Raw genomic sequence first — 57,671 nt, 5'->3', positions numbered from 1 at the left:
ATCATCGATCATCACTGATAATGGAATAACGGTAATATTTAATTCATCTCGTACAGACTTTTCGATTGTACAAGAAGAGTCGGTTACAATTTTAACATTTGGCATTCTGATCCTTCTTTCCATACCTAGTATCAAATTAGTTTTAGTATATCAAACCTGATGGAATAAATCATTGTTGAACTATTTCTTTATAAATCTTGAAAAATTAGAACACTACGCGTCAATTCTTGTATATATTTCAAAATAATAACGGTAAGGATTTTTTTCATCCGTTAGTCCTTGTTTTCGTTCGATCAACTGCCATTCACCCCAAGCAAGCTCAGGAAAATAGGCATCTCCTTCAAAACTTTCCTCAATATAGGTTCGATAGATTTTTTTACAATAAGGCAGAAATTCGCGATAGATCGCAGAACCTCCAGCAATAAATGTCTTTCCTTGCGTTTCCTGGTCATAGGCAAGCACTTCTTCTAATGAGTGCATGACTAAAACGTTCGTTGCTTGATAATTTTTATCCCGAGTCAATACAATCGTCTGGCGATCCGGTAAAGGACGGCCGCCCATTCCTTCAAACGTCTTTCTTCCCATAACTAATGTATGGTTGATCGTCGTTGCTTTAAAAAAACGCAAATCATTAGGCAAATGCCATGGCAATCGACTATTTTTGCCAATCAAACCGTTTTTATCCTGTGCCCAAATTGCGATAAGCATAGAGTTCCTCCTAATCTTCAACTAGCAGACACAATTGAATCGTTATTATCATACAGCTCAATTCTTAATAAACTGCTTATATCTGCTTAATTTTCTTCTATGATTTCACTCAAATATTCCCAACGAAGCATTTTTTCTTCCAATGCTTGTTCTGCTTGATCAATTTCTTTTTGCAAATCTTGCAATTTTGTAAAATCATTTCCTTGATGGTTCATCTCTTCAGTCAGCTCAGCGATTTTACTTTCCAATAAAGCGATGTCATCTTCGATTGTTTCCCATTCTTTTTGTTCTTTATAAGAAAATTTCTTCTTGCGTTCTTTTGGCTGCGCTTTTGCTTTAACAATCTTTTCTTCTTTTACTGGCGTTTGCTGCTCCAAGTAATCGATGATTGAACCAAAATAAGAAACAATCTGACCGTCACCTTCAAAAATCAGTAATTTTTCTGCTGTCTTGTCTAAAAAATAGCGGTCATGGGAAACCGTGATCACGGCACCAGAAAACTCTTGTAAGTAATCTTCTAAAACAGTCAACGTCGCGATATCCAAATCATTGGTCGGTTCATCTAATAACAAGACATTTGGTTGTTGAATCAGTAATTTCAATAAGTAAAGTCGTCTTTTTTCACCACCGGATAATTTGCCGATTAGTGTTCCGTGCATAAATCTAGGAAATAAGAATCGTTCTAGTATTTCTGCGACACTGATTTGTGAGCCGTCTCGTTGTTTGACTTCTTCTGCTGCTTCTTGTAAATAAGCGATCATCCGTTTATTAGGATCTAGTGCTTCATTTTGTTGCGTATAATATGCCAAGCGGACCGTTTCGCCGACTTCAATGACGCCACTATCTAATGGGAGCCGCCCAGCCAATATATTCAATAAGGTCGACTTGCCGGCACCGTTTTTCCCGGTGATCCCTAAACGTTCTTTCGTTTGGATCAGCAGATCAAAATGATCTAAAATTATTTTGCCCGCAACTGTATAGGACGCTTCTTTCAATTCTAAAACTTTTTTCCCTAAGCGTGTCGTCGCGATATTCACTTCGAGTTGTTCATCAGTTTTGACTTGATGAAGATTTTCTTTCAAGTCTTCAAAACGATTGATCCGTGCTTGTTGTTTCGTTGTACGTGCCTTTGCACCTGCACGCATCCAAGCCAATTCTTGCTTGTACAACTGCTTTCTTTTACCTTCTTGTTCAACAGCAATTCGATCTCTTTCCGCTTTTTCAACGAGATAGACTTCATAGTTGCCTTGATATTCATATAGTTTTCCAAAAGAAAGTTCAAAAATACGGTTTGTCACTCGATCTAAGAAGTAACGATCATGAGTCACCATCAAAAGTGAACCTGTATAATTCTTTAAATAATTCTCCAACCATTGGATCGCATCATAATCCAAATGGTTAGTCGGTTCATCCAGCAACAATAAATCTGGAGCATCGATCAATACTTGAGCCAAAGCCACTCGTTTAATCTGACCACCAGAAAGTTCACTGATTTTTTTGTCTAATGTAGTAATCCCTAACTTGTTTAAAATTGCCTTTGCTTCGCTGTCAGCAGTCCATGCATCTTGCTTATTCATCGCTTCTTCAGCTAACGTAAAACTACGCTGCGTCTGTTCGTTATTCTCATTCGCTAATTGCAGTAAAGCTTTTTCATAATTGCGGACTGTCTGCATCAGCGGATTGTTTCCTTGAAAAACAGCATCTAGGACCAATGTCTCCGCAGAAAAATTTTGTTCTTGCGCCAAATAACCAATCCGATAATCACTGGCTTTTTCAATTGCTGAAACATCACCATCACCACTGTCTTTCCCCGCCAAAATCGTCAATAAACTAGATTTTCCCGTGCCGTTGACTCCAATCAGCCCAATTCGATCTTTTTCATGAATCAGAAAAGAAATCCGATCAAATAATGTTTTATCTCCAAATGTTTTATACAACTCTGTTACTTTTAATTCTTTCATCTCGAACCATCCTCAAATTTCTCTTTGTTATTGTAACAAAAAAAAGCCGTAAAGGAAATTTTTCCTTTACGACTGACTTCATATTACCAATCAAAGCTGCTAAATTCATTGAAATGATGGGGATGTCCTCTATGAGAGCCATGGAAACCGTGAGGCCCGTGCTCATGTGGCGGTCGTGGGCCCTCGAAGCCTTTTCCGCCGCCATAAGAGGCATCAAAATCGTCTTTAGCTAACTGATTTTTTAACGACTCACTTAATTTTTCAACTAAACGCGACCATTCAGCCTTTTCCTCTTCACTGAAATTTGCAAATAGCTCTTCGTTGACATCCGGCGTTTCAGACATTTTTTCAATTTCTGTTTTGCCCAAATCAGTCAAACGAATGATCATCACTCGACGATCTTCTGCCGATGATTCACGTGTGATTAATTTTTTGCTCTCAAGTTTTTGTAATAATTCACCCACAGATTGTGGACGCATTCCTAGTACAAAAGTCAAATCCTTTTGACTAATCTCAGGATTCATTTTTAGTAATGCTAGAACTCTGCCTTGCCCACGATGCAGACCAAATCCTTGTTTTTTTGCCATTTGGCGGTGATAGTAACGACGTAAATCTTGTTGCAACCGCATAAATTGCTCATTTAGTTGATTTTCCAACTGTTATCGCTCCTTAATTTTAACGAATTTATTTTTATAAGGCACCTTACTAAAAAACAGTATACAGGTACCTTTGTAATTTTTCAAGTTAAATCTAGATTTTATTACGGTACCTTAACAAAAACTTTAACTGACTTCTCAAAAAAGAACTGCTTCAAGAAGTAAGTGAAAAATGCTGTTTTTCACTATTTATTAAAAAAGAGGCATGACAAGAATCTTGTCATACCTCTTGGCTGCTATTTAAAATTGTTCACTGTAGACTTCATCAACATTTTTCGTTGGATCGATCACAATATATAAACTTTTTGTTTTTTCCGAAACTTTTGTTGATTGATAGACATTGTCTAAACCTTCAGTATCTTTGTCTTTATATGGAAAATAAACAGAATCAGGATGACCAGAGCGATAAATAATTTCCATCCGTTCAATGTCTTCAAACTTACGAGCACGCTCGAACATGCCCATTTCCAAACCGCCTAAGTTGATATCTGAAGTTTGAACATGATCGCCTTCTTGATAAATTTCGATCTTGAAGCCTGCACATGGATGAATTTCTACAAATTCGCTGCCGTGAATTCTTCCAAAGCTGGTTGTAATTTGCTTGATCCACAAATCACCAATATATCGGCGATCAATCGTCCATGTTTCGCCATTTCGAAAATAAAATTTTAGCGCTGTCATTTCTCTTGCCATTTTGCATTCTCCTCACTACTAATCTAATTGTAATTTTAGCATACCTTGAGTAAACGGTCACATGTTGTGCATTTATTTCAATTTTTTTAAAAATACAGCCGTTTCGACGATTACTCTTTGATGGGTCCCTTCACCAATCAGTTGCTCCTTATCAAAAGCTTTTATGGAAAACGAACGCTTATTTCTCGTTGCTTCAAGCAGTTCTGCTTTAACGTCCACCGTTGCTCCTACCGCTGTTGGTGCTAAATGGTTTACACTCATTGCAACGCCCACACTCGTTTGCTCAACAGAAAGGTCATCAGCTAAAAGATCTTTTGCACAATTTTCCATCATCGCTACCAGAGCCGGTGTTGCTAAGACATCTAAATCACCTGAGCCCATTTTGACAGCTGTTTGATCTGCCTGTACTTGATAGTGTTTCGTTAACTTTTTCATGGCATCTCCTTTTTCAAAAAATCTTCCGCAAAGTTCAACAATGCTCGCTTATTATTTTCTAACTTGCCTGCAACTACAGCTTGTTCTAACCTATTCAGTGTTGTACTGATCCAAGGTCCACGAGGATAATCGAAGTTTTCCATCACTTCATTACCTTTTACCGCAAGGTCTTTCAATGAATAAATCGGTAGAAATTGGTAAAGCAGCCGAACTTTTTCTAAGTTGGGCTTTTGTTCAAAATACTGTAACAGATATTCAACCGAAAGCGCCAATTCTCGTCCTAATTGATACAGTGTCCAATTATCCCAGTCATTTTCCAACCGAAATTGTAACGCAGGAACCATTTGAATCACTTCTTTGATCAGTTGATTTGAACATTTCCATTCTTTCATAAAATGACGAATCGCCGCACTATCAAAATCAAGCAATGTCATCAATAATGTCCATGCCTGGCGTTCTGTTGGAATCGCCGGTCCGCGAAGCTTGGCAAAATTCAATAACCCTTCGCGATAATTGCGCAGACCTGGACAATAAATATAGCAATCAGACTCCACAAAAGAGTGCAATCCAGCCTCTCGGAAAGAACCCATCATCAATTTAACAAACTCCACGTTGATGCGTTCGACAGAGATTTTCGCTAGCAATGAATGATATTCTTGAATGGCTTCGAAGGTATCCGGCTCTAATGTGAATCCTAGATGGCTGACAAACCGCAATGCACGCATCATTCTCAACGCGTCTTCATGGAAACGCTCATATGGATTGCCCACAGCTCGTAAGATTTTATTACGTAAATCAGCAAGACCATCAAAAAGATCGATTACTGTCCCGTCAATCCCAACAGCCAATGCATTAATAGTGAAATCACGCCGTTTTAAATCTTCCTTCAACGAACGAACAAATTCCACATGATCAGGTCGCCGATAATCTTGATACGTTGATTCCGTTCGAAAAGTCGTGACCTCATAGGTCGTTTCTTTTGTAATGACCATTACTGTTCCATGATCGATCCCGACATCAATCGTGCGCGGAAATAATTCTTTCACTTCTGCAGGAAAGGCACTTGTTGCGATGTCCACATCATGGATTGGTTTATTCAATAAGATGTCACGAACGCTGCCACCGACATAATAAGCTTCATAACCAGCATCTTGTAATTTTCGCAAAATCGGCATTGCGCCTTGAAATTCTAAAGGAAATGCTTCTAGTTTCATTGAGTGCCACCTTCTGTCAACCCGTCTTTACGTTCAAAACGAAAACGATCACGGCGATTAAATTTATCCATATTCCGAGTAAAGGCTTCTGTTAAATCAATTCCGAGCGAGTTTGCCATAATAATCGTGACAAATAATACATCGCCCAACTCTTCTTCTACCGTTTTAGGATTTTCTGATACTTTCTTCTTTTTTTCTCCATAATGATGATTGACTTCCCGAGCCAACTCTCCAACTTCTTCCGTTAAGCGAGCCATCTGTCCTAAGGGGGAAAAATAACCTATTTTAAATTGTTGGATATAATCATCAACTTCTTGTTGCATGATTCTCATTGTCTTTTCATTCATTTAACCACCTCAAATCTATCTTATCAAAAAACAGATTTGTTTCCTATCCTGTTGTTGTAACTATCTGAATTTCATGCTATGTTGGTTGAGGACGAAAGTCAAGAAAGCCGATTATTAAATGCATTATACTTCATTTTTTATAATTTAATTGACGATAATCTCTATTGCCTTTTTTGGTGATTGCATTTGTTCTAACGGCTGACTATCCATAGCATTCTATGCTATTACATTATTTTAGGAGGTGTCATATGGAAACAACTATGACTATACGAATTAAAGAAATTCTATTTATTGTGATTGGAACAGCGATTTATGCGTTTGGTTTGGTTTATTTGAACATTGCGAATCATTTGGCTGAAGGCGGTGTCACCGGTATTACTTTGATTATCCGTGCCTTGTTCGGGATCGATCCTGCCTATACAACTTTGCTTATCAATATTCCTTTGATCTTGATCGGTGGAAAAATTTTAGGCAAGCGTTCTTTTTACTATACGATTTTAGGAACTGTTTGTTTATCCGCTTTTTTATGGATTTGGCAACGAATTCCGTTACAGATCAATTTAGACCATGATTTATTTATCGTCTCAATCTTAGCCGGACTATTTGCTGGATTTGGCAGCGGCTTAGTTTATCGAAATGGTGGAACAACTGGCGGTGCAGATGTTATCGCAAGAATTCTTGAACAGAAATTTGGTTTTACGATGGGGAAATCATTACTCTTTTTTGATATTATTGTTTTAATTTGTTCCCTAACGTACTTAGATTTGAAACGAATGATGTATACGTTGATCGTATCCTTTGTATTCAGCAGAGTCGTTGACGTCCTTTCTTCTGGTGGGTATGCGGCTAAAGGTGTCATGATCATCTCCAATGAAAGCAATGTCATCGCTGAGTTATTAATGGCGCATTTGGAACGCGGAGTGACTTATCTCCATGGCGAAGGCGGTTTTTCTTCAGAAGTGAAACGAATCGTCTACATCGTGGTTTCGCAACAAGAAGTCACTGAGGTAAAAAAACTCATCCACTCAGTCGATGAAAAAGCCTTTATTTTAATCAGCAATGTTCATGATGTTGAAGGTGAAGGGTTTACTTACTTAAAACCGCAACGCCGAAGATTTACTCTAAAACGAAGCAACTAAAAAAACATGACCTAGACAGCTTACGCTATTGTCTAGGTCATGTTTTTTTATTGTTGTACTGTCAATTTTAAGCGATTCAATTCATCTGACAATCCAAGAAAAGCTTCTTTATCGCCCGCTTCTAATGCCAAGTCGATTTGTTTTTTCAATAATTCGATTTGCGCTTCTTGTTCTTGTTGTTTTAAAAAGTTTTCGACCTCTGAAACGATCTCTTCGCTGACCGTGTCATTCCACGACAAACTTGGATTGTCCTCAAGAACCGATAGATATTGCGCATTTTGCCAAGAATTAGGGAAAATACATTCTACGTATAGCGGCTGTTGCCAATGTAGACGAATCTCATGAAAAATTTGATCACTGTTAGAAAATTGATGGCCTTCGATTGAAAACACCATCGGTTCTTCTTTTTGCGAGATATCGCGAAATACTAACCCGCGTTTTGTTTCCAAAGCTTGTTCCACGATATGAACATTTCGTAAAATCGCCTCATGATTGATCAAATAGTTCAAGATCCAAATCACTTCGCGTCGTTGAAAGCTCACATTGTTGATCAGCCAGACAAGAAATTCACGTTTTTCAGCTACATCGATCATTTTCTTCACCTCTTTATTCTAGTAATGATTGCACCTCTAAATCACCTGGTTCTAATTGTAAATAATTCGTCAGAACGGTACGCGCCAATTCTATTTGACCGTCTTCACGCAAGAAAAGTCCGTAAGCTTTTAAGAAATCCGGTTCATGAGCTAAGTCTTCATAGGCTTGTTGGTAATGCGTTCGGGCAGCTTCAAAATCTTCTGATTCATTATAGGCTTGTGCCAAATTCCATTCAGCATAAGGATTGTCTTTTTCATCCATCTGACTGATCATTTCAATCGCTTTGTCAAATTGTTCTTCATTCAAATATAAATTGCTTAACGTCAACAATGTTTCGTCTGTTTTTTCGCCGCTTTCAAGTGCTTGTAGTAATAAATCCTCTGCTTTTTTGCTGTCTCGCAAACGATAGGCAATTTCAGACGCCAAGTGCAACAATTCTACTTGATAAGGATTTTCTTTGACCCCATCTTCCGCTGCAAGCAATGCCTCTTCTAACAGTTCTTCTTCTTTCAAACTATCAGCAAGGTAATAATAGCCACTTTGATACTGCGGATCAAGCATGATCAACTCTTGCAAATAATTGATTGCCTTTTGATAATCTTTTAATTGATAGTAAGTAAACCCTAATTGGAATAATCGATCAGCCGTGCGTTCTTTTTCTAGTGCCTGTTCTAAAAACGGAATGGCTTCTTCGAGTCCGCCCATCATGCTGTAAGCTGAGCCGATCCGTTCATCAATGGAAATATTTACCAGTTCTTCGATTCCTTGTTTTTGAAGCTGACCATATTCGTTGATTGCTTCGCCTAATTGATTAGTAGAAAAATGTAGTTCTGCCAATGCAAATGTGATCAATGGTTCTTCCGGTGCGATCGTTTTTGCTTGCAATAATTTTGCTTCGCTAACTTCTGGAATTCCCAATACTTGATACAAATCAGCTGTCACCAGCAAACTCTCTAAGTAATTTTCACTTGTCGGATCAATCTTTTCTAAATAATCGAATGCACTGTCGATGTCATCATTTTCGATCGCAATCTCCGCTAGTGGAAGATAAAAAACATCTTCCGCTGGAAAATCCGCTGAAAGTTTTAGTAAGACTTGTTTTGCCTCATCTAAAAATCCTAGTGCCTGCAGTTCTTCAGCAAAACTTGCAAGTATTTCAGGTTTATCTTTTTTTAATGCCTCTTCAAACAGTTGATTGGCTTTTGTTAACTCTTCATCTCTCAATGCTGTGAGCATTTTTTCACTATAACTTGACATCTATTCTCCCCTGATCTCTGTTACGATTTTTTGATACGCTTCAAACGTTTGAAGCAATTCTTTTTGAGTCGGCAGTTTCTTTGCGCCGACTTTTCCGATTTGAACCAATCCGACCAACGGTTTTTCTTGTGCTAAAGCGATCACTTGCTGACCATAATCAGCAAGCGATATTCCCGCTGGAACAACGATTGGAAATCCTAATCGCACCAACCATATCATAAAATTTTTAAAATTGAAATGAAGATTGCTTGCGGTGATATTCCAGCCCAGTTCAAACAACAAACCGAACATCGCCTTCATACTATTGGAGAGTAGCGATCCATTCTCCGTTTGAAAAAAAGCTTTTTCAAAAATTTTACCAAAATCCCGCAGCTGTTCACTGTCTGATTGGTAATAGTTGATCAAATTTTCGCTAAAAGCCGAAAAAGAATGTTGCAAAAGGGCCTCGCGAGTCGGAAAGTTCACATACAAACTTTGCAAAAAGGAATAGTCACTGACAATCCCGCAACGGATCAAGGTCAAGAGATCAACCATTTTCCCCGTTGTTTGCTGATCCGCCAACGTGTGGTCAAATAAAATACTTTGCGGAACTTCGTCGATTTCCATCACTGTCGTCAACTTTTTATTAGAAACAATCTGAGCAGAAAAAGTCAGACTTTGCGCAAATGAACGCAATGATACCGGTAAAAAACACAGCTCTGCTTGCAAATTCGTCACGTGGTGAACAAAACCTAACAGCTCGATTACGCCTTCATTACCGATTCCTAGAAAAAGCGTCTCTTTTTGCCGACTGAACCGATCAAGAAAATGGATCAATTCTTGAAAATTTTCCAACGTATTGCAGTAACGGTTATTAGGTGTGATGAACCATTCATGAGAACTTGTTTTAGGTACAAATTGTCGCAGTTTCTCCGCGTATAAGTCATAGTAGCGCTGATTGCCGCAAAAGAGAATTTGTTTATTTTCCAGCTTCTTTTTTCGCATCATTGAAGCGACTGTTTCCCCATAAATAATCAGCGTCTCATTCGTTTGATGTCGATAGGCGACTTCCATCTCGCTCACCACCTCGTTTTCTTTATTTTATACTACAAAAAAACCTCTCGCAACAAATGTACAAGAGGCTGACTAAGAATTTTGCTCTTTATTTAAAAAAACGGTGTTTTAACTGGTTCAATCATTTCACAATTATTTTCTTATGGTGTTGTTTGATTTTGTACAGGTGTCTCTGCCTGAGTCGCTGGCGTCTGCTGTTCGATGGTCTGACTTGGCTGGGTCTCTTGTTGATTTTCCTGTACCGGTTCTGTTTGCTGCGGCGTTTGTTGCTGACTTGGCTGTTGATTCGTTTGTTCTTGTTGCTGATAATATTGCTGATTTTGATTTGCCGCTTCTTCTGCTTGTGACAATTCTTCAAAGGTCAGTACCCCATCATTATTCAGATCGGATTCTGACGTGCCTTCTCTGATGACTCGTTCACCATTTGCTAAAACACGTAACACAGTAACTTGTTCTCCCCAAGGTGTCGTCAATACTTGCCCCACCTCAGTTTCTGTTGACTCCGTCGTCTCAGTTGAGTCCGTCGTCGATTCATTCAATGTGACTTGCCTTTTCGAAACAGTGCCTTCATCCGCTGATCCATAAAAATATAAGCCAACCAGTACTACGAGCAGCACTACCGGAACTGTCACTACTAATACGATAAAATTACGCCGTTTTCTGCGTCTGTCTTCCTGATCCAATAGTGTTTCGGCCTCTAAAAAAGCTTGCCGCCATTTCGGATCATTTTTTCGCTGCGCTAGAAATTCGTATGAATGCCAAGAATCATTCTTTTTAACATAAAATAATCTTTCCTTTGACATTGTTTCACCTTCTTTTCCTTTTTCCACTAGATCTTCTATCTTTATTTTATCCTAAGGAAGATCTTTCGTAAATTGAAAAATAGAAGTTACAGTAAATAAAATAACAATCCGAAAAAAACAATTGATTCAATTTTGTTTTTAGTAGCGATTGATCGTTTTCTCTTTCAAAAAGAATTGCTTTATTTCAGCGACAGCTGATTGATCGATAAAACTCAACGAAATTTTTTCTGGTGTCGTTCCCGTCTTCAACCAAAAACTGACATGGCCGATTTTTTTAGAGAACAGCCGCCAAGTCGTTCGCTCTGAAAAGGCTTGGATTTTTCTCTGTTCTACAAAAGTTTGGACTTTCGAAAAGCCGGCAAAGGTCTGCACACACAAGCGAGTATCTGTTTGTAGCGCATAACCTTGAAAATGAGCTTCCAGCCAAGCAAAAAGTAATAAAATCGCCGCTATCGCTGTTGCGCCAACCGCTAACCAGTGATTAAAATAATAACTGATACCGATGAGCGGTACCGCAACTAATACGATCCAGCGCCAGAAATACCATAATTTTTTGCGCGAGACATACCGGATCTTCGGAGGATCAAATGCCCATTCCGGCAATAATAAGTCAAGACTGTCAAACAGCTGCTGATCAAAAACGATCGGTAAAAAATAAAGTTTTTTACTGATATCTTTTTCTTCTTCTTGACCTCCGGCTAATAACAATTCTACTGTCGATATTCCAAATAGCCGTCGTAAAACTTGCTGGCGGATTTTGATTCCTTGGATTTTTTGCAACGGAATTTTTTGAACACGCCGTTCTAATAAACCGCTCTCGATCATCAGGTTCTTTCCATATCTGCTGACTTTAAAGTTGTAATATTGCAAAAAATTTTTAGCGATAGAAACAGTTGCCAAAATCAACAAAAGAAATACCCCCAACCCTAGCAACACGATCCAATTTGCTTGCAGCAAACGCTCAGAGGTGGAGACTGCCTGATTGAGCCAATCATCTGGAATGAAATCATATAAAAAAGCAATCAATGTTACTGCCGCCGCTAAAATACTCAGATCCGTCAATCCAAATAAAAGAATTTGACCATTGGTTATTTGATGTACGTATGCAGGTGCCGTTTCTGTGACAGTACTCTTTGTTTCTACTGTTTCTGAAATGGGCTCTTTCACTGTTTTTTCTTGCAGCCGATATTCTTCGATCACTTGAACCAACTCTTCAGCAACTGCCGGCAAGGAAGCTTCGGCTTTTCCGGCTTCACCTCCTGCTGTTTCAATCAGCAGTTGGACTACATGAAAGGGTTGAAAAAAGAACCATTGTCTTTGCTTGATAGTTTGGATTCGATCATAAGGAATATCGATTTCATGTTTACGAAAAATCCCTTGATAAATAATGATTTTTTCCGAAGAAATTTGATACGCTTGCGAAAAATAATTTGCTGCTGCTGATCCAATAATTAATAATACGAGTGCTGCCGCTGCTAATTTCCCATAAAGTGTGGAGATCCAGCCATTAATAACCAACAAGACGAGTAAAAAGAACCATGTCCTGATCCCATTCAATAGAAAAATCAGGATCGCCAATGGATGGAATCTTTTCTTCTCAGACATCTTCTTTCGCCGCCTTTACTAGCTCGATGATCTGCTGGCGCAAAGCCATTGCTTCTTGCATATCTAAGCCAGCAAGATGATGACTAGTCGCCGCAGTATGAATGACGATTTCCATCAAATTTTCTTGTCTTAAAAATGGTCCCTGTTCTGTCTCTACATGTTGAATTCGATTCAACGGAACATAAGTGATCGACCGGAAAATAAAGCCCTTTTGAAAAGCGATATCTTCTGTCGTAATTTCATAACGGTGAAACGTATAGCGATAAGGAATAAGTGCCATTACCAGCGCAAAAATTAATCCAAGAATCACAAAGTAAGCAATCACAAACCAGCTGAAAATCCCCTTAAATTGATCAAACCAGACCAATGCAGCAGTTCCCGCAACACCCAGTAAGAAAAAAATCCCCATCGTCACATAGTGATTTTTACGCCAGACTGCCTTGATTCGTTGTGGCATTTGTTTCGGTAATAAAGGATACTCCATCTTTTTCCCCACATTTCTGTTTTCATTTTGTAAAAATTTTTCCTTTGTTTATAGTACCGTGAAAAGGCTCCCGCCGTCTACTCTCGAGAAAAACAAAACGACGATGAAAGACCTGCTCAATTTTGACAGCTTTCAGCGAATACTACATTAAATAGAAAAAAGAAGTGTTTGAATGCCTTTATAAATAACCTTCTTTTTTCTATAAGTGCTATGCGTCCACCAATACAAAAAAAGATATGACAAAATCTTTGCCATATCCCCTTCAGCATTTTTTATGTAAATACATTTTTTATAGAACAAGTTTCTGCTATTTCACTATTCGTGTAAATTCGCATCAAATCATGAAAAATAAAACTTATTGAGAACGAAATATTTTGAACGAGTACCCGCTTATTGTCCCTCTTGAATATATAGAAAAGAGAAAACCCGCTGTAGCCCTAAAGCTACAGCGGGTTAACCTTTGCAATTATTTAACTGCATCTTTTAACGCTTTCCCTGGTTTGAACGCAGGTACTTTGCTTGCTGGGATTTCGATTTCTTCACCAGTTTGTGGGTTACGTCCTTTGCGGGCCGCACGTTCACGTACTTCAAAGTTACCGAAGCCGATTAATTGAACTTTCTCACCTTCAGCTAATGCGTCTTGGATAGTTGAAAATACAGCATCGACAGCAGCGGTAGCGTCTTTCTTAGTTAAGTCAGTAGCTGCTGCAACTTTTTCGATCAATTCTGCTTTGTTTGCCATGAATGAATTCACCTCCTGAGAAATGAGTATTGAAATCTGAACACCAACCGATAACTGAGTGGTCCAGTCACCAGTAAATAAATATTGATTTGGTCAATATTCTTTTATAACGATAGCATAAGAACCTTATGTTAGCAAGGTTTTTAGCGATTAATGACACAAAATTCATGCTTGTTTTATCATTCAGCGAAATCTGTTGTCACTAAAATAAAAGTATGATAAAATATCCTATTTTCTTCTCCGAGGAATGATTTTAATCGGTGTTCCTTCAAATTCAAAGGCTTTTCGAATTTGATTTTCTAAAAATCGTGCGTATGAAAAATGCATCAATTCTTCTTCGTTGACAAATACAACAAAGGTCGGCGGTTTCACGGCAACTTGTGTCGCATAGAAGATCTTCAAACGTTTGCCTTTATCTGTCGGCGTTGGATTAATTGCTACTGCATCCATAATAATGTCATTTAAAACAGAAGAAGGGATCCGCAGATTTTGATTCATGCTGACTTCTTCGATCATCGTTGGAATTTTATTTAAGCGTTGTTTGGTCATCGCTGAAACAAAAACGATTGGTGCATAATCCAAATAAGCAAATTCTTCACGGATCTCTTGTTCGAATTTTTTCATCGTATGAGTATCTTTTTCAACTAAATCCCATTTATTGACTACGATGATTACTCCACGGCCTGCTTCATGAGCATAACCGGCGATCCGTTTATCTTGTTCGCGGATACCTTCTTCACCATTCAGTACAACTAGAACAACATCTGAACGATCAATTGCTCGCATCGCCCGCATAACAGAATATTTTTCTGTGTTTTCATATACTTTTCCACGTTTTCGCATGCCGGCTGTATCGATCATTGTAAACTCTTGACCATTCTCGCCGACAAATCGTGTATCGATCGCATCTCGAGTCGTTCCTTCGATATCTGAAACAATTACTCGATCTTCCCCTAAAATCGCATTGATCAATGACGATTTACCAACATTTGGTCGACCAATCAAGCTAAATTTAATGGATGGATCTTCCTCATCGTCATTATCTTCAGGAAAATGTTTGACTGCTTCATCTAAGACATCGCCTAAACCAAGTCCATGGCTACCTGATACTGGATAAGGTTCGCCTAAGCCTAGAGAATAAAATTCATAAATATCGTTTCGCATCTCAGGATTATCGACTTTGTTCACCAATAAGATGATTGGCTTTTTACTCCGATATAAAATTTTGGCAACTGCTTCATCTGCGTCTGTAACGCCTTCTTTACCGCTTGCGACAAGTAAAATGACGTCTGCTTCATCAATCGCGATCTGCGCTTGTTGCTTGATTTGTTCCATAAATGGCTCATCGCTAATATCGATTCCGCCAGTATCAATGATTGAAAATTCATGATCCAGCCATTCACCTTTAGCATAGATTCGGTCGCGAGTAACGCCTGGCGTATCTTCAACGATTGAAATACGTTCTCCGGCGATCCGATTGAACAATGTTGATTTCCCCACATTCGGGCGGCCAACGATTGCAATTGTAGGATTTGACATAACTTACCTCGTTCCTATTAATTAATATTAATGGATTTATTTTTCTAAACAGAAAGAATAAATTTGATTTTCTTAGCATAGGCCCTCTGACTGGCTAGATTCTTTTACTGGCGATGTTGCCTTTGTTCCTTCGCTGCAACTGATCTGGCCAAGCTAGGCTAGTCTGCTCTTTTTCAAATTCTCTTTAGTTTAACTAAGAAAGCTCCTTCTTGCAAGAGAAGGAGCCCTTTTCATTTATTAAATTAATAAAAAAAACACACCAATAACTTGGTGTGCTCTTTAAAAACTATTCTTGATCCGTTGAATCGTCTTTCAACGCGTCACCTAAGATGTCTCCCATAGTAAATCCAGTGTTTTCTTCTGGCAACTCATAAGATTCTTCTTCGACAGGTTCTGCTTTTTCTTCTTCTGATTTTTCTTCCAGCGCTTTGATTGAAAGAGCTACACGATGATCTTCAGGATGTACTTCTAAAACTTTCACTTGTACTTGATCGCCTTCATGTAAAACTTCATGAGGTGTCGCGATGTGTTTGTGAGAGATTTGAGAAATATGCACCAAACCTTCGACTCCTGGGAAAATTTCAACAAAGGCACCGAAGCTAGTCAAGCGTTTCACTGTTCCTTCAAGAACAGAACCTGGAGCCGCTTTTTCTTCGATATCTGTCCATGGTCCAGGCAGATTTGCTTTGATTGATAATGAGATCCGTTCTTTTTCTGGATCAACTGAAAGAACTTGGACTTCAACTTCTTCACCAACACTCAATACGTCAGCTGGTTTTGCCACATGACTATGAGAAATCTCTGATACGTGAACCAAACCATCGATTCCACCAAGATCAACAAAGGCGCCAAAATCTGTTAAACGAGCGACTTGTCCTTTGATTACTTGACCCTCATATAAGTCGGCAAGGATTTCTTTTTTCTTTTCTGATTTTTCAGCTTCAACAACCGCTTTATGTGATAAAATCAAGCGATTCTCAGAAGGTTCGATTTCAACGATTTTGAATGCCAATGTTTTTCCAGTATAAACTGAAAAATCATCCACAAAATGATCATCAATCATTGATGCTGGGACAAAACCACGTACACCTACATCAACAACTAAACCGCCTTTAACACTGCTAGTTACTGGTGCTTCGATAATATTTCCAGCTTGGAATTCTTTCTCGATATCTTCCCAAACTTTTTTTGCATCTAAGCGGCGCTTAGAAAGGAGATAACTACCATTTTCTTTGTCTTTTCCAATAGAAGAGATCACAACTAAATCAAGAATGTCGCCAACCTTGACTTCTTCGTTAATGTCTTCAACAGGCAATGTTGAAAGTTCTTTTGCAGGAACTACACCTTCTACTCCCGCGCCTTCAATGCCCACGATAACTTGTTTATCTTCTAAGGCAAGTACCTCACCTCTAACAATATCGCCAACTTGAACTTCATGCACACTTTCCATTGCCGCTTTCATCGAAACGTTCTCATTGTCCATCGAATTTTGTTCTAAATCTGTCATGCCGTTTGTCCTCCTCACCAACAATTCTGCGTAAAATACACTACATGTTCTATTTTAGAATAATCCCCATGAAAAATAAAGCGATTTCTTCTTTTTTTCTAAAAATTTGAACGAAATTCGCTTTATTTATTGGATTTGGCTAAAATTTAGAAACCTTTTGAGTCTATAATCGCTTTAATCTTCGTTACTACCTGTTCGATCGACATCCCAGTCGTATCAACTAAGACAGCATCTGCTGCTTGAACGAGTGGTGAAACCTCCCGATGCGAGTCTAAATAATCCCGTTTCGCAATGGCTTCTTTGATCGCTTCAAAGTCCATGTTAATCCCTTTTTCTTGATTTTCTTTATATCGACGCTGCGCCCGTTCTTCGACACTGGCAACTAGGAAAATCTTGACCTCTGCTTGCGGCAATACAGTCGTTCCGATGTCACGCCCATCCATCACGATTCCACCAGTTTGGGCAAGTTGCCGCTGAGCTTTAACTAATTCTTCACGAACTTTACCATGAGCAGAAACTTCTGAGACAGCTGCTGTTACATCTGGTTGACGAATTGCTTGAGTGATTTCTTCACCATCTGCAAATACTGATTGTCCATATGCTGCAGGTTTGAAAGTGATCGGATAGCTTTTAGTCAACTCTGCTAATGCTTGTTCATCTGAAAAAGCAACATTATGCTTAATCGCTAAAAAAGTTACCGCACGATACATTGCCCCTGTATCGACATAAATAAAATTAAAGTCACTTGCCAAAATTTTTGCTACTGTACTTTTCCCCGATGATGCAGGACCATCGATTGCAATTGAAATATTTTCCATCTTCTGCCTCTTTTCAATAAATAAACCGTAATCGAAATCGATTACGGTAAAGTATTCAACTTATTTAACACGTACTTGTTGACCTGGATCAAAATAAAAACTGTCTAAGGTCATACCATTAAGCTTTAAAAATTCATCTACACTTAAACCGTAACGTCCAGCAATTTGTTTTGGACCTTCACCGGATTGAACTGTTCCATATTGTGCATTTGCATCTGTTTCTGAACTTGGTGTAGTTTGTTGGGCCGCTGCTTGTGAGGCTGCTGCTTGAGACGCTGCTGCTTGTGATTCAGCCGCCGCTTGTGCTGCCGCTGCCTCTTGTTGAGCCTGCTGCTCAGCTTGTTGGGCTTGTTGATCTGCTTCAGATTCTGTTGATACGGTACTTTCTTCAGTACTGCTTTCTTCAGAACTAGATTCTTTTGTTGATGAAGCCTTTGATACTTGCGTTGTACTCTCTGGAGAGGCCGCCGGTTTATCATTTCCGCGAGTGATCCAGAAAAAAGCACCAGCCGGAATCAAAATAAGAGCTAACAATAACGCAACTAGAATCGTTAAGAACTTTGTATTTCCGCCGCCTTTGTTGCCACCGCCACTACGACGAGACTGGCTGCGCGAATAACTTTCTTCTTCACTATCAGATTCATAAATATGTTGATCCCACGGTTCATTATTCGTATCGTTATAGCGATCTTTTCTACTCAATTTCTCTAACCTCCTAAATGCTGTCGCCATGTATTATACCATAGCTCCTGAAAATGTGGCGCCGATTTTCAATCTTTCTCAGCATTTTTAAAAATTCTTTGAATAATTTTTCGCCACGATAATTGATTCTCAATTGGTCCTTGTTCAAGTGTTTTTACGATCAAATTTGCCCCATCGTTATCACAGCAATGAGGATTCTTTTCAGACAGTGTTTCAGCAAAATAGGCAACCAAAAACTGACGACGGCAATCTTTTGTACCGATGTAATCGAGCATTTTTTTCAACTGTAGTTTTTTAGTTGCCCCCCGCTGACTCAATAATTCCATTAAGCGGGCACTTTCGCCAGGGAAATATTGTTCCCATTTCTTTATCAAGGGATCCTCAAAAACCAGATCATTGATTTTTTGTTTGATCTCAAATAATTTTTTTGACTGATTTGTTTGTTCCTGTAAAAAATGATGGATATATTCATCCCCTGTTTCATACAGCAAAATCGCTTGGCTGGGTTGACCATCTCTGCCAGCTCGTCCGACTTCTTGCAAATAATTTTCTGGTGAATCCGGCAGATCATAATGGATCACAAATCGGATATTTTCTTTGTTGATTCCCATACCAAAAGCATTAGTGGCAATTAAAATTCTTAAATCACCAGCTAGAAACTGCTGTTGCAGCATCCGGCGTTCTTGACCGCTGAGCCCTCCATGGTAATACGCGATTGCTTGCTGTCCTTTGAAAGCTTGATATAATTCTTCGACTTTTTTTCTAGTCGCACAATAAATGATCCCTGATCCGGCTAAAGAAGCAACTAATTCTTGTAATTTCTTAAACTTATCTTCTTGGTAAACAAAATAACTGATATTTGGTCGATCGACAGAAAAAACAAATTCTTTTGCGGGTCTTTTTCTGAATAATAATTTTTGAATATCTGCTCGTACTGCTTCAGTCGCCGTCGCCGTTAAAGCTAAGATCACAGATGCCCCGATTGCTTCGATTCCATCAGTTATTTTTAAATATTCTGGTCGAAAATCAATACCCCATTGTGAAATACAATGCGCTTCATCGATGACGATCAAAGCAAGTTTTGTTTTTTTCAACGCATCTTGAACCCCCTGATTCAAAAACATCTCAGGGCTCATGAAGATAAATTTATATTTATAGGTTTCGCTTAAGATCCACTGTTTCTCCCAAGATGACAACAGACTGTTTAATGCCACTGCTCGTTTTTCGCCCATTCGCTGCAATTGCGCGACTTGATCTTCCATTAAAGAGATCAACGGTGAGATGATAATGACCGTCCCATCCAATAAATAACCTGGAAGTTGATAACACAACGATTTCCCTGTCCCAGTCGGCAACATCCCTAAAACGGGTTCTCTGGTTAAAATTGTTTCGATAATCTCGCGCTGCCCTGGACGAAACTGGTCATAATTAAATTTCTCTTTTAATAGTTGTGTTAAATCCATGGTTGTTCCCTCAAGTAATATATTTGCGATAGGCGAAAATTCAAATACGGCACTTCATACTCTTGATAACGTGCATCGATTATTTGAGTCTCCGTCAAATTTTCAAAAGAAAGTTTTTCGAAACGTTCAAAAGGAAAGGCCGCAGTCAACAATGCCCATTCAATAAAATGGTCATTGATCGTTCCTTGTTTTAAGTGACGCAACGTTAAAATTTCACTGACAGTTTTACCAGCTAAAAAGAACGCGCGTGTTTTCAGCATGCTTTGATTGTAATTTTGCTGATCCAAACTCGCTAACAATCGGCCCAGCTCAGCTGTTTTTGCCTGAGCCAAAAAAAGATCGATCGCACGCTGTTGATACAAGGTGCTCCAAGGTGCTTCTTGCCATTTTTCCGGCAATAATTGAAAGGCCGTTTTCCCTTGAAAATCATGACCGGAAAATTGATTAGCTAAAAAATCAGCGACTTCTGGTGATAAGCGTTGGAAAATCTCCGCTAACTCTTGTTGGACACTTGCAACTAGCCCTGGTTGTGATTGTGCCAGCCACTTTTTGGTTTGTTGCAAATAATAAGGGCGGTTTTCGATTGGCAAATAGTTTTTTTCATTAAATGAAAGATGGCTGACTACTTGAAGCCCAAAAAGAAGCAGCTGCCAAGAATTTTCCCGCATGCGGCCATACCGCAAACTATCCAGACCGCTCAAATCAAACGGATTTTCTGCTAATATTTTTTTACCATGTGGTGTCAACTCACCCAAACCATCCTCCGTTGTGATCAAATGATTGGCACATAACCGTTGAAGCTCTTTTTGAAACGTTTCTTCTTTTAAATTCGGCATTATCCCTAAGTAAGCCAAATTTTTATAGAAGAACCCATGTAATAAAACCGAGCTTGTCCTTTTGCCAACCAATAAATGATACAAGGTTGATATTCTTAACTTGTAGCCGGTCTGAAATAACGTTAAAATAAATAAAGTCATAGTAAAATCTCCTGTGGAAGGTGAAAAAATGAAATGCGAAATCATTCCTGAGCGCTGCATTGCCTGTGGTTTATGCCAAGTAATTGCGCCAGAAATTTTTGATTATACCGATGATGGAATCGTACTTTTTGTAGGTGAGCCAGAGGCGACCCACGAATTTATTCCGAAAGATCAGCAAGCAGCAGTAATTGAATCTGCCAAACGTTGCCCCTCTCATGCCATCTTATATCAAGATTCATAATACCATAGTTTAACAAAAAAAATCTCAGACGTTTTGTCTGAGATTTTTTGCTGATTAAACGGAATGGTGTTGAGAAGCCATCGTTTTTTTCGATAACCAAGGCAGTAACTTGGCATGCAGTACTAAGAACGCGGCACTGACGATCGTCCCTTTTAACAAATTGAATGGTACGATCCCAACTAGAATATAGCGACCTAGTCCCATGCCCAACATTTGTCCGGCTGTCAGACCAAATGCCTTTAAGTAAAGCGGCGTAATCACAAAATAATTTGCGATACTCATAAAGATCGTCATCGCTAAAATTCCTAAGCCAAGTCCCAACACTCGTCTTGACGCATTTTTTTGTCTAAACAATAGAAAGATCGGCAAGGTGTATAACGTCGATGCAAAGAAGCTGGCAAAATCACCAATCATATTATCAACCGAAAAACCGGTCATAGTCAAATGCAATAATGAGCGAATAAACGCAGTTGCGACACCTGTCAATGGACCAAAGATAAACATATTGATCAATACTGGAATATCGCTAAAGTCCAACTTTAGAAAAGGAAACATTGGAACGATCGGAAAAGCGATAAATTGTAAAATCAATCCCATTGCTGCTGCCACTGCTACTGCTGTCATTTTTTGTAATCGTAAGTTCTTCATCTGAAATCCTCCGTTTCGGAAACATCTTCATCGAACTATTTAAGCGAGATTTTACACAAAAAAACTCTATGCTTCAGAAAAAAGCATAGAGTTACTTGAATACAATCTTACTCAAATAAGCCCTATCTTCTTTATCCAGACTGTACTGTCGGTATCGGAATTGCACCGAATCGGCTGCTTGCGCAGTTCGCGGACTATCACCGCCGGTCGGGATTTTCACCCTGCCCCTGAAGACGAACCTTAAATTATTTTTTTATTGTAAGCACACTATAGCAAGTTTACTTCCAAAATACAAGTAAATAACTCTGATTATTTTGATTGGTTTAATAGCGAGTGGATTTCTTTCGTATTCAAACGTCGATATTCCCCAGGACGCAGCCCTTGCAAGGTCAAATCACCATAGCGTTCTCGTTTTAATTTTTGAACCGGCAAGCCGACAGCCGCCAACATATTTTTGACTTGGTGATTGCGGCCTTCATGAATCGTCAATTCAACGATACTTGTTTCTGCCTTTTTATCAGTAGAAAGTATTTCAAAACGAGCGGGTGCGGTCTTCTTACCTTCGATCCGAATACCTTTAGTTAATGGCAATAGTGTTCTTTTTTCTGCATAACCTTTTACTTTTGCCACATAAACTTTATCAATCTGATGTTTCGGATGGGCCAATTTTTGAGAAAAATCACCGTCATTGGTCAACAGTAAAATACCTGATGTATCATAATCTAACCGACCGACTGGATAAATTCGTTCCGGTACTTGGGCAAAATAATCCGTTACAACTTTTCGCTTTTTATCATCAGCAACTGCCGAGATAACTCCGCGCGGTTTATAAAATAAATAATAGACCGGCTCTTCTTGATAAATCGGTACACCGTCGACTTCTACAAGATCTTTCTTGCCGACTTTTGTTCCTAGTTCTTTGACAACTTCGCCATTTACTTGTACGCGTCCGCCAGTGATGTATTCTTCAGCTTTGCGGCGTGACGCGATTCCGGCATGGGCGATAACTTTTTGCAATCTCTCCATTTATTGTTCATCCTCTTCTTTAAAGCGATCATAATACAGATCCAAAGGTTCTTCGTCATCTGCTAGATCTTCTTCCATTTTTTGAACATCTGGTAATTCTTTGATGTCTTTCAACCCAAAATAATCCATAAAATACGCACTTGTTCCGTACAATATCGCACGACCCGGACCATCCACTCGGCCCTTTTCTTCTATCAATTGCCGCGCAACTAACGTCTGGACTGCCCCGCTTGACTGCACCCCACGCAACTCATCAATTTCAGAACGAGTCACTGGTTGTTTGTATGCAATAATCGAAAGTGTTTCTAACGCCGCTTGGCTTAACCGGTTGGCCATAGGTGAATGGGCAAATTCCTTCAGCAATGGCGCAAATTCTTTTTTAGTGCTTAAAATAAAATGATTGCCGACCTCTAAAATCGTTAGTGCCGAGGCAGCATTTTCTTCATATATTTTCTTTAAATCGATTATCTCTTGATAAATTTCTGGTATCGGGCGATCTAATGTAAAGGCGAGTTCTTCTAGCCCGATTCCTTCTTCACCTACTACAAAAAGCATCGCTTCAATTTGACTGAGTGGATTCATGCAATGACTCCTTTAAAAATTAAAATTGGTGCATATGTTTCTTCCTGCGTGGCTAGCGCACGACCATTTTTCATTAGTTCCAACAACGCCATAAAAGTCGTGATCAATTCATCTTTTGTGTGTTGCACAAACAACGACTCCAATGTCAGACCTTCGCCTTCGGATAACTTAGCCAAACGTCTATCAATCTCCGTTACTTTTTGGTCAACAGTAAGGGTCTCATTCGCAATGGTCGTTTCAATCGGCTGCTCATCTCGCTTACGTTTCAAGACATCATGGAGCGCCAAAAATAAATCAATGGTGTTCAATTGATTTTTAGGTAATGGCAAAATCTCCGTTTCATACTCAGAAAGATCCATTGGAGCTTTAGTATAAAATAAGCTTCTTTCTTGTTCTTTTTCCGACAAGACCGAAGCAGCATATTTATATTTTCGATATTCTAACAACTGCTGAACCAATGCATCCCGTGGATCTTCTCCTTCATCGTCTGCATATTCAAATTCCAGTTCTTGTTTTGGTAAAAGTAATTGGCTTTTGATCGACATCAGTGTTGCCGCCATTACTAAATACTCACCCGCAACTTCTAGCTCTAAGGTCTTCATCGCATGAATAAAATCCAAGTATTGACCAGTTACTTCAGCAATGGGAATATCGTAAATATCGATCTCTAACTGTTGGATCAAATGCAGCAACAAATCCAGCGGACCTTCAAAAACGTCTAATTTTAAACTAATTGCTTCCATCTTATCCTCACTTATGTTCCTGCCATTTTGCTAAAAAAGCAGACGTAGCCGGTGTACCGATAATTTTTTGCTCTGGATACAGCGCTTGAAGTTCTTTCATCATAGTCATGCTGATGCCTTCTCCGCGATAAGATGGATTTAAGCTGATATCATGCACCATGATTTCATTATCTTCCAACTGGCTGATCCCAATCACCCCTTGGACATTATCAGAACCTTCATCATAATAACAATAAAGTTGATAGCGATCATCTGCTTCATATGTATCGATTTCTTTTAATAAATGCTGCTGATCTTTCAAATTCTCATGAAAACTCAACAGACCCATCGCAATCTTTCGTTGATTTTTTCGGTATTGTGTAAGCATTCTTTCTCCTCCTATTAAGCACGTGGGAAAAATTCTTTATAAACTTCGGTCATTCTTCGTTTCGTGATATGGGTATAGATTTGAGTTGTAGATATGTCTGCATGACCTAAAAGTTCTTGTACCGTTCGCAAGTCTGCACCATTTTCCAACAAGTGTGTTGCAAAACTATGGCGTAATGTATGCGGGGTCACATCTTTAGTAATTTCTGCTTTAATAACATATTGTTTCAAATTCTTCCAAATTCCTTGACGGCTCATACCGCGTCCATGGTTATTGACAAACAGAAAGGGTTCATTTGGTGTTTTTTTAGTCAACAAAGGGCGAACTTCTGACAGATACCGTTCCAACCAATGGATCGCATAATCACCCAGAGGCACGATCCGTTCTTTGTCGCCTTTACCAATGGTTTGTAACAGACCCATCTCTAAATGAATGTCTCCAAGTTTCAGGCCGATCAATTCACTGACGCGCAGCCCCGTAGCATACATCACTTCCAAAATTGCACGATCGCGAATTCCCAAATCAGTAGTAGTATCTGGAGCTGCGATCAACCGTTCCACTTCTGCTAATGAAAGTGTTTGAGGCAATCGCTGAGCTTTTTTTGGACTGTCGATATGTTGCATCGGGTCATGATCTGTATAGCGTTCTTGACGCAAAAATTGATGAAAACGGCGCAAACTAGAAATCATTCGCGTGATCGTAGTGGAGGCCTTGCCTGCTTCAGTTAAACTTCCTAAAAAAGCCACAACTGTATAGCGATCGACAGCTTGCCAGCTAGTTACGCCTTGTTCCGTTAAAAATGACAAGTACTGTTGCAAGTCGCGCTGATAACTGATACGAGTATTTTCTGAAAGTCCACGTTCGATCGATAGATAATGCAAATATTCCGTTATTTGTTCATCCATATTTTCACCACTTTCGCTTTATCATAACAAAAAGCCCCTTGATATGATAGCACGTATCTTTCCAAGGGACTACATAAATTAATTATAACTTAATCCGAATTTTTCTAGAAGCTTTATGCCTTCTTTTCTTGACAGTTTTGACAAATACCATGAAAAGTCAAGCGATGATCCTTCACTATAAAATGATACCGCGATTCTACCACTCGCTCTACATCGCCTAAAAGATCCTCTTCGATTTCTTCGATATTGCCGCATTCGAGACAAAGCAGATGATGATGGAAATGTTCCGCTCCTTCTTTTCGCAGATCGTAACGAGCTAAGCCGTCATCAAAGCTGATTTTATTGACGATATGCAGTTCAGTCAAAATCTCTAATGTCCGATAAACGGTTGCTAGACCGATCTCGGGACTTTTTTTCTTAACTAAAAAGTAGATCTCTTCTGCTGATAAATGATCTTTTTCGTTTTCCAATAACACAAGGACAGTTGCTTCACGCTGAGGCGTCAACTTGAATCCAGAATCATGAAGCTGCTTTTTGGTTTTTTGTAAAGCTAGGATTGCGTTCAAGAGAGCTCTCCTCCATCTATTTTATAATAATTATAAATAAGCGGCTAAGATACCACCGCTTTTCTTAGAATTATTATAGTTTATCGCTTTTATTTATGCAAGAACATTCTCAATTAGCCTTTTAAACGAATTTGATTTTCACTTTGTTCGATCAATTTCTCTTTTAATAAATGACCAATCGCACGTTTGAACTGTCCTTTACTGATTCCAAAAGCTTCTTTGATTTCTTCTGGCGCAGATTTATCCCAATAAGGCAATACATGGTCGGCATTTCTTTGCAACATCGTCAAGATCATCGCCGCGTCATCATTAATCATTTCATAACTACGCGGTTTTAACGACATATTTAAAACACCATCTGGCCGGACACCGATCACTCGCGATTCAACAACTTCACCTAATCGCGGTTCTTGATAACGTTCGGAAGGATGAACAAATCCGATATAAAAATCTTCTGTGATCAGATAAGAACCTGTTACTTTCAAACGATAGATCGTTCCTTTTTTATTTTCATTTTGCATCTCAGAATTTCCTGCACGACTTAATGAATGGAAAATCGCCTCATCCGCTAAGACACCCCACATCCGATCTTTTTCATCTACTCGCAGACTAATCATCAAGCGGTCGCCTTTTTTTGGCCATAATTCTTTCATACTTGGCATTTCATCTAAAGAAACAACCATATCTTTATCTGGTAGACCGATATTTACAAAAACTCCTAAATCACGCCGAACATCCGTTACTTCACCAAAGGCAAAATGTCCGATTCGCACTTGCGGGATCTTCGTTGTGAAGATCGCTTCTTTTTTCTGATTCACGTAACCGAAACCTTCAATCGATTCACCAATCTCATGGGGTTCTTGCTCATCTTTTAAAAGACGGAAAGTCACTCCATTTTTTTGTACTAAATACATTGTTTCATTTTCATCAATGATCAATCCTGTGAACACTTGACCTAATAGCTCATTCATAATTTTTCTCCTAATCTCTGTTTCTATTTTTATATAAAAATATACATTGCTTGATTAACGACAGTAAATAAAAGCAGTTATTTGCTTGCTAAAACTGGCAAAGCTGGGAAGACGCTTCTTCCCAGCTGCTGTGACTTGATTTAATTTGGACCATTGCCCTTGAACCAACCAGTTTTACAGTTGATTGTTACTAGATACATCGGCAAGTCAGAATCTGAATAGCCTTTTGTCAATGATGCACGATTTGAAGTAGCGTACAAATTATAGTAGCCTTCGCCATTTTCAACTTTTACCGGTTCCAAGCTATAGCCGCCTTCTACGATATATCCACGTGAGATACACGTCTGGATCACTTTTTCTTGAACCCCGGGTGCCCAAGTATAGGCATCACTGCTTGTGTCGCCTGCTTGGCTAGTAGAATTTTCAGTCTGTGCTGCTTGAGCGGCTTTTTCTTGTGCCGCTTTTTCTGCTGCTGCCTTTTCATCAGCGGCTTTCTTTTCTTTGTCTTTCAACAGTTGATCGACTTTAACCAACTCATCTTTTTGAGTTTTGATCAGCCCTTGGTTTGCGACTGCTTTCACTGCATTGTTAGCCGCCGTATATTGTGATCGAGTGACTGACTCGTTGACCTTCCCGTCTTTTAACAAACCATCCACGGCTTTTTTAGCCGCTTCTATTTTAGTATATTGATCTTTTGCGTTATTGATTGCCTGATTCAGCAACTGATCAAATTTCTTGTCACCTGTTTCAATCGTCAGATCAACTGGTTCTGCCGCTTTTAATAGCGGTTTTTCGACAATTTTATCACCATTGATCGCAGTATCGGTGAACAATTGATCGACCGAATGTTCAGCAGTTTGTTTATCTACTAATTTATCGTATGCTTTTTTCAACTCGTCGTATCGGTCATTGTCTTTATAATGAGCCAATTCTTCGTCAATTTTACTCGTATTAAGCGCTACTTTATCCGCAACAAGGAATGTCTGCTGATCATCGGTGTAATAACTAGCGATGTTTTCTTCAAGCGAATCAAGTGCTTTGTTTTCCTTTTTGACCGTTTCAATCCGTTGTGCTTCCACTTCTTTTGCATGGAAATAATACCCGCCGCCTGCACCTAAAACGGCAATAGCAGCTAACGTGACATAAAGTTTTTTCCGGCTTTTCTTAGGAGAGTTCTTTGAAGCTTGAGGTTCCTCTGGCGGTATTTCTCCATTGTTGGAAACTTCAGCAGTTTCTTCGCTGACCGGCTTGGCTTCTTCCGTTTTTTCCGGCTCTGCTGGAGTAGTTAAATCAGCCGCTTTAGCTGAAGTTGCGAGTTCATCCTCATCCGAATTTTCTTTTTCGATTGCTGTTTCATCGCTTACAGAAAGGGTTTCTGATACTTTTTCTGGTTCTGTATTTTGATCAGCAGAAACCGTTTTTTCTGAAACTTCTTCAATCGCTTCGGATTCAGCAACTGCTTCATTTTCTGGCTCTTCAATTTCTGAAACTTCTGGAGTTTCAAGAGAATCTTGACCTTCTTTATGCTCACGAATATATTTCGCTAAGATCGGATTTAACTCTGGAGATTCTTCTGTTGTTTTCTTTGAATTTTCTTCTTTCATTTTATCCTCGTTATCTTTAAACATTTGTTGGACAGATCCAATTGGCAAGTCAGCCAATTCAGACCATTCTATCGTATCATTTTTATCAGCAACATCATCATTATTTTCTTGGTCGTTTAACTGCAATGAAAAGCCGCACCTTGGACAAGTTGTCCGTCCATCGACTGGTTCATATTCACAGTTAGGGCATTTTCGCAATGAAATCGGCTCCTTTTTTTCAATCATATGCTTTAATCTATCATATGTCCCAAGATGTTCCAAGCAAATTTCAAATGAATTAATCAAAAATAATAAATTCAATTCCACTCTTATACCAGCTAGATTCAACCGTTCCCGCAAACATTTTGGTACCCGCTTCTCAGAAATCAATGGGCTTTGTTAAACGTAGTACGATCATTCTTCCATTTTCTAAAGAAAATCCATAAAAAAACTCTCCGAGAAAAATTCTCGAAGAGTCCATTTTATTCTAAAAAGTCTTTCAATTGTTTTGAACGTGATGGGTGGCGTAATTTTCTTAAAGCTTTCGCTTCAATTTGACGAATCCGTTCACGGGTAACACCAAATACGCGACCGACTTCCTCTAATGTTCTAGTTCTGCCATCGTCTAAACCAAAACGAAGGCGCAAAACATTTTCTTCACGGTCAGTCAATGTATCTAGTACGTCTTCCAACTGTTCTTTCAACATTTCTGAGGCCGCATGTTCTGCAGGACTCGTTGCTTCTTGGTCTTCAATGAAATCTCCTAAATGAGAATCATCTTCTTCACCAATCGGTGTTTCTAAAGAAACAGGTTCTTGTGCGATTTTCAAAATCTCACGAACTTTTTCTGTCGGCAAGTCCATTTCGGCACCAATTTCTTCTGGTGTTGGTTCGCGTCCTAAGTCTTGCAGTAATTGACGTTGCACACGAATCAATTTATTGATCGTTTCGACCATATGAACGGGGATTCGAATCGTCCGAGCTTGGTCGGCAATGGCGCGGGTGATCGCTTGGCGGATCCACCATGTCGCATATGTTGAGAATTTGAATCCTTTACGGTAATCAAATTTTTCAACAGCTTTCATTAAACCCATATTTCCTTCTTGGATCAAATCAAGAAATTGCATTCCACGACCGACATAGCGTTTGGCGATACTTACAACTAAACGCAAGTTTGCTTCTGCTAAACGTTGTTTCGCTTCTTGGTCACCTTGTTCAATCAACAAAGCCAGTTCAACTTCTTCTTCCGCTGTCAACAATGACACACGGCCGATTTCTTTTAAATACATACGAACTGGGTCATTGATTTTGACACCAGTTGGGGCTGATAAATCTTCTTTTTGCGCGGCTTTTGCAGTCGCTTCGTTTTGTTTCAAACTAGCTTTCGATGGATCACCATTTTCATCAACAACACTGATTCCAGCATCCTCAACTTTTTGGATCAATTTATCCATCGCTTCTGCACCTAATTCATAAGGTGTCGCCAAACGGTTAGTCAGTTCATCGTAAACTGCCTGTCCTAATGGTTTCTTTTCCTTAATGAAGACCGCTACAGCTTTTTCATACTCTTTTTTGTTTTTTACATCTGCCATAAAATAAATGCCCCTTTCACTTCTAGGCTTGTTTCAAGCGTTTCGTCAATTCGATAATCTGAACAGTCAATTCTAATTCCCGCTGCTGGTTTCCGTTTTTTCTGGCCTCAAGCTGCTCTTTTTGTCGTTGTTTTATTTCTTCAGCAATGCCAGATTGGGAAATCACCCGCATCAGATCATAGATCTCTCGTTCATTACTATCTTCTGACATGGATATCATAGAGATGTCGATGGCAAGTTGCTTCATCTCATTCTCTTTTAAATAGTTCAGGAAGTCTGCTAAAACAAAATTTCCATGAACCATCATATAACTATCTAAGTAAAGAAGCAATTCCTGATACTGATCGTGAATAAATTGAAAGTCTGTTTGAACTAATTGTTCACGGATTGAGGCTTCATTCATACTGCGATACAGCAACATTTGTTCAGCTTTTTCTTCCTTAGTTAATGCTTTTTTGACAGATTGAAGCGGTGCCTGAGAAACCGGCCTTTGCTGCTGGCGGCGTTCGCTGCGAAGTGTCTGACGAATCATTTGCAGCTGCTGTTTCAAGCTCTCTCTTGTCAACTGAAATTCATTTGCCAACTGACCTAAATACAAGTCTTGTTCAACCGGCGACTGGACTTTTGCCAGATCCTGCATCACGACTTCCAAATAATTCAAGCGGTCAGCTTCATTTTCCAAGTTCAATCCTTTTTTACGATAGTACATTTTAAACGCAAATGGCGTTTGCCGACCGTGTTGCAATAGATTTTGCAGTTCAGTCACACCATATTTACGCAAATACTCATCTGGATCGAGTTTTTCCGGTACAGTAACTGTCGCTAAACTCAAGCGACTGTGAGCCGCTAAAACACTCAGCGCACGATCCGTCGCCGCTTGTCCAGGATCATCACCATCGTAAGCAATCACGACTTGTCCTGTGACTCGTTCGATTGCTGCAATTTGATGCTCAGTCAAACTCGTCCCCATCGAGGCCAAGCCGATCTTGATATCCGCTTGCCAAGCCGCCAATACATCCATAAATCCTTCAAATAAAATCGCTTCACCTTGTTTACGGATCTCATTTCGGGCTTTATCGAAATTGAACAAAACTTGCCGTTTATTGAACAGTTCTGTTTCAGGTGAATTCAAATATTTTGGCTGATCGTCTCCAGGAAAATCACTTGTTTTCAACAAGCGTCCCGAAAATCCGATCGGTTTCCCACGAAAATCATTTAAAGGAAACATGACGCGCTGATAAAAACGATCACTGAAACGACCATCTTCACGACGAATGAATAAACCACTGCGTTCCATTAAATCAGCCGTTACTTTGTCTTTCTGAGCCACTTGGACTAAAAAGTCTCGCTGGCTAGGTGCAAAACCAATTTTGAATTCACTGATCAATTCATCGCTCAACCCGCGTTCATGAAGATAAGCCAGTGCAGCCTCACCCACCTTTGTATTCATCAATAAATGATGGTACAAGTCGCGTGTCCGCTCATGCAAAGCGATCAATTGTTGCTGACCTGTCGATGTCTGATTGACAGGCTCGCTGGAAATTTCAATCCCTAAAGGAATTTGTTCCATATCGGCAACTTTTTTTACAGCTTCGGGAAAACTGATTCCTTCTAACTCTTGCAAAAAAGTATAGACATTACCGCCTTTGCCACAACCAAAACAATGAAAAATTTGCTTATCTTCAGCAACTGAAAATGACGGTGTCTTCTCTTCATGAAACGGACAAAGTCCCAAATAATTTTTGCCGGACTTTTTTAACTGAACGTATTGTCCGATCACTTCAACGATATTGGTTTTTTCACGAACCTCATCGATCACTTGTTGGGGAATTCTTTGTACCAAAACATCACCCCAATTTCCAAAAATATGATAACAGCTGTAAAAAACCGCCCAATTCATTTGAACAGCGCGATTTTTTTAGACAAACTTATACAGTTATCATTTTAGCATATTTCTTTATTATTACAAGCTTTTCGCTCATTATTTTAACCATTTGAAAACCTTTGATACAACATAATGAAGCGACGATTCATTTGTACGATTTCCGCATAAAACATGTTCCCACCATTTTGATATAAATACCCGCCATTATACAAAACAGACTGGAGCTGCATGTAGCGATACGTAGCTTGTTGATCATTGCCATACCCTGGCGAAAGTACATCTCGCGAATATTCTTCAGCCAGTTCGACGGTATTTTTTCCACCATTTTTTTGCACATATTGGATGTATTTTGTTCCGAAGTTATACGCTTGGATCGCCGTGTTAAGATCGCAACCAGCTGCTTGGGCTTGTTGGTAGCTTTCCGCAAAGTGTTTAACCCCGCTTTCGATACTTTCTTGCTGGGTGTCGATTTTCCCACGGCTACCATAGGCACTTTCTGAACTTTGCATCAAGTCGGTCCCTTTGCCTTTTGATTCTGTATACATGATCCCTAAGATTGTATCCGTAAAATCACCAACCCCCGCCTGATCTGCCAGCTTCTGTACATCACTGCGATAGCTATTGACACTTTTTGTATTTTTATAGGTTCGAACGGCAAAAAAACTGCCGACTGTGAGAGTCGCAAGAATTATAAGTACGCCGAGTATTTTAAAAAATTTTCCAATTATCTTTAACATTATTCTGCCCAACCATCTTCTTTTTTTCTCTATCCATACTACAAGAATCAGCTAAACTTTTAAAAGCATTAATTGACAGCTTTATATTTAATTAATCATTCTAGCTTTTTCATCCCATTAAATAATTAAATTAATGTGCAAGACTCAAAAAAATCGTTATACTTATGTCTGGTAGGTGATGTTGTGAAAAACGAAAAAAAAATTGCTCTGATGAGCGATGGTTCAGAAATCTATTATGAAAAATATGGGCAAGGGCCCGCACTTTTCTTGCTCCACGGCAACGGCGGCAGCGGGAAATATTTTTCAAAACAGTTGAACAGCTTCAGTAAAAATTTTAATGTTTATGTTGTTGACAGCCGCGGTCACGGTCGCTCGACAAACACTCAAAAAGAAACGAGTTTTCAATTGATGGCCGAAGACCTCGCTACAATTATGGACCAAGAAAAACTTAGTCACGCTGATTTTTTAGGTTTTAGCGACGGTGCAAACCTGGCTATGGTTTTTGCAAGTCTTTATCCTGAAAAAGTCGATCATCTGGTCTTAAATGCCGGCAATACCGTACCAAACGGCGTTCGAACAATCCCGCATTTGTTAAGTTATGTGCAATACGCCATTGTCTGGGTCGGTGCATTTGTTGATTCAGGTATGCGGAACTTTTTGCCGATCTTGCGGCTGCTTTTTCGTGATATCGGATTATCGACTGAGGATCTAAGCAAAATCGAGGCACCGACTTTAGTCATAGTCGGCAAACACGATTCAATCAAAACGCAGCATTCGATGTACATCGCTCGTACGATTCCAAATGCAAGTTTTGCGATTGTTTCAGGACAAGGGCATATGTTCGCCCGCCGAAACCCCAAGCGCTTCAATCAGGAGGTCTTGCAATTTCTAATTGATGAGGAGTGAGTTGGTGAAAAAACTAATTGCATGGTTCAAAGACCACTTAAACAAATTAAAAATAATTTTCTTGATCTCGGTCATCATTATCGTCTTGTTCGAATTATCAAATATCGCAAAAACACTTTCATTCGATCAACTCGCAACTATTTTTAGTAAAATCAGGATCGAAAATATTCTGCTGATGGCTTTGATCGGATTGGTCTCAGTCGTCCCTATGATCGGTTATGATTTCACTTTGAATACTATTTTAGAGCAAAAGCCTAAAAGATCCTATATTTTTGAAACTAGTTGGTTGATCAATACTTTGAATAACATCGCAGGTTTTGGCGGGTTCATCAGTGCAGGATTACGCTCAGAATTTTACGGCAAACACACTTCTAGTAAAAAAGTTGTGCAAGCTCTAGCAAAAATTTTAGTTTTTACGATGTCCGGTTTATCGATCTATGCACTAATTTCTTTTTTTCTTGTGTTTGTTGATGATCATAACCAATACTTGCGCCAATATTGGCCGTGGCTAATTGGCGGCGGCTTGTATTTTCCTATTGTCTTTTGTTTAAGCCTTTTTGGGAAAAATGAATACCTTGGAGATCTAAAAAGTGTTCACCGCTTTAAACTGATTGGAACATCTTTTCTAGAATGGACCGGAGTATTGATCAGTTTTATTTCAACAGGGATATTGATGGGAGTATCTGTCAACATTCGTGAGATCATCCCGTTATTTATTGCAGCTACAGTAATCGGGATCGCTTCGATGATTCCAGGCGAACTCGGCAGTTTTGACTTGATGATGCTCATTGGATTGTCTGCACTAGGAATCTCAAAAGAAACCGTAGTCGCTTGGCTTTTATTGTTCCGTCTGTTCTATTATTTCGTTCCTTTTGCGATTGGCTTGATTTTATTTTTTAAAAATCTCGGTACAACAATCAATTCGCGCTACAACGGTATCCCAGTCAACCTTTTGAGAGAATCAGCACACAAATTGGAAACTTTGCTGCTTTATTTTACAGGGACTATGCTTGTCTTATCGGCAACGATCCCTGAAGCGTTCAGTCAATCTACTTTTTTGCAACGACTGAATCCGATCCATTCGCGAGTGATTGTTATTTTTCCAGCGATTTTACTTGGTTTTTTATTGATTGTAGCTGGTCGTGGAATCTCTGCTCGCGTCAAGCGTGCCTATGTTCCAACAATCCTTATTGTTGCGCTGACCTTCTTGTATTCAATTCTTGCAGGGTTTCGAATTTCAACCGGTATTTTCCTTGCTCTATTATTGTTATTTGTTATTTTTTCTAAAAATGAACTGTTTAGAGAGCAGATGGTCTATTCTGCTGAATGGCTCACGATTGATGGACTCATTATGGGCAGTCTTGCTGTTTTATATATTATTATCGGTGTCTACAATAGCCCGAACATCCACCATCGCCACGATTTGCCAGAATTTTTCTTATTTCCCAGCGAACAGATTTGGATTGTCGGATTTGTTGCGATCTTGATTGTGGCTTTGATCATTTTATTATTGATCCATTTCTTGAAAAATAAACGGATTCAAATCGGCGAACCATTAGATGAAACTCGCATCCAGCACATTTTAGAGAAATTCGGCGGTAACGCGGACAGTCAATTAGTCTTTTTAAAAGATAAACAAGTTTTTTATTACAATAACGGTGACGAAGATACCGTCTTTTTTCAATTGGCAACTTTTAATAATAAAATTTTAGTGATGGGCGATCCTTCCGGCAAAAAAACCGATTTTGAAGCTGCAATCGAAGCATTGATCACGCAAGTGGACCGCTACAATTATTTACCAGTCTTTTATGAAAACAGCGAAGAAATGGTGATGATTTTACATGAATTCGGCTATGATTTCATCAAATTTGGTGAACGCGCTTATGTCCATTTACCGGATTTCACTTTAAGCGGCAAAAAGATGAAAGGACAGCGGGCCAGCTTTAATAAAGTCCTAAAAGCAGGCTATCAATTTGAGGTCATCAAACCGCCCTTTTCTTCTGAAACAATTACAGCTTTAAAAAAAATATCAGACGAGTGGTTAGCAGGACATAAAGAAAAAGGTTTTTCTCTTGGCTTTTTTTCTGAAGACTACTTACAGCGCGCGCCGATCGCAGTGATAAAAAATGAGACAGAGATCGTTGCTTTTGCAAACTTCATGCCAACATATACAGATACTATCGGAACCATCGATTTGATGCGTCATAGTCCGACGAAAGCCCCTAGTGGCACCATGGATTTTCTTTTTATCAATTTATTTCAATATATGCGTGATGAGATGGTGCTTGACTATTTTGACTTAGGAATGGCTCCTTTAGCTAACGTCGGAACTTCTCGTAAAAGTTTTACGCAAGAACGTATCGCCTATTTGGTTTATAATTTTGGCTCACATTTTTATTCCTTCGGTGGATTGAAAGAATACAAAGATAAATACGCTGATGATTGGGTCCCTGAATATGTCTTATACTCGCGGGACAGCTGGATTGGCTATGTTATGATCGCTCTTTTGATCACTGACAACGCCCCAGTCCAAGGCCGCAAAAAGTATTCTAGTTTCCGTCGATTGATTAAAATGAGGTTGTGACAAAAAATAGTCCGCTTATTGTCATGTATTGGAATACCCCTTATTGGAGAAAACGGTGTGGCAAGATTTTTGTCACATCCTTTTTTCGACTTGACAAGCTCTAATAATACGACTAGAATAAACCACAATATAAAGCAAAATAAATCAAATCGTTTGGAGCGATCACTATGACTCGATCAATCGCTAAACAATTGAATAATTATTACTTTAGCTATTTTAGATAAGTTTGTATTCGTGCTTGTTTCATGGATGCAAACCTTTCAGTTTGTATCTATGATGGCTAAAGCATTTTGTGCTGATTTTTCGCCGCATAGATGAAAATCTATTGTGGCTTTTTTTAATTCTTAAGCTCATTGTAGGTTTTCGTATCTATGATGAGCTTTTTTTAGTGGTTACGCAGTGATTAAAAAATTGGAGGAATTTTTATGAAAACTATACCAAAGAATAAGATAAAACTAGCTGATCTTGCAGCGATTGGCAGTTACGCAACTTCTTTATGGACAACAAGAAAAGTAGTTTTGATCAGTGATAAAAAAGCATTTGATCGTCATGGGACAGAAATTCTTCAATACTTAACGATTTTAGGTTTTGATGTTCAAACTTTGATTTTGAATGAAACTTGTTACACAACAGAAACGGCTAGCCTTATTCATCAATTCTTGGAAAACCAAAAAATGACTGTCGCAGATGGAATCATCGGTTTAGGCGATGAGGCCCTGTGCCAATTGAGCGGTTATGTCTCAGCGACTTACCTTGGCGGCCTTTCATTGATCCAAATTCCAACAACCTTAATTGCTCAACTTGCCGTCTGTACACAACTGCCTGCTTGTTTGATAAATCCTGAAACAAAACAATTGCAAGCTGTCACGCCACGACCAGCTGGTATTTTGATTGATCCAAAGTTAACTGAAAATTTGACTAAAGAAGAGCTGACTGCAGCACAAACCTTGCTGCTTGATCTAGGAATTGCACAGGACCATATTTGCCGCCATGAATTACGAAAAAAAGCCCGGATCAGCGATTACAAATTGAACTATGAAAAATTATTCAAGACCCTTATGACAACAGATTCCTTGACTAGCACAGACAAAGCAGCTAGACCCTCTCGCGCTCAATTACAAGCTATTTCTAATCGATTGCTCGTAACAAAGATCTCACTTGATCGTAAAAAAGGCTAGAATCTTCTAACTCATAAAAGCCAAATCAATCGAAAATTTTTCTAAGCCTCTTTCTTTTAATTAACGACTGAATAGTTGCTTAATATAGTTGAATTTATTTATCGTTTTTTTGGTACTAAAAAAGGTTCAATCAAATTTGATTGAACCTTTTACTTTATTTTTTTGCACCAAAAGCATCTTTCATCTTGCCAAAGAAACCTTCTTCTTTTTGCTCACTGACTGTTTGACCGCCAGCTTCTGCAAAGGCACGTAATGCCTCGCGTTGTTTATCATTTAAATTCTTCGGTGTAATGATTTTTACGGTTACTTGTTGGTCGCCGTTGGTGTTGCCGCGAAGCCGCGGTGCACCTTTGCCCCGAAGTCTAAACTTAGCCCCAGTTTGCGTCCCGGCAGGCACTTTCAATCGTACGTCTCCATGAACAGTCGGTACATTGATTTCATCCCCTAAAGCCGCCTGAACAAAACTTAACGGTAAAGTATAATAAATCTCTGCGCCGTCACGATCAAAGATGTCACTTTCTTTTACTTTAAAGACAACATATAGATCACCGTAAGGGCCGCCATTGATTCCAGCTTCTCCTTGGTCAGCTAAACGCATTTGTTGGCCGTCTTCCACACCAGCAGGTACTTTTACTTTAACAGTGTGCGGACGTTTTTCATGTCCTGTACCATGACAAGTTGGACAAGGATCTTTGATTTCTTTTCCTGTACCATGACACACATCACACGTTTGACGGCTCATCACACGACCAAGCGGTGTTTGATGTTCCACATTGATCGAACCAGAACCATGACACTTATGACAAACTTCTGGTTGCGTTCCAGGTTTTGCACCATTTCCGTTACACGTTTGACACGTTTCTTCACGATTGTATTTAATATCTTTTTCCACACCAAAAATAGCTTCTTCAAATTCCAAATTGATAGAATATTGAAGATCAGAACCTTGTCTTGGAGCTTTAGGATCCGCTTGTCGTGAACCGCCGCCTCCAAAGAAAGATTCAAAGATATCTTCAAATCCAAAACCACCTGCTCCGCCAAATCCACCAGCGCCTCCGAAGCCACCTGCTCCGCCAGCACCAAAATTCGGATCAGTTCCAGCATGTCCGTATTGGTCATACGCCGCACGTTTTTGTGGATCGCTTAAGATCTCATACGCTTCAGAAATCTCTTTAAATTTATCTTCAGCATCGGCTTCTTTATTAATATCCGGATGGTATTGTTTGGAAAGCTTGCGGTATGCTTTTTTTATTTCATCATCCGAAGCCCCTTTTTGTACCCCAAGGACTTCGTAATAATCCCGTTTTGTAGCCATTGGCTTCCCTCCATAATTTCATAGAATCGTTAGTATTGTATCACACTCAAAATCGATACGATACTCTTCTTAACATTTTTCTAAAGGAGCGCCTCATCTTGAAAGAAAAAAGGCCAAAGCGATGACTTTGGCCTTTATCAACGAACTAATTATTTGTCATCATCGTTAACTTCTTCAAAATCAGCATCCACTACGTCATCCGCACCGCCTTGAGCTGCATTCGGATCAGCCTCTGCTTGTTGTTGCGCTGCTTGTTCATAAAGTTTAACGGTTAAGTTTTGGACGATTTCATTCAACGCATCGCGTTTTTCTTTCATTTGTTCGATGTCGTTTGCTTCAACTGCCGCTTTCAATTCATCACGAGCATCTTCCGCTTTTTTCACTTCATCTGCGTCAACTTTGCCTTCTAATTCTTTCAATGTTTTATCCACTGAGAATAATAAAGCATCCACGTCATTACGTAGGTCAACTTCTTCTTTACGAGCTTTATCAGCATCTGCATTTGCTTCAGCATCTTTCACCATACGTTCGATTTCGTCATCTGACAAACCTGATGAAGATTTGATTGTAATTTTTTGTTCTTTTTGAGTTCCTAAATCTTTAGCTGAAACATTAACAATCCCATTTTTGTCGATATCAAATGATACTTCAATTTGTGGAATTCCTCGTGGTGCAGCTGGAATGTCTGTCAATTGGAAACGACCCAATGTTTTGTTGTCTGCAGCCATCGGACGTTCACCTTGCAAGACATGGATATCTACAGCCGGTTGGTTATCTGCAGCAGTTGAGAATACTTGGGATTTACTTGTAGGGATCGTTGTATTCCGGTCGATCAATTTTGTAAATACGCCGCCCATTGTTTCGATACCTAATGACAATGGTGTTACATCAAGTAAGACAACATCTTTCACATCACCTGTGATAACGCCACCTTGAATAGCAGCACCCATCGCTACTACTTCATCGGGGTTAACAGATTTGTTTGGTTCTTTACCTGTTTCTTTACGAACTGCTTCAACAACAGCAGGAATACGTGTAGAACCACCGACCAAAATAACTTCGTCGACGTCTGATTGAGATAGACCAGCATCTTTTAATGCTTGACGAACGGGTGTTTTTGTCCGTTCGACTAGATCAGCCGTGATTTCGTCAAATTTAGCACGTGATAAAGTTGTTTCTAAATGTAATGGACCCGCATCGCCAGCAGTGATGAACGGCAAGCTGATTTGAGTTGAGCTGACACCTGATAAATCTTTTTTCGCTTTTTCAGCAGCATCTTTCAAACGTTGTGTCGCCATTTTATCTTTTGATAAATCAATTCCATTTGCTTGTTTGAATTCAGCAACTAAGTAATCGATGATCTTATTATCGAAGTCATCCCCACCTAGATTGTTGTCTCCTGCAGTAGATAATACATCGAAGACGCCATCGCCTAATTCAAGGATTGAAACGTCGAAAGTACCACCACCAAGGTCAAATACTAAGATTTTTTCATCGCGGTCTGTTTTGTCTAAGCCATAGGCTAATGCAGCAGCTGTTGGTTCATTAACGATCCGTTCCACTTCTAAACCAGCGATTTTACCCGCATCTTTTGTCGCTTGACGTTGTGAGTCGTTGAAGTAAGCTGGAACAGTAATAACTGCTTTTTCAACTTTTTCACCTAGGTAGTCTTCAGCAAACCCTTTGATGTATTGCAATACCATTGCTGAAATTTCTTGCGGTGTATAAGTTTTTCCGTCTGCTTCCACTTTGTATCCCGCTTCACCCATGTGGCGTTTGATTGATGAAATCGTGTTAGGATTTGTTACTGCTTGACGCTTAGCAACTTCACCAACTTGGATTTCGCCATTTTTAAATGAAACAACAGAAGGTGTTGTACGATTTCCTTCAGGATTAGTGATGATTTTTGCTTCTCCGCCTTCTAAGACAGCGACTGCTGAGTTTGTTGTACCTAAGTCAATACCAATAATTTTACTCATAGTTGAAAATCTCCTTTGATTATATGTTTTGTTTTATTGTTTACTTATTGAGCGACGATTACCATTGCTGGACGTAATACACGATCGTGCAATTGATAGCCTTTTTGCAATACATTGACAATCGTTTCAGGTTTCACATCAGCTTCGGCTGGAACTGTTTGAACTGCCTGATGCAGATTAGGATCAAATGATTCGCCTTCCGCTGGGATTTCTGTGATTCCTTCTTCTTTCAATGCAACCGTTAAACTTTCAAGCACCATTTCCACGCCTTTTTTCAGACTAGTCGCTTGCTCGTCAGTAACTTCAGTTGCAAGAGCTCTTTCCAAGTTATCGATCGCTGGCAATAATTTCTTGCCAAGATCTTGTGAACGATACCGAACTAATTGTTCCCGTTCATTTTTGTTGCGATTAGACATATTTGCGATTTCAGCACGAGCACGCAAAAATTTGTCTTCCATTTCATTAAATTTGCTAGTCAGTTCTTCGACTTCAGAAACTTCCGGAATATCGATTTCTTCTGTTTCATTATCCGTTGCTTGTGTTTCCGCCGTTTCAACTGCTGCCAATTCTTCTTCAACTTCTTGTTTCTTTTCTTCTGCCACTACGCTACTCCCTTTCTTTTTAGGAATCGTTTCTAGTGATATAAATCCAATGAACGATAATAATCATCCAATGCATTTGTCAACTCGGATTGGAAAACTTCCAACAGACCAAAAATTTTTGAATATGGCATCGACGTTGGACCCAACAATGCGATCGTCCCCCGGCCATGTCCGCGAATTTCATAGTTTGCTTGAATCATACTTAGCCGATCGAACAAGTCATTCCCCAACTCAGTTCCGATTCGAACATGGATATTGTTGTCAGAAGGCAACAACAATTGTGTCAACTCATCAGAATTTTGCATCAATGAATACATTGATTTGACTTGGTTAAGATCTTGGTCCGGATTGAAATTCAAAATATTCATCCGCCCACTTACAAACACTTTGTCTTCAAAGGCATCATTTAAGATTACATCGAACAAATGACCGATTCCTTCAGTCGTTTGAAAATAACGATGTAAGATCATTGGAATCTCAGTTCTTAATTTCTGATAGACACTTATTAACGGCTGTCCTACTAAACGATCATTAATGATACGAACCATTTTTTCTAAGTCTTGACTCTCGACATTTTCAGGTATGTGAAAGACTTGACTTTCCACATTTCCTTTATCTGTAACAATGATTGCCAAGATTTGCCGATCATTTAATGGAACGATTCGAAAACCGGTCAACGTCCGATCTTTCATCTCAGGACCAAGTGAAAACGCCGTATAGCTGGTAACTTGCGAAAGCATTTTAGCAGACTGCTGAATGATATCGTCAATTTCATGGATATCTTTCTTTAACGAGCTGCGGATCTGGTCTATTTCTTGACTGCTCACCTTTGTCGGCGTTAGTAAATGATCCACATAATAACGATAGCCTAAAGCTGAAGGGATCCTCCCAGATGAGGAATGGGTCTTCTCTAACAAACCTAATTCTTCCAGGGCCTTCATATCATTGCGGATAGTTGCGGAACTTGCTTTTACGCCTTCTTCCATTAAACTTTTCGACCCCACCGGTTGTCCCGTATGAGTAAAGTCTTGGATGATCAAGCTGAGAATCAGTTTTTGTCTTTCTGTTAACATTCTTCTCATCCTTTAGTTAGCACTCTTTATTTTTAAGTGCTAACTCGATTATTAATATACCACATTCTCTATAGAAGTCAAGCAAGAAAAACCAAAAATTAGCACTCTCATAAAGAGAGTGCTAATTTCATCTACTGATTAAAAATTTTTCGAAAACATCATTTCCTCGAAACAAACCGGTCTTTGTCAAGCGAAGGCTAGATTCTGTCTCTACTATCAGCTTTTGCTGCTTTAACTCTTCGATAACTGCCTTATAAATACTTGTGATACTTTGGCCAAAACGAGCCTCAAAAGTTGCTTTATCGACACCTAAAATTTTTCTTAAGCCTAAGAACATTTCCTCTTCGATCTGTTCTTTTTCCGATAAATATTCTTCTTCAAGCATCGGCAATTGGTCTTCATTCAACGATCTCAAATAATGCTGAATCGGTCCGCGATTTTTGTAACGGCGTTTTCCAAGATAACCACTCGCTCCTGCACCGAAACCAAAATAATTTTGGTTGTTCCAATAAACAAGATTGTGTTGGCTTTCAAACCCAGGTTTGGTAAAGTTGCTAATCTCATATTGCATCCTGCCCGCTTTTTCCATCGCCTCAATCGTTTCCGCATACATCTGTGCTTCGACTTCTTGTTCTGGCAACTGCATTTTTCCACGGCGGACCCAATTCATAAACATCGTTTGATTTTCCAAAATCAATGAGTACAATGCATAATGCGGCAGATCTAACGCCAGTGCTCGTTTGACTGTATCGCGAAAACTTTCTAAACTTTGTCCAGGTAATGCATAGATCAAGTCGATCGTCACATTTTGAAAATCTTTTTCTTCTAATAATTGGATCGTATCATACACATCTTGTGCCGTATGCTTACGCCCGATTTTTTTTAGCAGGCGATCATCAAACGTTTGAACACCCATTGATAAACGATTGACGCCATAATTTTTCATAACATCTAATTTGTCTGCAGATAAATCCCCCGGATTGGCCTCCACTGTAAATTCACCGCCATTATAAGGAAGGATCTCCCGCAACCCGCTCAACAACCGATCTAGCTGTTTCGCGTCAAGGGATGTAGGCGTTCCACCGCCGACATAGACGGTCTCCATCATTTCTACCGGATTTTGGATCAAAGATAAGCGTGCTTCTTTCAGCAACGCTTCGATATATTCATCTACTGGTTGTCCTTCAATAAAAACTTTATTGAAGTCACAGTAGTAACAGATATGCTCACAAAAAGGAATGTGAATATAAGCCGAAGTTGATTGTGTCATTTTATTCCTCTTTCTTCTATTAGTAACAACAAGTATTTTAGCATACTTATGACCGTTAAAAACAATCAGCAAATCGAATAAAGAAAAAGCTAAAAAACCGACCGTAAAAATACGATCGGTTACAATTAAAAACAGTACTCATTCCGATAAAAAATGAAGCGCCTTAATTTGATCATTCAGCGATCTCAGCAAATTTCTCCATAAATTTTTGATAATCGATTCTTCCAAGCGCAAAATCTCGACTCAACAAATAGATTTTTTCATTTTTTGTTGCTGCTCGTCCGTATATTTTGCTAAGCTGCTCGTCTTCATCGCCTAAAGCATGGAGGATATTTCTTTTCTGCGTAAAAGCTTCATAATAACGGATTCCAAATTGTCTTTGCGATTCCGCATTGATATGGATACCATCTGGATTGGCATTTAGTTTTTCAGCACTGACAAGATAGCAATTATCTCCAGCCACTTTTGCCATTTCGCGATTGATCTCAGCAAATTCTGTTGCACTTAAACCAAACCCAGTTTTTCCTAAGAAGTCAGGAAGTTCGCCTATAACAATCGGTAATTCCGGCAAGGCCAACTCCTTTCGAAAATAATCAAATACTGCTTTTAATTTTTTCGCATAATTTTTATAGTGCCCATTCAAACTATCATTTTCTCCTTGATGCCACAAAATACCAATCAATTCACTAGACGCCATAGCAAACTTTGTTTCAGCCAAAGCATGGCGGCTCAACAATTGATCTGCTCCCCATTCATCGATCGAACTGCCGCCTTCAGCACAAGGAATCAATCCTAGTTTTTCATCAGGATTGTCTTGTGACCACGCCGCTGCAAAAGATGCCGCTGGGCCAACTCCAGCAACTTCACGATCAAAATGAATTGGTTCTGCCATCATTTTCCACCGACCATTGCGCAGCACTTCGATATTTTCGTTATAAATAGCAGGAACATCGCTCAAATATCCCCTTCCTGCCATATTTGATTGACCAATTAATAAAATTGATTTCATCTTTTTACACCTCAAATCCTTTGTTTGCCAAACTATAGCTTAAATAGACGATGATAGCAATTATTCTCCTCAGAAAATTAGTATGTTTTACTATGAACGGAAAAAGCCGCCAAAAGAACAACAACTCCTTCCAGCGGCTTTTTGGGCAAAAAAATGATTATAGAATACTCTACTAACATACGCGCGACATAAAAAAACACAGAAAGATTTATTTCAAAGCCGCCGCTACTTCACCAAGTTGTTTTTCACCAAGATTTATTTGTATTTTCTTATTTTGCATTTCTGGAAAAACGACGATGACAATATCATCTTTTTCGTTTTGTGCTAAAAAGTCTAAATCAACTTGGATCAAGAGGTCCCCCACATCGACTTTCTGTCCTTCTTGAACGAATGAACTAAAGCCGTTGCCATCTAACTCAACGGTATCCAATCCCAGATGGATCAAGATATCAAGTCCATCGGCCGCTTCCAGCGTCAAAGCATGAAATGAGGGGAAAATCGATTTGATCGTCCCTTTGACAGGAGCATGGATTTTCCCGTCTGCAGGTTTCACTGCAAACCCTTCTCCCATCATCTTGCCACTGAAGACTGGATCATTTACTTCTTGCAGATCGACCACCAATCCATTTACGGGTGTAGTGATCTCACTTGTTTTATTTTTAAATAGTCCAAACATTTATTACACTCCTTTCGTTTCTACACTTATGGTGACTCAACATCATATAGCTTGGTTCTTTTTCCAATCATTGGTGTATAATAAATACTAATGTGTACTTATTATCTTGCTTAGGAGGTCCAGCGATGGATTTAGAATTAGTTACTAAAGGAAAGCACTTATCAGATAACGATCGAGCCATTTTGACTTATTTAGCGGATCATGTCAATGAGCTAGAAGGTGTTTCATTGAAAAAAATCGCTGCGACACTCTACACCTCACCGGCAACAATCGTTCGTTTGGCACAAAAATTAGATTTCTCTGGTTACTTAGAACTATTCTATTTTCTAAAAAATCAATACCAGCCAAATAATCAATTCGTTGAGGCGACTGTTGATATTTCTATTCCAACAGAGAAAATCATTCCTTCAATCCAAACGATGAAAAAGATCTATCAAGAAAACCAAGAAAAATTCATCACGATTTATGCAACTGGTTTTTCTAGTATCATTGCTGAATATCTTTACAAAAAATTATTGGTAAATGGGATCAAGGCACTTTTTGTCAACGCTGCTGATTCATCAGGAATCATCAACAACAATGCCGATAATATCAGCATGATGATCGTTATTTCTAAAGCCGGTGAAACTCAAAAAGTTATTGAGAAAATGCAGTTTTCACAAGAAAAAAATATTCCTACGATTTTATTCACTGGCAATAGTCAATCTCGGGCAACTAAATTTGCGACAATCGTTTTCGAAGTTGCCGATGATCGTCCTCTAGACAGCCAAAACATTAAATATAACAGCTTCTTCGGTAAATTATTATTACTGATGGAATATATCGTTCAAGAAATTACCCAAAAGAATCAAACAAAATAGTTCGATGCAATTCGTTTATAAGTATCTCGCTCAACCGGATCTGGTAAAAAAGCTTGATTTTCTTCGATCCTTTGTTCAGGCTGTTCTAATAAATAGTACAAACCAAAAATTGGCTCATTTTGCGGTGCATAGTAACAAGGTGTTCCAAAAATATCCGCCGCCAACTTTCCTAAAGCCGCGGTTTGAAAAAATCCGCCACTTACAGATAGTTCTTCCCCCTCAGCCACTAGCTCAACCAGTTGACGAATGTTTAGTAACATTCCTTCGATCACACTGCGAACCATATCGGCTCTAGTATGTTGCAATGTTAAATCATAAAACCCACCTTTGATCTCATTGCTCCAATAAGGTGCACGTTCTCCATTCAAGTAGGGCCAAAAACGCAAATTATTCGCACCCGGTGTCGTATCTGTCAACAAATCTGGCAATGTTTCATAAAACACCGCTGGATTGGCTGACACTTGTTCTGCTGCCCAGGCCAAAACAATCCCGCCATTATTGGAAGGAGCCCCACTCACTAACAAATCTTCTTTTAAGTAATAGCAGAAATTTTGCTTTTTCTGATCCAATTGAATTTTTTTAGTAATCTGCCGAACGGCCGCACTTGTCCCGATGGTTAGACTAGCTGTTCTGCCCGTGGAATAGTAGCTAGCATAGGCTGCCAGCGTTCCGTCGCTTGCTCCAATCACCACTTGAATCTCGTGAGAAAAATCAAACAATGTCCGTATTTCTGGTAACATTTCAAATGCCTGCGTCGTATCTGCCAAAGGCGCCAAATGAGTAGCCTTTATTCCTAAATAATTGAGGATTTCTTTGCTCCATTGCTTTTCTCGCAAATCGAACAACCCGGTAGCAGAGGCTGTGGCATAATCGATGAATGGCTTTCCTGTAAAGTACTGCATGACCAATTCTTTGATTCCATACCAATGGATCTCAGCTGGATACTGTTTCGTTTCTTGAAAGTATAATAGTTTCGCAAATGGTGACATCGCATGGATCGGCGTCCCCGAAATTTCATAAAACCGGGTTGCTAAATTCGTCTGTTTAAAGCGGTCGATTGCACTTGCCGCTTGGACATCTGACCATAAAAAGATTTGTTTTTTCCCATCATCAGGCATCAAACTATGCATCGCCGTACTAAAACTGATAATAGCAATTTGTTGACGCACCCAAGCTGGAATCGCCAAGATACCTGCTGTTAAGGCAGCCAGCAGTTCATCGCCTTTTTGAAATTTAATTCGGTCATCCCCATAGGTTTTGAGCGGCAAGTCACTTGTATAAAGCAGTTCATTTTCCTGAATGACCCCTAACTTAATCGCTGTTGTTCCAATATCTATTCCTAAAAACATTGATAAAATCACTCACCCTTTATAAAATCATGCCCGCCAAACTGGTTACGTAATAATGCGACAAGCTTTTCACTTATCTTATCATAATCTTCTGAAGCAAAGCGCGTCATAAGTGACTGAGTGATCACTGGCAGATTTACATTTAAGCGTAATGCCTCTTCTACTGTCCATTTTCCTTCACCAGAAGACGGAATGACCCCAGCAATTTCTTGCATGTCCACTCGTTCTCGATAAATATTTTCTGTCAGTTCCATCAGCCAAGAACGAATCACAGATCCATGATTGAATACTTGCGCAACTTCACTCATCTCATAATCGTATGGGCTGTGGTGCAGTAAATTGAACCCTTCGCCGATCGATTGCATCATGCCATATTCGATTCCATTATGGATCATTTTGAGATAATGACCGCTTCCAGCCGGGCCACTATAAATAACTCCTTTTTCCACACATAAATCAGCAAAGACTGGTTCTAATTGGTCAAAGATTTCCTTATCCCCTCCGACCATCATACACGCACCTTTTTGAGCACCTGCAACACCGCCGGATGTCCCCACATCTAAAAAATGAATTCCCTTTGCTTGGCACCGTTCGTAATTATTCTTACTGTCTTGATAATGTGCATTGCCCGCATCGATCACGATATCACCTGCATCTAGCAACGCTAAAATATTTTCGACCATCTGATTGGTCAAATCCCCTGCCGGCAACATTAACCAAATAATCTGCTGCTTGTCACGCTTCTTTAGTTGTTCGATATCAGAATAATAAATTCCGCCCAATTTAGTCAGTCTTTCAGCAACACTTGGATCAATGTCAAAACCAGCAACTTGATGTTGATGGCTTAATAAGTTTTCAGCGATTCCCATCCCCATTTTACCTAAACCAATTACGGTAATCTCCATTGCTATTCCTCCTATAGTTTCAGAAAAAGGGTATAACAACAACGAATCCCTTTGGACATTGTTGTTACACCCCACATAATTAATGTAATTCTGGCCAGTAGTTCCCATTTTCAAGAATCAGATCGTCTAATAATTCTTTGGCAACTTGTGCACTTGGAACTGTTTTAGATAGTGTTAGCGCTTGCCACATTTTTTGATAGCTATTTTCTGCATAAGCTTCGACCACTAGTTTTTCAACAGTAACTTGTTGGAACATCAGAGCTTGCTGGAAGGCTGGAATTTGACCTTGTGCCAGTGCTTCTGGTCCGTCAGTTCCGACGATACAAGGAACTTCTACCATCGCATCATCAGGGAAATTGGCAATTGCTCCATTGTTTTCAACGATCATTACCATTCGTTCATGAGTGTTGAAAGAAATCGCCCGAGCTAGATCTACGATAAAAGTCGCATGGGAATCAATATCAAAAGCGATTCCTTCAGCCGAACCGTTCGCAATGATTTGGCGCGCGTGATCAAAAACATTTTTTTCACGGCCTTGCATGACTTCATTTGCCCGCGTAAATTCAGGATGATCTTTCATATGTTCAAAGACATAATCAGGATACAGATAATATTTCAAATACGTATTCGGTAGATACTCAGGTGCTACAGCTAAAATATCTTTCGCTTTTTTATGCGTTTCTTGCCAACTCGGATCCGTATGTTGCGTATCCACTTCGACTTGTGTCAAATACCCATGTTCAGAAACGTACTCACGAATCTGATCGATATATTCATGTCCTGCTTTATCTTTGACGCTTGTCCACCAGCCGAAATGATTCAAACCAAAATATCGAACTTCTAATTCTTCAGGCGTTTTGCCAACGATCTGCGACATCCGGCGTAACGTACCGACTGGCATATCACAAATATTCAATACTTTTGAATTTGGACGTAAGACGCGGCAAGCTTCAGCTACGATCGCTGCCGGATTAGAATAATTTAACATCCAACAATCAGGTGAATATTTTTCCATATAATCGATAATTTCTAGCATCCCTGTGATACTGCGCATCCCATAAGCAATTCCGCCAGGCCCGCAAGTTTCTTGTCCAAATACGCCATGACGCAAAGGAACCTTTTCATCTTTTTCTCGCATCGCATATTTTCCAACTCGAATATGTGCCATACAGAAATCAACATCTGTAAATGCAACTTCAGGATCGGTCGTATATAAAAACTCGATCTCAGGTGCTTGTTCTTTCAAGAGAATTTCTAACGCTTCTCCAAGGATTCCTTGTCTATCCCCATCATTATCATATAACTTCAATGTCCGTAACGGAAAACGGTCTAAATTATCTAACATCATCATAACGATTCCTGGAGTAAAAGTACTTCCTCCGCCGGCAATTACTACTGAAAATTTTTTCATCACTATTCGTCTCCTCTGTCTCTACCTAAATATTTTTCAAGTTTTTCTCGTACTTGTGGCACGGTCAAGCCATAAACCACATGCACATTTTCCCCATTGCTGATGACTCCTTTTGCTTGAGTCTGATCTTTTAACAACCCTTCATCTACTAAACTTGGATCAGCCAGCTTCAAACGCAGCCGAGTATAACAATTATCAATCGTTTTAATATTTTCAGCGCCGCCTAAGCCATCGACGATTTTTTGTGAAAATTCATCCGCTGTTGTTGCGGTTGCTAGTACACCATCATTGGAACCTTGTCCCTTTTTCTCGTTGTATTCTTTTTTCGAATAAAGTTTCGTCTCTTGGTCGTTGTCTTCACGTCCGACTGTCTTGAAATTGAATTTGACGATTAAGAAGCGGAAAATAAAGTAATAGATAAAGAAGAACGCGATTCCTACTAAAAGATAGATCGGCCAGCGAGTCTTTTCTGTTCCCAATGGAATGTTATAAAGCAAAAAGTCGATAAAACCATTCGGACCAATCGCCCGTGAGCCAAAGATATTTAAAACTACCATGCTCAATCCGCTTAAAGCTGAATGGATGACAAACAGCGCTGGTGCAACAAACATAAATGAAAACTCGATAGGCTCTGTCACTCCAGCGACAAATGATGTTACAACCGCTGGGATCAAGATTGCTTTTACTTTTGTTTTATTTTCTGGTTTAGCTGTTTGATACATAGCCAAGCAGGCTCCAATCAAACCGAACATTTTTGAAATGCCTCGAGCATCCCAGATCACACTTTGCGAAAGAACTTTGACTGCCGGATCTGCAATCTCAGCAAAATAAATATTACGTGCACCTTCAAATACTTGACCGCCAACTTCTGCCACACCGCCAAGTGAAGTATATAAAAATGGCGTATAGATCAAATGGTGCAAGCCTGTTGGAATCAACAGTCGTTCCAATGAACCGTATAAGAAAATACCAAAATTTCCTGTTTTTTGAATGATTCCGCCTAGCCCATCAATTCCTTGCTGAACTACCGGCCAAACGAATGAAAGAATAATGGCTGACAACACCAATACTGGAATCAATACGATAAAGACAAAACGTGCACCGCCATACACTTGAAAAGCATTACTAAAGGTCGTATCAATAAAACGATTATGAATTAGTGCAACAACAACACCTAAGATAATACCTAAGAAAACACCCATATCTAACACTTGGACTCCTAGGACCAGTGCCTGCCCTGAACCTTGCAATTGTTCTGGTGCTACCAGCATATCGCGCAATTCCATAAATTTATTCATGGCATATAAGAAAACTAAATAACCTAAAAGTGCAGTAAATGCGGCTTCAGCTTTTTTCTTATTCGCCAGCCCTAAAGCAATCCCCACACAGAAAATAACTCCTAAATTTGTTAGAACTGGTAACAACGCCGCAGATAAGATACTCCCAAAACCCATCGTAATTGGATTATCTAAAAAGCCAAAGGTCTCAATTAATCGCGGATTTGTAAAAACGTTTCCAATTGCAATTAAAATACCGGCAATCGGCAGAATCAAAACCGGAACAAACATCGCTTTTGAAAATTTCTGCATGCCATCCATGATTTTCTCTTTCATCATTTTAACTCCTTCTTTTTATGATGTGTTCAGTATACGAGACACTCTCCTAAAAATAAATAGGTACCGCTTACAACTCAACGTGTTTCACGAACTGAAATACGTTTCATGACTACACAAAAAAACGAGCTTCCATAATAGGAAACTCGCTAAAGTCTGTTTGAACAGAATTTTGATTATTCCGCAGCGTTTGTGTCTTTGATACCGTATTTTTTGTTGAAACGGTCGACACGTCCATCTGCTTGCGTGAATTTTTGGCGTCCTGTGTAGAATGGATGAGAGTCTGAAGTAACTTCGACACGGATTACTGGGTAAGTATTTCCGTCTTCCCATTCAACTGTTTCTTGTGAAGTTTTAGTAGAACCTGACAAGAATTTGAAACCTGTAGTTGAGTCCATAAATACTACGGGATGATATTCTGGATGAATTCCTTGTTTCATAGTTTTTTTCGCTCCTTTGCCCTGAATCATTTGCTGGTTCAGAGTTATTTTTGCAATTTGCAACATGAATATACTATCATGAATGATTCGACAATGCAATTATCTTTTTTGATTTCTGCGCGGAGTTTTTCCGCCGAAAGAAACATCCTTAAATGCTTTAAAAACATCTTCGTTCGTCTTTGATTTCTTTAAGAAGTTTATAAATTGTGAGGTATATTCCAACGAATCGCCGGTCATATTGTTGCGGATCTTCCAGATTTCTTCCAGACGCGGCGGCGACATTAGCAAATCTTCTTTACGAGTACCAGATTTTTTGATATCAATCGCTGGGAAGACGCGGCGTTCGGATAATTCACGGGATAATTGCAATTCCAAATTGCCTGTTCCTTTAAATTCTTCATAGATTACATCATCCATCCGACTGCCAGTATCGACAAGTGCCGTTGCTAAAATCGTCAAGCTGCCGCCTTCTTCAATATTTCGAGCAGCTCCAAAGAATTTTTTGGGTTTGTAAAGAGCCGCTGGATCGATCCCGCCGCTTAATGTTCGACCGCTAGGCGGAACGACTAAGTTATAGGCACGAGCCAAACGCGTGATACTATCCATCAAAATGACTACATCTCGCTTATCCTCGACTAAACGCATCGCCCGTTCCAATACTAATTCAGAGACTCGAGTATGGTTTTGCGGCTGCTGATCAAAGGTCGAATAAACCACATCGCCTTTGACGCTGCGTTCTAAGTCCGTCACTTCTTCTGGTCGTTCATCAATTAACAAAACGATCAATTCAACATCTGGATGATTATCAGTGATACCATTTGCAATTTCTTTAAGGATCGTTGTTTTCCCGGCTTTAGGCGGAGCAACGATCAATCCTCGTTGACCAAATCCTACTGGTGAGAAGATATCGATCATTCGAGTAGACAAACGATTAGGCGTTGTTTCTAAAACCAATTGTTTATCTGGATAAAGTGCTGTTAATGCGGGAAAATGTGGGCGTTCTTTGGCTTCTTCCGGATCTTTTCCATTCACGCTTTCCACATGCATTAAACCATAATAGCGTTCTGATTCTTTTGGTGGACGCGCTTTTCCAGCTACCTTGTCCCCGTTTCGTAAACTGAAACGACGGATTTGCGAGGAAGAGATATAAATATCTTCCGCACTTGAGCCATAATTGATCGGACGCAAAAAGCCATAGCCATCTTGTCCAACGATATCCAAGATTCCTTCCATATAAAAGAAGCCTTGTTTTTCTGCTTGTGCTCGAATCACCGCTAACGATAATTCTTTTTTATTCATCTGGCTATAATAAGGAATTTTAAAATCTTTCGCATACGCATAGATTTCTTTTAGCGTCTTGTTTTCAAGTTCCGCCATTGTTAAATAATCGCTCATTACTCCGCCTCTTCCTCGTCGATCATTTCGATAGTTGCACCTAGAGCCGTTAATTTTTCAATAATATGATCATAGCCGCGTAAAATGTATTCCACGTTAAAAATCGTTGTTTTGCCTTTGGCCATCAAGCCGGCAATCACTAAACAAGCCCCTGCGCGCAAATCAGAAGCAACGACCTCTGCACCATGTAATTCATTTGGCCCATTCAATACGATCAAGTTGCCTTCTACTCGAGCATCAGCACCCATTCGAACCAATTCAGGAATATGGTTCACCCGTTTTGAATAAATGGTATCGATGATTTCAGAAGTACCTTGTGCTTTTAGCAATAGCGGCGTTAATGGTTGTTGTAAATCTGTAGCAAATCCTGGGTAAGGAGATGTCGTCACATCCACTGTTTTTAAATTTTTAGAAGGCAATACTTCAATGCTGTCTTCTGAGATATTCATCTCGACGCCGATTTCTTCTAATTTTGCGATAAAGCTTTCAATATGTTCATAAATAACATTGTTGACCGTCACGCCTTCACCAATTGCTGCTGCCAACGCTAGATAAGTACCCGCTTCGATTCGATCAGGAATGATTGAATGAACACAACCATGCAATTCTTCTACACCTTCGATTCGAATTTCATCAGTACCTGCTCCACGGATTTTTGCCCCCATATTGTTTAATAAGGTAGCAACGTCGATGATTTCTGGTTCTTTTGCCGCATTTTCAATCGTTGTCTTGCCTTTTGCTTTGACTGCAGCCAGCATCACATTAATGGTCGCACCAATAGAAACCACATCCATAAAGATCCGATCTCCGGTCAAACCGTCGTTGTCAGTTCGCAAATAGATTACACCGTGTTCATTTGAAACATCGGCACCTAAACTTTCAAATCCTTTAATGTGCAAGTCAATTGGACGTGGACCTAAGAAACATCCGCCAGGTAAGCCAACAACTGCTTCACCAAATTTTCCTAACAAAGCCCCCATAAAATAATAAGAAGCACGTAATGAGTTGATTTTGCCATTTGGCATTGGGATCGACACGATTTTAGTCGGATCAATCACCATCGTATTATCTTTAAAGGAGACTTCTGCCCCCATAATTTCTAAAATCTCGATCAATGAATGAACATCTTGAATATCTGGAACACCTTCTAGTGTCACTGGCGAATCCGCCATGATTGCTGCTGGGATCAATGCGACTGCACTATTTTTTGCGCCGCTAATTGTAATATTGCCTGATAATGGCTTTCCGCCATGGATTTCGATTTTTTTCATTTATTTTCACCTAATTAATTATTTTGAAATTTATAGACCATTATCCATTTTATCATATTATTGCATGCATAAAAAGGAAGCATTCTCAAAACTCAGGAGAAAATAAAGAGATTTTTCATGTTCAATCATTTTTAGGTCTTATACCCACGTAAAATATATTCTTTTTTTATATTCTTTTAGTAAAAAGAACTAGAAATAACTTTTATAAATGGTTGATCAGATTTTCTCCAAAAAAAAAGCCTCGAAGCAAGTGCTCCGAGACTAGAAAAAACTAATTAAGCTTTGTTAGCTGAACCGAACCAGTCGATATGTTCTTCAGCATCTTTAACGATTGCAGCAACACCTGGTGCTAACAATTTACGAGGGTCAAAGCCTTTTCCTTCTTTATCTTTGCCAGCTTCGATGTATTCACGAGTTGCTTTAGCAAATGATAATTGGAATTCAGTATTAACGTTGACTTTAGAAATACCCATTGAGATAGCTTTTTGGATTTGTTCTTTAGGAATACCTGATCCGCCGTGTAATACTAAAGGAACATCAGAACCTACAGCATCAGCAATTGCTTGTAAGTGATCAAACGCTAGACCTTTCCAGTTTTCAGGGTATACTCCGTGAATATTACCAATGCCGCATGCTAAGTAGTCGATACCTGTAGCAACCATTTGTACACATTCATTAACATCAGCTAATTCGCCAGCACCGATGATGCCGTCTTCTTCGCCGCCGATTGAACCAACTTCACACTCAACAGAAATGCCTTTAGCATGAGCTTTTTCAACAACGTCTTTAGCCAATTTCAAGTTTTCTTCAAATGGAAGATGAGAACCATCAAACATGATTGAAGTATAGCCAACTTCGATACATTCTAAAGCAGCTTCATAGTCACCATGGTCTAAGTGGATTGCAACTGGTACAGTGATACCCATTGAATCAACTAAGTTAGTGATGATATCTTTAGCAACTTTGTATCCGCCCATGTATTTTGCAGCGCCCATTGAAGTTTGAATAAGAACTGGTGCTTTTTTAGCTTCTGCGGCTTTTAGAATTGCTTGAGTCCATTCTAAGTTGTTCGTGTTAAATCCACCAACTGCATATCCGCCTTTACGTGCAGCTTTTAAGAATTCTGCTCCTGATACTACTGGCATAAAAAATTCCTCCTAAGGTTTTTTACTATTTGGTTAAGCCATGCTTAACTAACGTGTTAATTCTATCAAAGTTTTAACATCTTTGCTACTACCAACCTTCCGATAAAACCTTTACATTTCAACTTTTTTTACTTTTTTCGCCAAACTTGCCTGTAAGTTGGACTTGAATTTCTCTAACGCAAAAAATCAATGATGCAATTCTTCAACTAAATAATTTGATCATTCATCGCCGCTTTTATGATTTAGTCAGCATCTTAATGAACTGGAAAAATTGGATCAACAGTTGGTTCGTATTAAAAAAATGATTTAGCAAAAGCGACAAAAAAACTGAAAGGCAACTCTGCCCTTCAGTCAGCTTGACTATTATGCTTTTTGATTTTCTAATGACGCACCAACAAATGCTTTGATCAACGGTTGCGGGCGGTTTGGACGAGAAATCAATTCTGGGTGGAATTGGCAACCCACAAAGAATTTATTTTCAGGAATTTCGACGATTTCGACTAAACGATTGTCTGGAGAAACACCTGAGAACACCAATCCTTTATCTTCAAATAATTGACGATATTGGTTGTTGAATTCATAACGGTGACGATGACGTTCTTGGATAACTTCTTCATTTCCATAAGCAGCTGCAGTTTTAGTTCCTTTTTTCAACTTACATGGGTAAAGACCAAGACGCAATGTTCCGCCTAGATTTTCAATATTTTCTTGATCTGCCATCAAATCAATGATGTTGTTTGCTGTATCTGGAACCGTTTCAGCTGAGTCCGCTTCACCAAGTCCAGCTACGTTGCGGCCAAATTCTACACAGGCCATCTGCATTCCTAAGCAGATTCCTAAGAATGGCACATCATTTTCACGTGCATAACGAATTGCTTCGATTTTGCCTTCGATCCCACGATCGCCAAAACCGCCGGGAACTAAAATACCATCAGCGTCGGCTAGTTTTTCTGCAACATTTTCTTCAGTCACATCTTGTGATTGAATCCAGTTGATCTCGATATCTGAATCAAATGCAAAACCAGAGTGTTTCAACGCTTCAACTACGGAGATATAGGCATCAGGTAGTTCCACATATTTACCGACTAAAGCAATTTTCACTTTTTTCTTAAGATTCAAGACTTTTTCTTCAAGCGCACGCCATTCAGTCATATCCGCTGCTGGTACATCCAATTTCAAGTGATCACAAACAATTTGATCCATTCCTTGAGCTTGTAATGCTAATGGAATCGAGTAAAGCGTTTCTACATCGCGCGATTCAATGACTGCTTCAGGTTCAACATCACAGAATTGTGCCAATTTATTTTTCGTACTTTGTGAAACTGGTTGTTCTGTCCGAACGACCAAAATATTTGGTTGAATTCCTAAGCCACGTAATTCTTTTACACTGTGTTGTGTAGGCTTCGTTTTCATTTCGCCTGCAGCTTTCAAGTAAGGAATCAGTGTTGTATGGATATACATCACATTATCAGCTCCAACTTCAGCCTTCATTTGACGCAATGCTTCTAAAAATGGCAATGATTCGATATCGCCGACTGTTCCCCCAACTTCTGTAATGATAACATCTGAATCCGTCATCTTAGCAGCCCGCATGATTTTTGATTTGATCTCATTGGTGATATGCGGAATCACTTGGACGGTTGCACCTAAGTATTCACCTTTACGTTCTTTGCGAATAACTTCTGAATAGATTTTTCCTGTCGTTACGTTGGAGTATTGATTCAAGTTGATGTCGATAAAACGTTCATAGTGACCCAAGTCTAAGTCCGTTTCTGCACCATCATCTGTTACAAAAACTTCTCCATGCTGGTAAGGACTCATTGTACCTGGATCGACATTGATGTAAGGATCAAATTTTTGGATAGTCACTTTTAATCCTCGATTTTTAAGTAAACGACCTAATGATGCTGCCACGATCCCTTTACCGATTGATGAAACTACGCCGCCAGTTACAAAAATATATTTTGTCATAAATGAAAAAACTCCTTCATACTAATTTGCAGGAAACGTCTAGAAAAAACAAATAAAGCTCCCTATCCAACTTGAATAGGGAGCTATGAATTCACTAAACACTTGACCCTTACTAAAAGGGTGCCCAAGCTGTATAATACCGACACTTGGATAAAATGTCAACTGTAATTATTCAT

55 protein-coding genes and 1 riboswitch (1 of these 56 cut by a window edge) are annotated in these 57,671 nt (G+C 39.3%); of the genes, 6 read left to right on the top strand and 49 right to left on the bottom strand.

The features are described from left to right. The 8 genes from FFM68_RS04820 to FFM68_RS04785 form a co-directional block, all read right to left on the bottom strand. On the bottom strand, positions 1-105 hold the beginning of the coding sequence (locus FFM68_RS04820) for a DegV family protein (RefSeq protein ID WP_137618301.1). The gene continues 735 nt to the left of window position 1, outside the view; the window shows 105 of its 840 coding nt (coding positions 1-105); it begins with the start codon at positions 103-105; its stop codon lies off the left edge, out of view. Between the two features lie 108 nt (positions 106-213). Continuing rightward, complete coding sequence (locus tag FFM68_RS04815) at positions 214-708, bottom strand: dihydrofolate reductase (protein ID WP_137618300.1); 495 nt, start codon at positions 706-708, stop codon at positions 214-216. Positions 709-794: 86 nt separating this feature from the next. Further along, positions 795-2,669: an ABC-F family ATP-binding cassette domain-containing protein gene (locus tag FFM68_RS04810; RefSeq protein ID WP_137618299.1), complete on the bottom strand. Its 1,875-nt coding sequence runs from the start codon at positions 2,667-2,669 to the stop codon at positions 795-797. Between the two features lie 83 nt (positions 2,670-2,752). Continuing rightward, entirely contained in the window at positions 2,753-3,325 is a 573-nt protein-coding gene (locus FFM68_RS04805; protein WP_137618298.1) for a MarR family winged helix-turn-helix transcriptional regulator, read from the bottom strand. Positions 3,326-3,565: 240 nt separating this feature from the next. After that, positions 3,566-4,018, bottom strand: coding sequence for a hypothetical protein (locus FFM68_RS04800; protein ID WP_137618297.1), 453 nt, complete (start codon positions 4,016-4,018; stop codon positions 3,566-3,568). Positions 4,019-4,090: 72 nt separating this feature from the next. Further along, positions 4,091-4,453 carry a thioesterase family protein gene (locus tag FFM68_RS04795; protein ID WP_137618296.1) on the bottom strand — a complete coding sequence of 121 codons (363 nt, stop codon included), beginning with the start codon at positions 4,451-4,453 and terminating at the stop codon, positions 4,091-4,093. Further along, positions 4,450-5,667 (bottom strand): CCA tRNA nucleotidyltransferase, encoded by a 1,218-nt coding sequence (locus FFM68_RS04790; protein ID WP_137618295.1) that lies wholly within the window; start codon positions 5,665-5,667, stop codon positions 4,450-4,452. The genes FFM68_RS04795 and FFM68_RS04790 overlap by 4 nt, the downstream gene beginning before the upstream one ends. Then, the gene (locus FFM68_RS04785; protein WP_137618294.1) at positions 5,664-6,014 is read right to left on the bottom strand and encodes a nucleotide pyrophosphohydrolase; all 351 of its coding nucleotides are present in this window, start codon (positions 6,012-6,014) and stop codon (positions 5,664-5,666) included. Before FFM68_RS04785 ends, FFM68_RS04790 begins: the two co-directional genes overlap by 4 nt. A 248-nt stretch (positions 6,015-6,262) precedes the next feature. On the opposite strand from FFM68_RS04785, the gene FFM68_RS04780 reads away from it, so the two are divergent. Further along, complete coding sequence (locus tag FFM68_RS04780; RefSeq protein WP_137618293.1) at positions 6,263-7,153, top strand: YitT family protein; 891 nt, start codon at positions 6,263-6,265, stop codon at positions 7,151-7,153. Between the two features lie 47 nt (positions 7,154-7,200). Here the strand turns inward: FFM68_RS04780 and FFM68_RS04775 are convergent, their stop codons facing one another. The 13 genes from FFM68_RS04775 to FFM68_RS04715 form a co-directional block, all read right to left on the bottom strand. Further along, the gene (locus FFM68_RS04775) at positions 7,201-7,746 is read right to left on the bottom strand and encodes a YpiB family protein (protein WP_137618292.1); all 546 of its coding nucleotides are present in this window, start codon (positions 7,744-7,746) and stop codon (positions 7,201-7,203) included. 13 nt (positions 7,747-7,759) lie between these two features. Further along, positions 7,760-9,004, bottom strand: coding sequence for a tetratricopeptide repeat protein (locus FFM68_RS04770; protein WP_137618291.1), 1,245 nt, complete (start codon positions 9,002-9,004; stop codon positions 7,760-7,762). Continuing rightward, the gene (locus FFM68_RS04765; protein ID WP_137618290.1) at positions 9,005-10,057 is read right to left on the bottom strand and encodes a hypothetical protein; all 1,053 of its coding nucleotides are present in this window, start codon (positions 10,055-10,057) and stop codon (positions 9,005-9,007) included. A 140-nt stretch (positions 10,058-10,197) separates the two neighbouring features. After that, positions 10,198-10,860 carry a hypothetical protein gene (locus tag FFM68_RS04760; protein WP_174784500.1) on the bottom strand — a complete coding sequence of 221 codons (663 nt, stop codon included), beginning with the start codon at positions 10,858-10,860 and terminating at the stop codon, positions 10,198-10,200. Between the two features lie 138 nt (positions 10,861-10,998). Further along, positions 10,999-12,465 carry a PH domain-containing protein gene (locus tag FFM68_RS04755; RefSeq protein ID WP_137618288.1) on the bottom strand — a complete coding sequence of 489 codons (1,467 nt, stop codon included), beginning with the start codon at positions 12,463-12,465 and terminating at the stop codon, positions 10,999-11,001. Further along, on the bottom strand, positions 12,458-12,949 hold the full coding sequence (locus FFM68_RS04750) for a PH domain-containing protein (protein WP_137618287.1): 492 nt from the start codon (positions 12,947-12,949) through the stop codon (positions 12,458-12,460). Before FFM68_RS04750 ends, FFM68_RS04755 begins: the two co-directional genes overlap by 8 nt. Positions 12,950-13,415: 466 nt before the next feature. Further along, a complete protein-coding gene (hbs, locus tag FFM68_RS04745; protein WP_010744623.1) occupies positions 13,416-13,691 on the bottom strand; it encodes a non-specific DNA-binding protein Hbs in 276 nt (91 codons plus the stop codon). Between the two features lie 228 nt (positions 13,692-13,919). Further along, entirely contained in the window at positions 13,920-15,230 is a 1,311-nt protein-coding gene (der, locus tag FFM68_RS04740; RefSeq protein ID WP_137618286.1) for a ribosome biogenesis GTPase Der, read from the bottom strand. Positions 15,231-15,516: 286 nt separating this feature from the next. Further along, the gene (gene rpsA, locus FFM68_RS04735) at positions 15,517-16,737 is read right to left on the bottom strand and encodes a 30S ribosomal protein S1 (protein ID WP_137618285.1); all 1,221 of its coding nucleotides are present in this window, start codon (positions 16,735-16,737) and stop codon (positions 15,517-15,519) included. Between the two features lie 146 nt (positions 16,738-16,883). After that, positions 16,884-17,555, bottom strand: a complete 672-nt coding sequence (gene cmk, locus FFM68_RS04730) for a (d)CMP kinase (RefSeq protein WP_137618284.1) — start codon at positions 17,553-17,555, stop codon at positions 16,884-16,886. Between the two features lie 60 nt (positions 17,556-17,615). Next, positions 17,616-18,257, bottom strand: a complete 642-nt coding sequence (locus FFM68_RS04725) for a LysM peptidoglycan-binding domain-containing protein (protein WP_137618283.1) — start codon at positions 18,255-18,257, stop codon at positions 17,616-17,618. 68 nt (positions 18,258-18,325) lie between these two features. Then, positions 18,326-19,720: a RecQ family ATP-dependent DNA helicase gene (locus FFM68_RS04720; protein WP_137618282.1), complete on the bottom strand. Its 1,395-nt coding sequence runs from the start codon at positions 19,718-19,720 to the stop codon at positions 18,326-18,328. After that, positions 19,711-20,697 carry a helix-turn-helix domain-containing protein gene (locus FFM68_RS04715; protein WP_137618281.1) on the bottom strand — a complete coding sequence of 329 codons (987 nt, stop codon included), beginning with the start codon at positions 20,695-20,697 and terminating at the stop codon, positions 19,711-19,713. Before FFM68_RS04715 ends, FFM68_RS04720 begins: the two co-directional genes overlap by 10 nt. 28 nt (positions 20,698-20,725) lie before the next feature. On the opposite strand from FFM68_RS04715, the gene FFM68_RS04710 reads away from it, so the two are divergent. Continuing rightward, entirely contained in the window at positions 20,726-20,938 is a 213-nt protein-coding gene (locus FFM68_RS04710; RefSeq protein WP_137618280.1) for a ferredoxin, read from the top strand. Positions 20,939-20,992: 54 nt separating this feature from the next. Here the strand turns inward: FFM68_RS04710 and FFM68_RS04705 are convergent, their stop codons facing one another. From FFM68_RS04705 to FFM68_RS04650, 12 genes are all read right to left on the bottom strand, one after another. Further along, positions 20,993-21,586 carry an ECF transporter S component gene (locus FFM68_RS04705; protein ID WP_137618279.1) on the bottom strand — a complete coding sequence of 198 codons (594 nt, stop codon included), beginning with the start codon at positions 21,584-21,586 and terminating at the stop codon, positions 20,993-20,995. A gap of 120 nt (positions 21,587-21,706) precedes the next feature. Continuing rightward, positions 21,707-21,825: riboswitch (FMN riboswitch) on the bottom strand. 70 nt (positions 21,826-21,895) lie between these two features. After that, the gene (locus FFM68_RS04700) at positions 21,896-22,612 is read right to left on the bottom strand and encodes a pseudouridine synthase (RefSeq protein ID WP_137618278.1); all 717 of its coding nucleotides are present in this window, start codon (positions 22,610-22,612) and stop codon (positions 21,896-21,898) included. After that, positions 22,613-23,194 (bottom strand): SMC-Scp complex subunit ScpB, encoded by a 582-nt coding sequence (gene scpB / locus FFM68_RS04695; RefSeq protein WP_137618277.1) that lies wholly within the window; start codon positions 23,192-23,194, stop codon positions 22,613-22,615. Beyond that, the gene (locus FFM68_RS04690; RefSeq protein ID WP_137618276.1) at positions 23,191-23,937 is read right to left on the bottom strand and encodes a segregation/condensation protein A; all 747 of its coding nucleotides are present in this window, start codon (positions 23,935-23,937) and stop codon (positions 23,191-23,193) included. The genes scpB and FFM68_RS04690 overlap by 4 nt, the downstream gene beginning before the upstream one ends. A gap of 7 nt (positions 23,938-23,944) precedes the next feature. Then, positions 23,945-24,304, bottom strand: a complete 360-nt coding sequence (locus FFM68_RS04685; protein ID WP_137609188.1) for a GNAT family N-acetyltransferase — start codon at positions 24,302-24,304, stop codon at positions 23,945-23,947. 14 nt (positions 24,305-24,318) lie between these two features. After that, entirely contained in the window at positions 24,319-25,209 is an 891-nt protein-coding gene (xerD, locus tag FFM68_RS04680; RefSeq protein ID WP_137618275.1) for a site-specific tyrosine recombinase XerD, read from the bottom strand. 113 nt (positions 25,210-25,322) lie between these two features. Beyond that, positions 25,323-25,775 carry a ferric iron uptake transcriptional regulator gene (gene fur, locus FFM68_RS04675; RefSeq protein ID WP_137618274.1) on the bottom strand — a complete coding sequence of 151 codons (453 nt, stop codon included), beginning with the start codon at positions 25,773-25,775 and terminating at the stop codon, positions 25,323-25,325. Between the two features lie 113 nt (positions 25,776-25,888). Next, complete coding sequence (locus FFM68_RS04670) at positions 25,889-26,746, bottom strand: CvfB family protein (RefSeq protein WP_137618273.1); 858 nt, start codon at positions 26,744-26,746, stop codon at positions 25,889-25,891. Between the two features lie 140 nt (positions 26,747-26,886). Further along, entirely contained in the window at positions 26,887-28,548 is a 1,662-nt protein-coding gene (locus FFM68_RS04665; RefSeq protein ID WP_137618483.1) for a cell division site-positioning protein MapZ family protein, read from the bottom strand. 263 nt (positions 28,549-28,811) lie between these two features. Then, the gene (gene rpoD, locus FFM68_RS04660) at positions 28,812-29,921 is read right to left on the bottom strand and encodes an RNA polymerase sigma factor RpoD (protein WP_137618272.1); all 1,110 of its coding nucleotides are present in this window, start codon (positions 29,919-29,921) and stop codon (positions 28,812-28,814) included. A 22-nt stretch (positions 29,922-29,943) separates the two neighbouring features. Next, a complete protein-coding gene (dnaG, locus tag FFM68_RS04655; protein ID WP_137618271.1) occupies positions 29,944-31,764 on the bottom strand; it encodes a DNA primase in 1,821 nt (606 codons plus the stop codon). Positions 31,765-31,907: 143 nt separating this feature from the next. Further along, positions 31,908-32,543: a lysozyme family protein gene (locus FFM68_RS04650; protein ID WP_137618270.1), complete on the bottom strand. Its 636-nt coding sequence runs from the start codon at positions 32,541-32,543 to the stop codon at positions 31,908-31,910. A gap of 183 nt (positions 32,544-32,726) precedes the next feature. Between FFM68_RS04650 and FFM68_RS04645 the strand changes: the two genes are divergently transcribed. The 3 genes from FFM68_RS04645 to FFM68_RS04635 all read left to right on the top strand — a co-directional run bounded on the left by FFM68_RS04645 (position 32,727) and on the right by FFM68_RS04635 (position 37,211). Then, the gene (locus FFM68_RS04645; RefSeq protein ID WP_137618269.1) at positions 32,727-33,449 is read left to right on the top strand and encodes an alpha/beta fold hydrolase; all 723 of its coding nucleotides are present in this window, start codon (positions 32,727-32,729) and stop codon (positions 33,447-33,449) included. A 4-nt stretch (positions 33,450-33,453) separates the two neighbouring features. Next, positions 33,454-36,033, top strand: coding sequence for a bifunctional lysylphosphatidylglycerol flippase/synthetase MprF (gene mprF / locus FFM68_RS04640; protein WP_137618268.1), 2,580 nt, complete (start codon positions 33,454-33,456; stop codon positions 36,031-36,033). Between the two features lie 425 nt (positions 36,034-36,458). Then, complete coding sequence (locus FFM68_RS04635) at positions 36,459-37,211, top strand: hypothetical protein (RefSeq protein ID WP_137618267.1); 753 nt, start codon at positions 36,459-36,461, stop codon at positions 37,209-37,211. Positions 37,212-37,365: 154 nt separating this feature from the next. On the opposite strand, the gene dnaJ is transcribed toward FFM68_RS04635, so the two are convergent. From dnaJ to FFM68_RS04600, 7 genes are all read right to left on the bottom strand, one after another. After that, positions 37,366-38,526 carry a molecular chaperone DnaJ gene (dnaJ, locus tag FFM68_RS04630; protein WP_137618266.1) on the bottom strand — a complete coding sequence of 387 codons (1,161 nt, stop codon included), beginning with the start codon at positions 38,524-38,526 and terminating at the stop codon, positions 37,366-37,368. A gap of 149 nt (positions 38,527-38,675) precedes the next feature. Continuing rightward, the gene (gene dnaK, locus FFM68_RS04625; RefSeq protein ID WP_137618265.1) at positions 38,676-40,505 is read right to left on the bottom strand and encodes a molecular chaperone DnaK; all 1,830 of its coding nucleotides are present in this window, start codon (positions 40,503-40,505) and stop codon (positions 38,676-38,678) included. 44 nt (positions 40,506-40,549) lie between these two features. Continuing rightward, positions 40,550-41,107, bottom strand: coding sequence for a nucleotide exchange factor GrpE (gene grpE, locus FFM68_RS04620; RefSeq protein ID WP_137618264.1), 558 nt, complete (start codon positions 41,105-41,107; stop codon positions 40,550-40,552). A gap of 32 nt (positions 41,108-41,139) precedes the next feature. Beyond that, the gene (gene hrcA / locus FFM68_RS04615; protein WP_137618263.1) at positions 41,140-42,180 is read right to left on the bottom strand and encodes a heat-inducible transcriptional repressor HrcA; all 1,041 of its coding nucleotides are present in this window, start codon (positions 42,178-42,180) and stop codon (positions 41,140-41,142) included. A gap of 127 nt (positions 42,181-42,307) precedes the next feature. Beyond that, on the bottom strand, positions 42,308-43,450 hold the full coding sequence (hemW, locus tag FFM68_RS04610; RefSeq protein WP_137618262.1) for a radical SAM family heme chaperone HemW: 1,143 nt from the start codon (positions 43,448-43,450) through the stop codon (positions 42,308-42,310). Positions 43,451-43,622: 172 nt separating this feature from the next. Continuing rightward, complete coding sequence (locus FFM68_RS04605) at positions 43,623-44,459, bottom strand: sialate O-acetylesterase (RefSeq protein ID WP_137618261.1); 837 nt, start codon at positions 44,457-44,459, stop codon at positions 43,623-43,625. A gap of 208 nt (positions 44,460-44,667) precedes the next feature. Next, positions 44,668-45,135 carry a PTS sugar transporter subunit IIA gene (locus FFM68_RS04600; RefSeq protein WP_137618260.1) on the bottom strand — a complete coding sequence of 156 codons (468 nt, stop codon included), beginning with the start codon at positions 45,133-45,135 and terminating at the stop codon, positions 44,668-44,670. Positions 45,136-45,260: 125 nt separating this feature from the next. On the opposite strand from FFM68_RS04600, the gene FFM68_RS04595 reads away from it, so the two are divergent. Beyond that, a complete protein-coding gene (locus FFM68_RS04595) occupies positions 45,261-45,995 on the top strand; it encodes a MurR/RpiR family transcriptional regulator (RefSeq protein ID WP_137618259.1) in 735 nt (244 codons plus the stop codon). Here FFM68_RS04595 and FFM68_RS04590 read toward each other — a convergent pair. The 9 genes from FFM68_RS04590 to pyrG form a co-directional block, all read right to left on the bottom strand. Then, positions 45,983-47,344: a gluconokinase gene (locus FFM68_RS04590; protein WP_167483450.1), complete on the bottom strand. Its 1,362-nt coding sequence runs from the start codon at positions 47,342-47,344 to the stop codon at positions 45,983-45,985. The genes FFM68_RS04595 and FFM68_RS04590 overlap by 13 nt on opposite strands. Before the next feature lie 8 nt (positions 47,345-47,352). Beyond that, positions 47,353-48,249: a phosphogluconate dehydrogenase (NAD(+)-dependent, decarboxylating) gene (gene gnd / locus FFM68_RS04585; RefSeq protein WP_137618257.1), complete on the bottom strand. Its 897-nt coding sequence runs from the start codon at positions 48,247-48,249 to the stop codon at positions 47,353-47,355. 79 nt (positions 48,250-48,328) lie between these two features. Continuing rightward, positions 48,329-49,660, bottom strand: a complete 1,332-nt coding sequence (locus tag FFM68_RS04580; protein WP_137618256.1) for a 6-phospho-alpha-glucosidase — start codon at positions 49,658-49,660, stop codon at positions 48,329-48,331. Between the two features lie 2 nt (positions 49,661-49,662). Beyond that, positions 49,663-51,273: a PTS transporter subunit EIIC gene (locus FFM68_RS04575; protein WP_137618255.1), complete on the bottom strand. Its 1,611-nt coding sequence runs from the start codon at positions 51,271-51,273 to the stop codon at positions 49,663-49,665. 176 nt (positions 51,274-51,449) lie between these two features. Beyond that, a complete protein-coding gene (locus tag FFM68_RS04570) occupies positions 51,450-51,713 on the bottom strand; it encodes a type B 50S ribosomal protein L31 (RefSeq protein ID WP_137618254.1) in 264 nt (87 codons plus the stop codon). Positions 51,714-51,812: 99 nt separating this feature from the next. Continuing rightward, entirely contained in the window at positions 51,813-53,108 is a 1,296-nt protein-coding gene (gene rho, locus FFM68_RS04565) for a transcription termination factor Rho (RefSeq protein ID WP_137618253.1), read from the bottom strand. Beyond that, positions 53,108-54,379: a UDP-N-acetylglucosamine 1-carboxyvinyltransferase gene (murA, locus tag FFM68_RS04560; RefSeq protein ID WP_137618252.1), complete on the bottom strand. Its 1,272-nt coding sequence runs from the start codon at positions 54,377-54,379 to the stop codon at positions 53,108-53,110. Before murA ends, rho begins: the two co-directional genes overlap by 1 nt. Before the next feature lie 275 nt (positions 54,380-54,654). Next, a complete protein-coding gene (locus FFM68_RS04555; RefSeq protein WP_137618251.1) occupies positions 54,655-55,524 on the bottom strand; it encodes a class II fructose-bisphosphate aldolase in 870 nt (289 codons plus the stop codon). 363 nt (positions 55,525-55,887) lie between these two features. Continuing rightward, on the bottom strand, positions 55,888-57,495 hold the full coding sequence (gene pyrG / locus FFM68_RS04550) for a CTP synthase (protein ID WP_137618250.1): 1,608 nt from the start codon (positions 57,493-57,495) through the stop codon (positions 55,888-55,890). Between the last annotated feature and the right edge of the window lie 176 nt (positions 57,496-57,671).

Source organism: Enterococcus xiangfangensis (genome assembly GCF_005405365.1).
Lineage (GTDB): Bacteria > Bacillota > Bacilli > Lactobacillales > Enterococcaceae > Enterococcus_A > Enterococcus_A xiangfangensis.
This window is presented reverse-complemented; position numbering and strand designations above follow the sequence as displayed.

What these genes read in the sequence shown, in the direction of transcription:
- FFM68_RS04815 (WP_137618300.1), bottom strand. Translation starts at nt 708, where the DNA reads ATGCTTATCGCAATTTGGGCACAGGATAAAAACGGTTTGATTGGCAAA.
- FFM68_RS04810 (WP_137618299.1), bottom strand. Translation starts at nt 2,669, where the DNA reads ATGAAAGAATTAAAAGTAACAGAGTTGTATAAAACATTTGGAGATAAA.
- FFM68_RS04800 (WP_137618297.1), bottom strand. Translation starts at nt 4,018, where the DNA reads ATGGCAAGAGAAATGACAGCGCTAAAATTTTATTTTCGAAATGGCGAA.
- FFM68_RS04795 (WP_137618296.1), bottom strand. Translation starts at nt 4,453, where the DNA reads ATGAAAAAGTTAACGAAACACTATCAAGTACAGGCAGATCAAACAGCT.
- FFM68_RS04790 (WP_137618295.1), bottom strand. Translation starts at nt 5,667, where the DNA reads ATGAAACTAGAAGCATTTCCTTTAGAATTTCAAGGCGCAATGCCGATT.
- FFM68_RS04785 (WP_137618294.1), bottom strand. Translation starts at nt 6,014, where the DNA reads ATGAATGAAAAGACAATGAGAATCATGCAACAAGAAGTTGATGATTAT.
- FFM68_RS04780 (WP_137618293.1), top strand. Translation starts at nt 6,263, where the DNA reads ATGGAAACAACTATGACTATACGAATTAAAGAAATTCTATTTATTGTG.
- FFM68_RS04775 (WP_137618292.1), bottom strand. Translation starts at nt 7,746, where the DNA reads ATGATCGATGTAGCTGAAAAACGTGAATTTCTTGTCTGGCTGATCAAC.
- FFM68_RS04770 (WP_137618291.1), bottom strand. Translation starts at nt 9,004, where the DNA reads ATGTCAAGTTATAGTGAAAAAATGCTCACAGCATTGAGAGATGAAGAG.
- FFM68_RS04765 (WP_137618290.1), bottom strand. Translation starts at nt 10,057, where the DNA reads ATGGAAGTCGCCTATCGACATCAAACGAATGAGACGCTGATTATTTAT.
- FFM68_RS04760 (WP_174784500.1), bottom strand. Translation starts at nt 10,860, where the DNA reads ATGTCAAAGGAAAGATTATTTTATGTTAAAAAGAATGATTCTTGGCAT.
- FFM68_RS04755 (WP_137618288.1), bottom strand. Translation starts at nt 12,465, where the DNA reads ATGTCTGAGAAGAAAAGATTCCATCCATTGGCGATCCTGATTTTTCTA.
- FFM68_RS04750 (WP_137618287.1), bottom strand. Translation starts at nt 12,949, where the DNA reads ATGGAGTATCCTTTATTACCGAAACAAATGCCACAACGAATCAAGGCA.
- hbs (WP_010744623.1), bottom strand. Translation starts at nt 13,691, where the DNA reads ATGGCAAACAAAGCAGAATTGATCGAAAAAGTTGCAGCAGCTACTGAC.
- der (WP_137618286.1), bottom strand. Translation starts at nt 15,230, where the DNA reads ATGTCAAATCCTACAATTGCAATCGTTGGCCGCCCGAATGTGGGGAAA.
- rpsA (WP_137618285.1), bottom strand. Translation starts at nt 16,737, where the DNA reads ATGACAGATTTAGAACAAAATTCGATGGACAATGAGAACGTTTCGATG.
- cmk (WP_137618284.1), bottom strand. Translation starts at nt 17,555, where the DNA reads ATGGAAAATATTTCAATTGCAATCGATGGTCCTGCATCATCGGGGAAA.
- FFM68_RS04720 (WP_137618282.1), bottom strand. Translation starts at nt 19,720, where the DNA reads ATGGATTTAACACAACTATTAAAAGAGAAATTTAATTATGACCAGTTT.
- FFM68_RS04715 (WP_137618281.1), bottom strand. Translation starts at nt 20,697, where the DNA reads ATGACTTTATTTATTTTAACGTTATTTCAGACCGGCTACAAGTTAAGA.
- FFM68_RS04710 (WP_137618280.1), top strand. Translation starts at nt 20,726, where the DNA reads ATGAAATGCGAAATCATTCCTGAGCGCTGCATTGCCTGTGGTTTATGC.
- FFM68_RS04705 (WP_137618279.1), bottom strand. Translation starts at nt 21,586, where the DNA reads ATGAAGAACTTACGATTACAAAAAATGACAGCAGTAGCAGTGGCAGCA.
- FFM68_RS04700 (WP_137618278.1), bottom strand. Translation starts at nt 22,612, where the DNA reads ATGGAGAGATTGCAAAAAGTTATCGCCCATGCCGGAATCGCGTCACGC.
- scpB (WP_137618277.1), bottom strand. Translation starts at nt 23,194, where the DNA reads ATGAATCCACTCAGTCAAATTGAAGCGATGCTTTTTGTAGTAGGTGAA.
- FFM68_RS04690 (WP_137618276.1), bottom strand. Translation starts at nt 23,937, where the DNA reads ATGGAAGCAATTAGTTTAAAATTAGACGTTTTTGAAGGTCCGCTGGAT.
- FFM68_RS04685 (WP_137609188.1), bottom strand. Translation starts at nt 24,304, where the DNA reads ATGCTTACACAATACCGAAAAAATCAACGAAAGATTGCGATGGGTCTG.
- xerD (WP_137618275.1), bottom strand. Translation starts at nt 25,209, where the DNA reads ATGGATGAACAAATAACGGAATATTTGCATTATCTATCGATCGAACGT.
- FFM68_RS04670 (WP_137618273.1), bottom strand. Translation starts at nt 26,746, where the DNA reads ATGAATGAGCTATTAGGTCAAGTGTTCACAGGATTGATCATTGATGAA.
- rpoD (WP_137618272.1), bottom strand. Translation starts at nt 29,921, where the DNA reads ATGGCAGATGTAAAAAACAAAAAAGAGTATGAAAAAGCTGTAGCGGTC.
- FFM68_RS04650 (WP_137618270.1), bottom strand. Translation starts at nt 32,543, where the DNA reads ATGTTAAAGATAATTGGAAAATTTTTTAAAATACTCGGCGTACTTATA.
- FFM68_RS04635 (WP_137618267.1), top strand. Translation starts at nt 36,459, where the DNA reads ATGAAAACTATACCAAAGAATAAGATAAAACTAGCTGATCTTGCAGCG.
- dnaJ (WP_137618266.1), bottom strand. Translation starts at nt 38,526, where the DNA reads ATGGCTACAAAACGGGATTATTACGAAGTCCTTGGGGTACAAAAAGGG.
- dnaK (WP_137618265.1), bottom strand. Translation starts at nt 40,505, where the DNA reads ATGAGTAAAATTATTGGTATTGACTTAGGTACAACAAACTCAGCAGTC.
- hrcA (WP_137618263.1), bottom strand. Translation starts at nt 42,180, where the DNA reads ATGTTAACAGAAAGACAAAAACTGATTCTCAGCTTGATCATCCAAGAC.
- hemW (WP_137618262.1), bottom strand. Translation starts at nt 43,450, where the DNA reads ATGACACAATCAACTTCGGCTTATATTCACATTCCTTTTTGTGAGCAT.
- FFM68_RS04605 (WP_137618261.1), bottom strand. Translation starts at nt 44,459, where the DNA reads ATGAAATCAATTTTATTAATTGGTCAATCAAATATGGCAGGAAGGGGA.
- FFM68_RS04600 (WP_137618260.1), bottom strand. Translation starts at nt 45,135, where the DNA reads ATGTTTGGACTATTTAAAAATAAAACAAGTGAGATCACTACACCCGTA.
- FFM68_RS04595 (WP_137618259.1), top strand. Translation starts at nt 45,261, where the DNA reads ATGGATTTAGAATTAGTTACTAAAGGAAAGCACTTATCAGATAACGAT.
- FFM68_RS04590 (WP_167483450.1), bottom strand. Translation starts at nt 47,344, where the DNA reads ATGTTTTTAGGAATAGATATTGGAACAACAGCGATTAAGTTAGGGGTC.
- gnd (WP_137618257.1), bottom strand. Translation starts at nt 48,249, where the DNA reads ATGGAGATTACCGTAATTGGTTTAGGTAAAATGGGGATGGGAATCGCT.
- FFM68_RS04580 (WP_137618256.1), bottom strand. Translation starts at nt 49,660, where the DNA reads ATGAAAAAATTTTCAGTAGTAATTGCCGGCGGAGGAAGTACTTTTACT.
- FFM68_RS04575 (WP_137618255.1), bottom strand. Translation starts at nt 51,273, where the DNA reads ATGAAAGAGAAAATCATGGATGGCATGCAGAAATTTTCAAAAGCGATG.
- FFM68_RS04570 (WP_137618254.1), bottom strand. Translation starts at nt 51,713, where the DNA reads ATGAAACAAGGAATTCATCCAGAATATCATCCCGTAGTATTTATGGAC.
- rho (WP_137618253.1), bottom strand. Translation starts at nt 53,108, where the DNA reads ATGAGCGATTATTTAACAATGGCGGAACTTGAAAACAAGACGCTAAAA.
- murA (WP_137618252.1), bottom strand. Translation starts at nt 54,379, where the DNA reads ATGAAAAAAATCGAAATCCATGGCGGAAAGCCATTATCAGGCAATATT.
- FFM68_RS04555 (WP_137618251.1), bottom strand. Translation starts at nt 55,524, where the DNA reads ATGCCAGTAGTATCAGGAGCAGAATTCTTAAAAGCTGCACGTAAAGGC.
- pyrG (WP_137618250.1), bottom strand. Translation starts at nt 57,495, where the DNA reads ATGACAAAATATATTTTTGTAACTGGCGGCGTAGTTTCATCAATCGGT.